The sequence below is a fragment of the Clostridium sp. genome (assembly GCF_036781005.1).
Classification (GTDB): domain Bacteria; phylum Bacillota; class Clostridia; order Clostridiales; family Clostridiaceae; genus Clostridium_B.
The window spans coordinates 1-46329 of sequence record NZ_DAIQBT010000024.1; the positions used below are offsets into that span (position 1 = coordinate 1).

General features: G+C 33.1%; 39 protein-coding genes, 1 pseudogene, 1 riboswitch and 2 other annotated features. Of the genes and pseudogenes, 36 read left to right on the plus strand and 4 right to left on the minus strand.

Going from position 1 to position 46329, the window contains the following annotated elements:
* Positions 1-154: 154 nt before the first annotated feature.
* The gene (locus tag V7Q02_RS10530) at positions 155-388 is read right to left on the minus strand and encodes a transposase family protein (RefSeq protein ID WP_333860972.1); all 234 of its coding nucleotides are present in this window, start codon (positions 386-388) and stop codon (positions 155-157) included.
* Positions 389-553: 165 nt separating this feature from the next.
* Here V7Q02_RS10530 and V7Q02_RS10535 point away from each other — a divergent pair.
* Positions 554-676, plus strand: a pseudogene (locus V7Q02_RS10535) (hypothetical protein); the annotation flags it as partial.
* A gap of 77 nt (positions 677-753) precedes the next feature.
* On the opposite strand, the gene V7Q02_RS10540 reads toward V7Q02_RS10535, so the two are convergent.
* Positions 754-1146, minus strand: coding sequence for a hypothetical protein (locus V7Q02_RS10540; protein WP_333860974.1), 393 nt, complete (start codon positions 1144-1146; stop codon positions 754-756).
* 323 nt (positions 1147-1469) lie between these two features.
* On the opposite strand from V7Q02_RS10540, the gene V7Q02_RS10545 reads away from it, so the two are divergent.
* The 14 genes from V7Q02_RS10545 to V7Q02_RS10610 all read left to right on the plus strand — a co-directional run bounded on the left by V7Q02_RS10545 (position 1470) and on the right by V7Q02_RS10610 (position 16566).
* The gene (locus tag V7Q02_RS10545; RefSeq protein WP_333860975.1) at positions 1470-2894 is read left to right on the plus strand and encodes a transglutaminase domain-containing protein; all 1425 of its coding nucleotides are present in this window, start codon (positions 1470-1472) and stop codon (positions 2892-2894) included.
* A 147-nt stretch (positions 2895-3041) separates the two neighbouring features.
* A riboswitch (FMN riboswitch) is annotated at positions 3042-3159 on the plus strand.
* Positions 3160-3328: 169 nt separating this feature from the next.
* The gene (gene ribD / locus V7Q02_RS10550; RefSeq protein WP_333860977.1) at positions 3329-4438 is read left to right on the plus strand and encodes a bifunctional diaminohydroxyphosphoribosylaminopyrimidine deaminase/5-amino-6-(5-phosphoribosylamino)uracil reductase RibD; all 1110 of its coding nucleotides are present in this window, start codon (positions 3329-3331) and stop codon (positions 4436-4438) included.
* 20 nt (positions 4439-4458) lie between these two features.
* Positions 4459-5112 (plus strand): riboflavin synthase, encoded by a 654-nt coding sequence (locus V7Q02_RS10555; protein ID WP_333860978.1) that lies wholly within the window; start codon positions 4459-4461, stop codon positions 5110-5112.
* A gap of 72 nt (positions 5113-5184) precedes the next feature.
* Positions 5185-6387 carry a bifunctional 3,4-dihydroxy-2-butanone-4-phosphate synthase/GTP cyclohydrolase II gene (locus V7Q02_RS10560; protein ID WP_333860979.1) on the plus strand — a complete coding sequence of 401 codons (1203 nt, stop codon included), beginning with the start codon at positions 5185-5187 and terminating at the stop codon, positions 6385-6387.
* 21 nt (positions 6388-6408) lie between these two features.
* Positions 6409-6873 (plus strand): 6,7-dimethyl-8-ribityllumazine synthase, encoded by a 465-nt coding sequence (gene ribH / locus V7Q02_RS10565; RefSeq protein WP_333860980.1) that lies wholly within the window; start codon positions 6409-6411, stop codon positions 6871-6873.
* A 172-nt stretch (positions 6874-7045) separates the two neighbouring features.
* A complete protein-coding gene (locus V7Q02_RS10570; RefSeq protein WP_333860981.1) occupies positions 7046-7441 on the plus strand; it encodes a flavodoxin in 396 nt (131 codons plus the stop codon).
* 175 nt (positions 7442-7616) lie between these two features.
* A complete protein-coding gene (locus tag V7Q02_RS10575) occupies positions 7617-8231 on the plus strand; it encodes a DUF3793 family protein (RefSeq protein WP_333860982.1) in 615 nt (204 codons plus the stop codon).
* Between the two features lie 90 nt (positions 8232-8321).
* Entirely contained in the window at positions 8322-9191 is an 870-nt protein-coding gene (locus V7Q02_RS10580; RefSeq protein ID WP_333860983.1) for a DUF1002 domain-containing protein, read from the plus strand.
* Between the two features lie 198 nt (positions 9192-9389).
* Complete coding sequence (locus V7Q02_RS10585; RefSeq protein ID WP_442882164.1) at positions 9390-11177, plus strand: methyl-accepting chemotaxis protein; 1788 nt, start codon at positions 9390-9392, stop codon at positions 11175-11177.
* Positions 11178-11241: 64 nt separating this feature from the next.
* Positions 11242-11438: a binding site (T-box leader), on the plus strand.
* A gap of 92 nt (positions 11439-11530) precedes the next feature.
* Positions 11531-11729, plus strand: a binding site (T-box leader).
* Positions 11730-11778: 49 nt separating this feature from the next.
* Positions 11779-13323, plus strand: coding sequence for a 2-isopropylmalate synthase (locus tag V7Q02_RS10590; RefSeq protein WP_333860986.1), 1545 nt, complete (start codon positions 11779-11781; stop codon positions 13321-13323).
* A gap of 44 nt (positions 13324-13367) precedes the next feature.
* The gene (gene leuC, locus V7Q02_RS10595) at positions 13368-14633 is read left to right on the plus strand and encodes a 3-isopropylmalate dehydratase large subunit (protein WP_333860987.1); all 1266 of its coding nucleotides are present in this window, start codon (positions 13368-13370) and stop codon (positions 14631-14633) included.
* Complete coding sequence (leuD, locus tag V7Q02_RS10600; RefSeq protein WP_333860988.1) at positions 14630-15124, plus strand: 3-isopropylmalate dehydratase small subunit; 495 nt, start codon at positions 14630-14632, stop codon at positions 15122-15124. The genes leuC and leuD overlap by 4 nt, the downstream gene beginning before the upstream one ends.
* A complete protein-coding gene (gene leuB, locus V7Q02_RS10605) occupies positions 15121-16194 on the plus strand; it encodes a 3-isopropylmalate dehydrogenase (protein WP_333860989.1) in 1074 nt (357 codons plus the stop codon). The genes leuD and leuB overlap by 4 nt, the downstream gene beginning before the upstream one ends.
* Before the next feature lie 132 nt (positions 16195-16326).
* Positions 16327-16566, plus strand: a complete 240-nt coding sequence (locus V7Q02_RS10610; protein WP_333860990.1) for a DeoR family transcriptional regulator — start codon at positions 16327-16329, stop codon at positions 16564-16566.
* A gap of 13 nt (positions 16567-16579) precedes the next feature.
* On the opposite strand, the gene cooS is transcribed toward V7Q02_RS10610, so the two are convergent.
* Positions 16580-18460, minus strand: a complete 1881-nt coding sequence (cooS, locus tag V7Q02_RS10615; protein ID WP_333860992.1) for an anaerobic carbon-monoxide dehydrogenase catalytic subunit — start codon at positions 18458-18460, stop codon at positions 16580-16582.
* Between the two features lie 322 nt (positions 18461-18782).
* On the opposite strand from cooS, the gene V7Q02_RS10620 reads away from it, so the two are divergent.
* From V7Q02_RS10620 to V7Q02_RS10670, 11 genes are all read left to right on the plus strand, one after another.
* Positions 18783-19244 (plus strand): DUF4342 domain-containing protein, encoded by a 462-nt coding sequence (locus V7Q02_RS10620; protein WP_333860993.1) that lies wholly within the window; start codon positions 18783-18785, stop codon positions 19242-19244.
* Between the two features lie 154 nt (positions 19245-19398).
* On the plus strand, positions 19399-20085 hold the full coding sequence (locus V7Q02_RS10625) for a response regulator transcription factor (RefSeq protein WP_333860995.1): 687 nt from the start codon (positions 19399-19401) through the stop codon (positions 20083-20085).
* A complete protein-coding gene (locus V7Q02_RS10630) occupies positions 20078-21256 on the plus strand; it encodes a sensor histidine kinase (RefSeq protein WP_333860996.1) in 1179 nt (392 codons plus the stop codon). The genes V7Q02_RS10625 and V7Q02_RS10630 overlap by 8 nt, the downstream gene beginning before the upstream one ends.
* Before the next feature lie 111 nt (positions 21257-21367).
* Positions 21368-23317 carry a DNA gyrase/topoisomerase IV subunit B gene (locus V7Q02_RS10635; RefSeq protein WP_333860997.1) on the plus strand — a complete coding sequence of 650 codons (1950 nt, stop codon included), beginning with the start codon at positions 21368-21370 and terminating at the stop codon, positions 23315-23317.
* A 178-nt stretch (positions 23318-23495) separates the two neighbouring features.
* Complete coding sequence (locus V7Q02_RS10640; protein ID WP_333860998.1) at positions 23496-26351, plus strand: DNA topoisomerase IV subunit A; 2856 nt, start codon at positions 23496-23498, stop codon at positions 26349-26351.
* 19 nt (positions 26352-26370) lie between these two features.
* Positions 26371-26925, plus strand: coding sequence for a DJ-1 family glyoxalase III (locus tag V7Q02_RS10645; protein WP_333860999.1), 555 nt, complete (start codon positions 26371-26373; stop codon positions 26923-26925).
* 22 nt (positions 26926-26947) lie between these two features.
* Positions 26948-28177: a M16 family metallopeptidase gene (locus V7Q02_RS10650; protein WP_333861000.1), complete on the plus strand. Its 1230-nt coding sequence runs from the start codon at positions 26948-26950 to the stop codon at positions 28175-28177.
* 57 nt (positions 28178-28234) lie between these two features.
* Positions 28235-30004, plus strand: a complete 1770-nt coding sequence (gene recJ / locus V7Q02_RS10655; RefSeq protein WP_333861001.1) for a single-stranded-DNA-specific exonuclease RecJ — start codon at positions 28235-28237, stop codon at positions 30002-30004.
* A gap of 446 nt (positions 30005-30450) precedes the next feature.
* Positions 30451-31512: an undecaprenyldiphospho-muramoylpentapeptide beta-N-acetylglucosaminyltransferase gene (locus tag V7Q02_RS10660; RefSeq protein ID WP_333861003.1), complete on the plus strand. Its 1062-nt coding sequence runs from the start codon at positions 30451-30453 to the stop codon at positions 31510-31512.
* A 253-nt stretch (positions 31513-31765) separates the two neighbouring features.
* Complete coding sequence (gene nifJ, locus V7Q02_RS10665) at positions 31766-35275, plus strand: pyruvate:ferredoxin (flavodoxin) oxidoreductase (RefSeq protein WP_333861004.1); 3510 nt, start codon at positions 31766-31768, stop codon at positions 35273-35275.
* A gap of 199 nt (positions 35276-35474) precedes the next feature.
* A complete protein-coding gene (locus tag V7Q02_RS10670; RefSeq protein WP_333861005.1) occupies positions 35475-35831 on the plus strand; it encodes a DUF1292 domain-containing protein in 357 nt (118 codons plus the stop codon).
* A 64-nt stretch (positions 35832-35895) separates the two neighbouring features.
* On the opposite strand, the gene V7Q02_RS10675 is transcribed toward V7Q02_RS10670, so the two are convergent.
* On the minus strand, positions 35896-36537 hold the full coding sequence (locus V7Q02_RS10675; RefSeq protein ID WP_333861006.1) for an HAD-IB family hydrolase: 642 nt from the start codon (positions 36535-36537) through the stop codon (positions 35896-35898).
* 208 nt (positions 36538-36745) lie between these two features.
* On the opposite strand from V7Q02_RS10675, the gene V7Q02_RS10680 reads away from it, so the two are divergent.
* From V7Q02_RS10680 to V7Q02_RS10725, 10 genes are all read left to right on the plus strand, one after another.
* Positions 36746-37573 (plus strand): aminotransferase class IV, encoded by an 828-nt coding sequence (locus V7Q02_RS10680; RefSeq protein ID WP_333861007.1) that lies wholly within the window; start codon positions 36746-36748, stop codon positions 37571-37573.
* A 16-nt stretch (positions 37574-37589) separates the two neighbouring features.
* Positions 37590-39539, plus strand: coding sequence for a flagellar assembly protein A (locus V7Q02_RS10685; RefSeq protein WP_333861008.1), 1950 nt, complete (start codon positions 37590-37592; stop codon positions 39537-39539).
* 92 nt (positions 39540-39631) lie between these two features.
* Entirely contained in the window at positions 39632-40078 is a 447-nt protein-coding gene (locus V7Q02_RS10690; protein ID WP_333861009.1) for a chemotaxis protein CheW, read from the plus strand.
* A gap of 27 nt (positions 40079-40105) precedes the next feature.
* Positions 40106-40594 carry a chemotaxis protein CheD gene (locus V7Q02_RS10695; protein WP_333861010.1) on the plus strand — a complete coding sequence of 163 codons (489 nt, stop codon included), beginning with the start codon at positions 40106-40108 and terminating at the stop codon, positions 40592-40594.
* Between the two features lie 22 nt (positions 40595-40616).
* Positions 40617-41747 (plus strand): protein-glutamate methylesterase/protein-glutamine glutaminase, encoded by a 1131-nt coding sequence (locus V7Q02_RS10700; RefSeq protein WP_333861011.1) that lies wholly within the window; start codon positions 40617-40619, stop codon positions 41745-41747.
* 5 nt (positions 41748-41752) lie between these two features.
* Positions 41753-42520 carry a CheR family methyltransferase gene (locus tag V7Q02_RS10705; RefSeq protein ID WP_333861012.1) on the plus strand — a complete coding sequence of 256 codons (768 nt, stop codon included), beginning with the start codon at positions 41753-41755 and terminating at the stop codon, positions 42518-42520.
* Positions 42521-42532: 12 nt separating this feature from the next.
* The gene (locus V7Q02_RS10710) at positions 42533-44611 is read left to right on the plus strand and encodes a chemotaxis protein CheA (RefSeq protein WP_333861013.1); all 2079 of its coding nucleotides are present in this window, start codon (positions 42533-42535) and stop codon (positions 44609-44611) included.
* Positions 44612-44622: 11 nt separating this feature from the next.
* Positions 44623-45219, plus strand: coding sequence for a chemotaxis protein CheC (locus V7Q02_RS10715; RefSeq protein WP_333861014.1), 597 nt, complete (start codon positions 44623-44625; stop codon positions 45217-45219).
* 34 nt (positions 45220-45253) lie between these two features.
* Complete coding sequence (locus tag V7Q02_RS10720; RefSeq protein ID WP_333861015.1) at positions 45254-45616, plus strand: response regulator; 363 nt, start codon at positions 45254-45256, stop codon at positions 45614-45616.
* Positions 45617-45834: 218 nt separating this feature from the next.
* Positions 45835-46236 carry a chemotaxis protein CheW gene (locus tag V7Q02_RS10725; RefSeq protein WP_333861016.1) on the plus strand — a complete coding sequence of 134 codons (402 nt, stop codon included), beginning with the start codon at positions 45835-45837 and terminating at the stop codon, positions 46234-46236.
* Positions 46237-46329 lie beyond the last annotated feature (93 nt).

The window sequence follows — 46329 nt, forward strand, 5'->3', positions numbered from 1 at the left end:
ATGTTTTTTCGTAGCATAACTAATAACCATGAATTAGGATAATGGGAACATTTGTTTACACAGAGATAAGACAGTTTGGTAAAGGACACTTAATTGTTTTTATACTTACATGAAAAAATTTGAGGTGCTTGAACAGGTACCTCTTAATAAGCCTTTAAAAAACTTTGTGTAAAGTGAATATTACTTTATTCCAGATGGGTAAATGCTCATAGGATTGTTCTCTATGATCATGAACCTTATAGGTTGTTTTGTTACATTTAGGACAAATAGCTGAATGAGTTTTTGATTCTGCATATATTTCAACTACTCCATTATTTACATTTAGAGATCTTACTTTAATATCTTGCAATCCTATTAAATTTTCTATAAAATTAAAGTCTAAAGGCATTCGATAATCAGTCCTTATTTTGTTTTTTTTGCTATAAGATAATCATAAGGAGATATCGGATGCTTTTCAACCTTTTTGCCATCATATTGGTAATACAATTAATGGTATCCTTAATTATTCACAAAAGTCGTGGTTGAACCTTAATTTCTACAAACTAAAATACATATGTCTGTAACTATAATGTTTGGACTTTTAACAGCCACTTTTCTCACATTTATAGTTGTTCCAGTAGTGTATTCTTTGGTTACCGGTAAGTTGGAACAGAAATTAGTTACCAAGAATACTTAAAAGATATTTAATACTTAAATCAAAAATGCAAGGTGAACATTTTTTAGTAATAATGCACACCTTGTATTTTTGATTTGTTAGGATTTGCCCTTGAAAGAAGTTCCACACTTATTACAAGTTATAGTTATTTTACCTTTTTTTCTCGGAACCCTTAATTTCTGGGCACAATTTGGACATTTAAATATTTTATAAGGATTATGTGGATTTTGTGAATTTATAAAATTTTTAATTTTATAAATTAAAGGTGAAATAAAATTTTCATAAGCCTGTAATTCTCTGAACCTTTTATATTTGTTCTTTGAAATACATCTCCAGGTGCTGTATACTATAAATACAAAACTTAATGTGTAAACAGGTTTTATAAGAAGAATTACCAATCCTCCTATATAAAGATGCTTGGAGAGTTTATCCATACCATAGCTATCTCTGAAATAATAGGAAATTTTATTTAAAAATTTATTCAAAGCCATCACCTCTAGAAATAAAATTTTAGAATTAAATATAAGTTTACATAATAAAAAAATGCGTTTTTAGATAATTATACAATATAATCTTTATTTTTGCATTATATTAGATAATTATATTTGAATTGATATGTTGGAAATAGTATTATTAATGGATAAAATAAACTTTAGAATCATATTAATTTAACATTAACAGAATATGCCGAGATTTTAAAGTGCAAAATTTTGTTAATAAAAATATTGAAAAATGTTAATTGGTTTGTAATACAACTGTAATATAGTTATTTTAATTATATTTCAATGTTACATGATTACATGGAGGTGATAAAGTGTTAAAAAAAATATATAGGTTTATGATAATAGGCATATTATTTATTTTCATATTTTCAGGTGAAAGTTGTTATGCAGCAGGAGAGTATAAAATTTGGAATGATAATAATATTTCTACTGTAAATAACAAGAAGGCCTGGACTATTACTTTTAATAAAGATATTGATTCAGATTCTGCTAAAAATTTTATAAAAATATATGAACAGGGAAGTACCATACCTTTAAATGTTAATATTATAAATTCATCCACAGGTACCATACAGGTTTCTCCTGTGAGTTCATATGAGGCAGGAAGACAATATGTGCTGGTAGTGGATAGTGGATTAAAGTCTGTGGAAGGCAAGGAATTAAATAAAGGGGTAAAATATAATTTTACAGTGGAGAAAAACAATTTAAAGACTCCCATTGATGTAGAAAACTACTCACAGTACTATAATGCCTTAAAGGATGCATTATATAGTTATGCAGATACTCTAATTTTAAATGTGAGCAATTATGATAAAAATCAATACAATTTAGATGTTATAAACAAAATATTGGTTGATTTCCCCGATTTAAGGGCAAGATATTCAGGAGCAACAAGTAATGTTGAATATGTAAACCCTGTAAAAATTACCATAGGTTTTAAATATACAGATACAAAGGAAAATTTAATAGAAAAGGAAAATGATGTACAAAAAAAAGTTAGTGAAATTATAGGTGATTTAATTACTTCTGATATGGAAGATTATGAAAAAGAGCTAGTGCTTCATGACTATGTAGTCAACAATACAAAATATGATGAAAGGGCATATACGGGTAATATGCCTAAGGATTCATATACAGCCTATGGTGTTTTGATAAATGGAATTGGAGTGTGTCAGGGTTATGCAGATGCTATGGACAGGCTTCTTAGGGCAGCGGGAATAGAGTCCAGTATGGTAATAGGAGATGCAAATAATGGCACTGAATGGATTGGACATGCATGGAATATAGTAAAAATACAGGGACAGTATTATCAGTTGGATTCTACCTGGGATGATCCTGTTACAAATGATGGCTTAAATAGGCTTTCTCATTCTTATTTTAATATAACCGATGATGAGATTGCAAAGAATCATAGGTGGAATAAAGATGATTATCCAGAGTGTACCAGCACTGAATACAGTTTTGACAATCTCAATGTAGTAGAAAAAGATATTCATGGAAATGACATAAAAGTTGTTAATAACTATAATGATTTCTATAGTGTAGTAGAAGATGCATTGTCACAGGGAGGAAAGTCTGTAAGTTTGAAAATATTGGATTATGATTCTGGTAAGTATAATATAACCCAGACTTTAAATAGAATATGCAGAAAATATAATATTTGGGAAGGAGTTACTATAACTACTTATTCAGACGAGATTTCAGGAGCAAAATATGTTATCATAGTAAGGGATTGAGCTATTTTCAATTATGAAGTGATTTTCAGACTTAAACGGAATTTGTTTGTTTGGATAAAAATGTAGTATAAATTGTAATTTTTCAAAAATTTCTATTGACAAGTGAAAAAAAGAGGTATATATTAAAGTTGTAGTCAAAACTTAATAATATGCTTTCGGGGCAGGGTGAAATTCCCGATCGGCGGTATAGTCCGCGAGCTGATTATCAGCAGGAACTGGTTGAATTCCAGTACCGACAGTAAAGTCTGGATGTGAGAAAGTGGAGATTTTTTGTAGTATGTATTTTATTATATGCTAGGTTATGCTTAGTGTGTTTATTATCCCCCTGAAGGTGTTTTCAGGGGGTTTTTATATGGAAAAAATACTGGATAACAGCTGTATTTAAAGAGGAACGTTTTCTGTATTTAAGAACACAGGGGGAGGAATTCAATTTTATGAATTATCACAATAAAGAGGAACATTATATGAAAATTGCTTTAGAATTGGCTTTAAAGGGAGAAGGTTTTGTGAATCCAAACCCGCAGGTGGGAGCTCTGGTAGTAAAAGAAGGCAAGATAGTGGGAAAAGGCTATCACAAATTTTATGGAGGACCTCATGCAGAGGTATATGCATTAGAAGAAGCAGGTGATGAAGCTTCTGGGGGAGAGATATATGTAACTTTGGAACCTTGTTCTCATTATGGAAAAACTCCACCCTGTGTAGAAGCTATAGTAAAGGCAGGAATAAAAAGGGTAGTGATTGCATTGAAGGATCCTAATCCACTGGTTTCAGGTAGGGGCATAGAGTTTTTAAGAAATAAGGGAATAGAAGTGGTTACAGATGTTCTGGAAAAAGAAGCTTTAAGTGTAAATGAAATATTTATAAAGTATATTACTGAAAAACATCCTTTTGTCATATTGAAGTCTGCAGTGACATTGGATGGTAAAATAGCAACCTTTACAGGACAGTCAAAGTGGATAACCTGTGAAAAATCCAGAAATTTTGTCCATCACATAAGAAACAGGGTTATGGCAATTGCAGTGGGCATAGGTACTATACTTTCAGATAATCCACTTTTAACCACAAGGCTTGAAAAAAAATGCAAAAGTCCCATAGCTGTAATTTTAGATTCTAAATTAAGGATACCTATGGATTGTAACATTTTTGATACCATAAAACAGAGAAAAATCATAATAGCCTGTACAGAGGAGCACAATAAAGGTAAAAAGTATGAGATAGAGAAAATGGGAGCAGATGTAATTGTTTGTCCCAAGGATGAATCAGGTAAGGTAAATTTAAAGATTTTAATAGAAAAATTAGGGGAAATTGGCATAGACAGTTTGCTTATAGAGGGAGGAGGATCACTTAATTTTTCTGCTTTAAACTCGGGAATTGTAGATAAGGTTGTCTATTTTATAGCACCTAAAATAATAGGGGGATCAGAGGCAAAAACTTCTGTGGAAGGAAAAGGCATTGAGGATTTAAAAAAGGCTGTCAAATTAAAAAATATCAGCTGTTCAAGTTCGGGAGAAGATATAATGTTTCAAGGATATGTAGAAAAATAATTAAAAAGGGGAAGGGAATATTGTTTACAGGTTTAGTAGAGGAAATTGGACAAATATTAGAAATAAAAAATGGAGAAAATTCTTCTAAAATAACTATCTCTTCCAGGAAGGTTTTAGAAGAAGTCAAATTAGGAGACAGCATAGCTGTAAATGGAGCTTGTCTTACAGTAACAAGTTTTACAGGAAATTCTTTTACAGTAGATGTAATGGCTGAAACGCTTAGAAAAAGCAATTTGAAACTTTTAAAAAGAAACAGCAGTGTGAATTTAGAAAGGGCGGTGAAAGTAGGAGAAAGACTGGGAGGACATATAGTAACAGGACATATAGATGGAATTTCCAGGGTAAAGGAAGTAAAAAAAGAGGATATAGCCACCTGGCTTGTTATACAGCCTCCTTTAGAATTGCTAAAATACATGGTTTCAAAAGGTTCTGTAGCTTTAGATGGAGTGAGCCTTACCATAGCACAGGTGCATAAAGACTGTATTAGTGTATCGTTAATCCCCCATACTAAGGCGCAAACTATTTTGCAGTATAAAAATGTGGGGGATGAAATAAATACAGAATGTGATTTAATAGGAAAATACATTGAAAATCTTATTTTAAGAAGAGAAAAAGAACCAGTAAAAAGTTCCAGCATAACAGAACAACTGTTAAAGGAAAATGGGTTCTTGTAAACAAAAATTTAAATTTGTGTTGTAACTAAAATAGTATAATTAATAGTATTTTTAAAAGAGGAGTTGAAAATTATGAGTAATAAATTTAATAGTATTGAAGAAGCCTTAGAAGATCTTAAACAAGGCAAGATGATTCTTGTAACAGATGATGAAGATAGGGAAAATGAAGGGGATTTAATCTGTGCAGCAGAATTTGCCACCCAGGAAAATGTTAATTTTATGGCAACCCATGCAAAGGGACTTATTTGTATGCCTATGAGCAGCAAAATGATTTCTAAATTAAACCTTCCACAGATGGTTTCAAATAATACGGACAACCATGAAACAGCCTTTACGGTATCTATAGATCACGTAAGTACAACTACTGGAATTTCAGCTGCAGAGCGTTCTATAACTGCATTGAAATCTGTAGAAGAGGGTGCAAAACCGGAGGATTTTAGAAGGCCTGGACATATGTTTCCACTGCGTGCCAAAGAATATGGGGTTCTGGAGCGTAATGGTCATACGGAAGCTACTGTTGATCTTATGAAACTGGCAAATTTAAAAGAGTGTGGACTTTGCTGTGAAATAATGAGAGATGACGGTACTATGATGAGAACTTCTGAACTATTAAAATTTGCCCAAAAATACCAATTGAAGTTTATCACAATTAAAGCTCTGCAGGAATACAGAAAACAAAAAGAAAATTTCGTAGAGAGAGTAGTGCATACAAAACTGCCAACCAAGTATGGAGAATTTATAGCCTATGGGTATGTAAATAAAATAAATGGAGAACATCATATGGCTCTTGTAAAAGGAGATTTGTCAAAGGGAAATTCAGTTTTGTGTAGAGTGCATTCAGAATGTCTTACAGGAGATACTTTCGGTTCTGTAAGATGCGATTGTGGCCAGCAGTATGCAAGGGCCATGACCCAAATTGAAGAAGAGGGACAAGGTATTCTCCTATATATGAATCAAGAGGGAAGAGGAATAGGTATAATTAATAAGTTAAAGGCTTATGCATTGCAGGATAAGGGCATGGATACTGTTGAGGCAAATATTGCATTGGGTTTTGAGGAAGATTTAAGAGATTATTACGCTGCGGCACAGATCTTAAAAGATTTATCCGTTGAAAATATAAGGCTTATGACAAATAATCCAGATAAAATGGAGCAGCTAACTAGGTATGGCATAAATATTACAGAAAGAGTGCCAATCCAAATGAAGGCATCTGCTTATGATGTTTTTTATCTTAAAACAAAACAGGAAAAAATGGGACATATCTTAAATTATTAATATATAAAGGAGATTGAAAATATGAAAGTTTATGAAGGAAAGTTAAATGCAGAAGGGCTAAAGTTTGGAATAGTTGTAGGAAGATTTAATGAGTTTATAGTGTCTAAATTATTGTCTGGAGCTTTAGACTGCTTAAAAAGGCATGGAGCGGAAGAAGATAATATAGATATAACCTGGGTACCGGGAGCATTTGAGATACCTATGATTTCAAAGAAGATGGCTTTTTCCAGAAAATATGATGCAGTGATATGTTTAGGAGCCGTAATCAAGGGAGCCACTCCTCATTTTGATTATGTATCCAGTGAGGTTTCAAAGGGTATAGCAAATGTTTCATTGGAAAGTAATATTCCAGTAATATTCAGTGTACTTACCACAGACAATATAGAACAAGCTATAGAAAGAGCGGGAACTAAAAGTGGAAACAAAGGATATGATGGAGCCATGGCTGCCATAGAAATGGCTAATCTAATCAAGGAGTTAGAATAAGAGAATATATTTAAAACAGATGATTCAGGAGAAATCCTTTTAATCCTCTGTTTTTTATTTTTATATGAAATATGTTATGTAACTATTGACAATTATAATAAACAGATATATTATTATATATGATAATGATTTTCATTATCGATTATTTCAGGAACTTGAAGAGATGATAAAAATGAGTAAAGTAAATATTATTTATTGGACAGGAACAGGCAATACAGAAGCTATGGCTAAATTAATAGAGGAAGGTGCCAAAGAAAAAGGTGCTGAAGTTAAGCTTTTACATGTGTCAGAAGCCAGTGTGGATGATGTAAAAGGTGCAGATGTAGTGTTATTAGGTTCTCCAGCCATGGGTGCAGAGGTTATTATTGCTTCTTCTGTATCCGGCAAAAAATTAGGTCTATTTGGTTCTTATGGATGGGGCGATGGAGAATGGATGAGAAGCTGGTTTGAAAGAATGGAAGGCTATGGAGCCAATCTGTTAAATGAAGGATTAATTGTACAAGAAGCCCCAGAGGGAAGTTCAGAAGAAGAATGCAAAAATTTTGGAAGAGAAGTAGCTGTGTACTAATATTGTAGAATAATATATTTTTATATTAACATAGGAAAATAACGAAATTTTTATAGGATTAAATTTTAAAATTGGATACATGATAATACCTGTAGGATTCTAAGTTTAAATATATTTTTATGAAATATTTTTTGCCTTGGAATCCTAGTGTTATATTAAAGGGAGTTGGTAAAATGTGAAAAGTTTGAACCAGGAATTTATTAAATATATGTACAATACCGATGAAAAAGAATGTATGATGAGTCTTATAACCTATGCACTATCCCCTACTATTACAGGATATAAACCATCTTCTATAGTTACTATATCCAATAGAAATAAAAATATGTATGATCTGTGGTGCAAATATGGATGTGAATATTTGGATAATATAAATTTAAAAGTATTTGAAATCAATAGAAAGGAAAATTCCGTAGTACTTTTATTTTATAATGAAAAAATGCTCTCTGAAGTATTGTGTGATAAGGATAATGCTGAATTTTTAAGTAAATTTGGGTATTCAAACTCCATGTCTCTAATTGAGAAGTTGAATCTTCTTAAAAATAGATATGAATATAATTTTTGCCCTCACGAGATGGGAATCTTTTTGGGCATACCCCTTAGAGATGTGGAATATTTTATGAATTGTAATGAAAAAGAATGTGTATGCTGTGGTTACTGGAAAGTTTATAATGACAGAGAAGGAGCCCTTCAGGTATTTGAAAATTATAATAAATCAAAAAATAATTTTTTAAAATTCATTCAAAATGATATTGGAATTACAAAGGTAGTAAAGCTACTATCTTCTTAAAGTGCTATATGTTTTTACAATTTGGTACTTTTTATATTAATAAATGTAGTATATTATATTTATTAGTATATTAAAAAGGAGATTTTAAATATGAAGTGGAGAGTATTTACAAGTAAATTGTTAACAGTATTTATGGTTTTATCTGTAATATTAATGGGAGGGGTAAATAAAGTACAGGCAGATGCATATAAGGTAGTCACCTTGGGAGGAAATCTTACAGAACAGCAAAAAAATGATATGCTGGAATATTTCAAGGTTAATAAACAGGAAGTCAATGTAATAGAAGTAAATATAGACGAAGAGAAAAAGTATTTGGGAGATGTGGCAAGCAGTGAACAAATAGGGACTAAATCCATATCCTGTGCTTACGTAGAGCCAACATCCAGTGGAGGACTTCAGGTATCCACCAATAATATATATTGGGTAAGCAGCAGCATGATAAAAAATGCCCTTATAACTGCAGGGGTAAAAAATGCCAATGTTAAAGCGGCTGCTCCTTTTAATGTATCTGGAACTGCGGCTCTTACAGGCATTTTAAAAGGGTTTGAAAATAGTACTGCAGGAAATAAAATTGACGAAGAAACCAAAAAAGTTGCCAATGATGAACTGGTAACCACAGGAAACTTGGGAGATAAAATAGGAAAAGATGAAGCAGCAGGTTTAATAAATGAAATAAAGACAGATGTAGTTAAAGAAAAACCTAAGACAGAAGGGGAAATAAAAAACATAGTGCAAAATGTGGTTAACAATTATAACTTTAATTTATCCTCTGAAGACGTAGATAAAATAGTATCTTTAATGAGTAAAATAAATGGTTTAAACTTGAACTTTTCTGAATTGAAAGACCAACTAAATAATGTGACAGATCAATTAAAAGGAAGCATATCTTCCGAGGAAGCTAAAGGATTTTTTTCTAAAATTATAGAAGCTATTAAAAATTTTTTTAGCAGTTTATTCTAAAGATGGTGTGGTATTTTATACACTTTAAAATACTGTGAAAGAAATTTATCCTTATAAAGAACCTGTATAAATTTTGACATAAACCCCTTATATAAGCATATGTGGAGGGGTTTATAATATTATATTTGATTATATGTAAGTATAGGTTATAATAAAGTAGTATGGTAAATCAATATGTATTTATGGTGGAAGGGGTAAATGTTTATGAAAGAAAAAAAATCTGAAGAATATAGACTAAAAAATGACAGACTAAGCTGGAGTTTTCTTAGTTCTTATTTAAAATTCTTTGTTTTAATCGTGGTCTCTATAATTGTAATAGGAGCGGTATGTTTTTATAATACAAAAAAGGAACTTACAAATTTAGGAGAGACTGCTATAAAAAATAGAATACAGATGGGTATTGTAATGATGGAATCACTTGAGGAACAGGTTCAAAAAGGAAAGCTTACTAGGACTGAAGCTCAAGAGATATTTAAAAATAAAATGTTAAATTCAAAACAGTCTGATGGAAAAACTAGGGGACTTAATTCAGATTTAGAATTAGGTATACAGGCATATATGTATGCTGTTAATAGTAAGGGAGTTGAAATGATGCACCCTTATAAAGAAGGAGAGGATATATCAAGTATTAAGGACTCAGATGGAAACAGTTTGGTACAGCTTATAATGGATGAAGCCAAGAATCCCAAAGATGGAGGGATAGTACATTTTAACTGGAAAAACCCGGGGGAAATTCGTGAAAGGCCTAAAATAAATGCTGTGGCTTATTTTGAGCCCTGGGACTGGTACATAAATGTAGGGTGTTACGATGAAGATTTTTATAAACCCTTATACAAAATTTTAATACTCATAGTTATAATATCTGCAGTTATAATACTAATTTCTATGTTATTTATAGGCATTCTTATGAAGAATAAAGTAAAACCTTTAAGTGAAATAATAAATTCCATGAAGAGGGCATCTAAAGGCAATATGTCTGTAAAGGTGAATATAAAGAATGAAGATGAAATAGGAATTATAGCACAAATATTTAATGAGATGATAGGTGAAATAAGAAATGTTCTTGTGAAAATAAAAAATACATCCATTGTAATAGATGAAAAAATAGTCAACATAGGTTCTTTTACCCAGGTTACTACTGAAAATTCCACGGGAATAAAGGATGCCATGGAACAGGTATCATCTGCCATAAGTGATTCTGCTAAAGATATGCAGCAAAGCCTTGAAAGTATGAATATGCTGTCTAAAAATATAGATATGGTAAAAGAAAACAGCATTACTATGAGAGAAGATGTATTAAAGGCTAGTGAGTTAAATTCAAATATTATAAACATACTTGGTGAACTTGAAAACAAAAATAAGGAAAACATAGAAGCATCCAGGGAAACAAACAGCAATATAAAAAAATTATTGGATAAATCCAATGATATAGTGAGTATAGTAGAGACCATAGAGGGAATTTCAAATGAAATAAATTTGCTCTCTTTAAATGCATCTATAGAATCTGCAAGAGCTGGTGAAGCAGGAAGAGGTTTTGCCGTGGTGGCAGAACAAATTAAAGAACTGTCAGATGAAACTTTTGAATCTGTAAAACAAATTAATATACTTATAAAAGAACTTATAGATACAGTTAATATTTCTGCAGATAGTGTGGAGACTTCAAGTAAAGTAATAGAATCCCAGGTGGATACCATAGATGAAACAAAACAAACACTGGGAAAAGTAATTGATTTTATGGAAAACATGCCAAAGGTAATTGGGAAAAATGTATCCAAGATAGAAGAAGTTTATGAAAATAAGGATATAGTTAGTTCTTCCATGGACTCCATACTTTCAGTTACACAGGAGATAGCAGCATCTTCGGAGGAAATAACAGCTTCCACCTTGGAAGTAAGAGAAAAAATGGAAGATGTAAAAAAGCTTACAGTAGATTTAGAACAGGTTTCAGGTGAGTTAAAAGAAAAAGTAAATAAATTTTTATTATAGAAAAGCTATATATCTATTGACATAAAATTTAATTTATAATATACTGACAGATATATAGATGATTGTAAAAACGGAGATAGAGGCTAGTAGGTGTGTTTTTATTTTGAAGAGAGTGGGGTCAGGTGGAAACCCATAGATAGTACACATTGAACTCACTCTTGAGTTGCAGACTGAAATTTTAGTAGGTTGTGCCGGCAGTATTGTCGTTATTAAATTAAGAAAAAATTTGGGTGGTACCGCGACAGACTCCTCGCCCCATGAGAAGTCTGTTTTTTATATTTAAAAAATAAAAAATCTATAAACTATGTATTGTAAACTATAAATTGTGAACTGTGCATTGTAAATTGTGAATTGTAAAAACCATGATAGGGAATAGTAGACCTGTGAATTGATTTAAAAGAGAGTGGGAATAGGTGAAAACCCATAAATTATACAAGTTGAACTCACCCTGGAGTTGTAGGCTGAAATTTTTAGTAGGTTCTACCGGTTTATGCCGTTATTTGATTGAGAAAAAAATTTGGGTGGCACCGCGACAGACTTCTCGCCCCATGGAGAAGTCTGTTTTTTATATTTTTATTTAATTTAAAAGGGAGGAATTTTTATGACAAAGAAAATATATATATTTGACACTACATTAAGGGATGGAGAGCAGACACCTAAGGTGAGCCTTAATATAAATGATAAAATTACCATTGCAAAACAGCTTCAGAAGTTATCTGTAGATATCATAGAAGCTGGATTTCCCAAGGCTTCTCATGGAGATTTTGAGGCAGTCAAAGCTATTGCAGATAGTATACAAGGTCCCGTCATAGTGGGACTTGCAAGGGCTTCAAAGGAAGATATAGACTGTGCCTGGGAAGCGCTTAAAGGTTCCTTAAAACCAAGAATTCATATTTTCCTTGCTACATCGGATATTCACATGGAGCATAAGTTAAATATGAAACCTGAAGAAGTTTTAAAAAGGGCATCAGATATGGTAAGATATGCTAAGGGATTATGTCCAAGTATAGAATTTTCACCAGAAGATGCCACAAGAACAAGGCCTGAGTTTTTGTATAAAGTTTTAGAGGCGGTTATAGAAGCTGGTGCAGATGTAGTAAATATACCAGATACAGTGGGTTATACTACTCCTTTAGAATATGGCGCATTTATCAAAGGAATTAAAGAAAATGTAAAAAATATTGATAAGGCAATTATAAGTGTGCATTGTCATAATGACTTGGGGCTGGCTGTGGCAAATTCTCTGTCGGCTATTAAAAATGGAGCAGAACAGGTTGAATGTGCCATAAATGGACTTGGAGAAAGGGCAGGGAATGCAGCCCTTGAAGAAATTGTAATGGCTATTAGCACCAGGGCTGATAGTTTTAATTGTCACACAGATATTGCTACAGAAGAGATAACTAAAACCAGTAGTATAGTAAGTCATGTAACAGGCATGCAGGTTCAAGGAAACAAGGCAATAGTGGGAGCCAATGCTTTTGCACATGAATCCGGCATACACCAACATGGTGTATTAAACTGCAGAGAAACCTATGAAATTATGACACCGGAATCTGTAGGACTTAAGAAAAATTTTATAGTTTTAGGAAAACATTCTGGAAGACATGCTTTTGTAGAGCATTTGCATGAAATGGGATATAAGGATTTAAGCAAAGAAAAGACAGATGAAATTTTCAAGAAGTTCAAAGAGCTAGCAGATAAGAAAAAACATATATCCGATGAGGATATAGAAAGTCTTGTTAAAAATGAGATATTTCATGTTCCAGAAGTATTTAAATTAAAGTATTATCAAGTTTTTACGGGGAACACCGTTGTATCTACTTCTACTGTAGAGATTGAATGTAATGGGAAAAAATTGAGTGAAGCCTCTTGCGGAGATGGACCTGTAGATGCTACATTTAAAGCTATTGAAAAAGCCACGGGCATAGACGTTACTTTAAGTGATTATTTTATAAAGGCTGTAGGAAGCGGAAAAGATGCAATGGGAGAAGTAACTGTAAGAATTGAAAAGGAAGGAAAGATATTTTCTGCAAAAGGTATAAGTACAGATATTGTAGAGGCCAGCGGTATAGCTTTTATAAATGCTGTAAATAAACTATATTATGAAACCCATTCAAAGGATTTAAAAAAAATCTCGTCCAATTAAGAAATATGTATAATTAATATAAAATTTTGATAGGAGTGATTTATGTGGCAATGACTATGACACAAAAAATACTAGCTTTCCATGCAGGGCTGGACAGTGTAAAAGCGGGAGAATTAATAAAAGTAAAATTGGATTTAGTACTTGGAAATGATATAACTACTCCGGTAGCTATAAATGAATTTAATAAAATTGGAAGCCAGGAGGTTTTTAACAGGGAGAAGGTTGCAATTGTTCCAGATCATTTTACTCCTAATAAGGATATAAAATCAGCTGAGCAGTGCAAATGTGTAAGAGAATTTGCGAAGGACAAAGGTATTAAAAATTATTTTGAAATAGGTCAGATGGGAATTGAGCATGCCCTTATCCCTGAAAAAGGATTAGCAGTATGTGGAGATGTAATAATAGGTGCAGATTCTCATACTTGTACCTATGGTGCCCTAGGAGCATTCTCCACAGGGGTTGGAAGTACGGATATGGCAGCAGGAATGGCCACAGGAGAAGCCTGGTTTAAGGTTCCAGAAGCTATAAAATTTGTACTAAAGGGTAAATTAAAGCCCTGGGTAAGTGGAAAAGACATTATTCTCCATATTATTGGAATGATAGGAGTAGACGGAGCTCTTTATAATTCAATGGAATTTGCAGGAGAGGGTGTAGGGGAATTATCCATGGATGACAGGTTCACCATAGCTAATATGGCTATTGAAGCAGGGGCTAAAAATGGAATTTTCCCAGTAGATGAAAAAACCATAGAATATGTAAAAGAACATTCAAATAGAAATTATACTGTGTATGAAGCAGATGAAAATGCAGACTATATTAAAACCATAGAAATAGATTTGTCAGAAATTCGCCCTACAGTAGCATTTCCTCATATACCTGAAAATACTAGAACTATTGATGATGTGGGAGAGGTGAAAATAGATCAGGTAGTTATAGGTTCCTGTACCAATGGAAGAATAGGGGATTTAAGGGAGGCAGCCAAAGTATTAAAGGGAAGAAAAGTGAACTCAAATGTAAGAACAATTATATTTCCTGCTACTCAAAGTATATATCTTCAAGCCTTAAAGGAAGGACTTCTTGAGATATTCATAGAGGCAGGAGCAGTAGTGAGTACTCCTACCTGTGGACCATGCCTTGGAGGACATATGGGTATACTTGCAAAAGGAGAAAGGGCGGTAGCTACTACAAACAGGAATTTTACAGGCAGAATGGGTCATGTAGAAAGTGAAGTCTATTTGGCAAGTCCCGCAGTAGCAGCGGCTTCTGCTGTAACAGGAAAAATTTCATCACCAGAGGAGGTTGTAAAATGATAAAGGGGAAAACTATTAAATATGGAGACAATATTGATACAGATGTTATAATTCCGGCAAGATACTTAAATACCAGTGATGAAAAGGAACTTGCTTCTCACTGTATGGAAGATTTGGATAAGGATTTTTCAAAAAAAATAAATAAGGGGGATATAATTATAGCAGGTAAAAATTTTGGATGCGGTTCCTCCAGAGAGCATGCTCCTATAGCTATTAAGGCATCGGGGATAAGCTGCGTGATAGCAGAAACTTTTGCCAGAATATTTTTTAGAAATTCTATAAATATAGGACTTCCAATAATGGAATGTGAGGAAGCTGCAAAGGATATAGAAGAAAATGATGAAATATCCATTGATGTAAATTCAGGAGTAATCACCAATATAACTAAAAATAAAACTTATAAGGCGGCACCTTTTCCAGAATTTATGCAGAAGATAATAGAGTCTCAAGGACTTATAAACTATATAAAAAAAGAGGTGGAAAGCAAGTGAAAATAGCTATTATACCAGGAGATGGAGTAGGGAAGGAAATAATAACCCAGGGAGAAAAAGTTTTAAAGGTAGCAGCAGATAAATATAAGTTTGATCTTCAATGTGAAAAGGTACTTTTAGGAGGGAGTGCCATAGATGAAAAAGGCACACCTCTTCCAGAGGAGACTATAGAAGTTTGTAAAAGAAGTGATTCGGTACTTTTAGGGGCAGTAGGAGGACCTAAATGGGATAAATTACCGGGCAATTTAAGGCCTGAAGCAGGACTTCTGGGTATAAGAAAAGCCCTTGGTGTATTTGCAAATTTAAGACCTGCCATATTGTTTCCAGAACTTAAATCCGCTTCAAATTTAAAACCTGAAGTGCTTGGAGAAGGACTTGATATAATGATAGTGAGGGAGTTAACTGGAGGGGCATATTTTGGGGAAAAAGGAAGGATGGAGGTAGAAGAGGGACAGAAAGCTTGGGATACCATAAGTTATTCCACCTTTGAAATAGATAGAATTGCCAGGCGGTCTTTTGAAATTGCAAGAAAGAGAAATAAAAAACTTACTTTGATAGATAAGGCCAATGTACTTGAAAGTTCTAAATTGTGGAGGGAAGTTGTAGGAGAAATTTCCAAGGAATATGGTGATGTAGAACTTAACTATATGTATGTGGATAATGCTGCTATGCAGCTTATTAAAGATCCTAGGCAATTTGATGTGATTTTAACAGAAAATATGTTTGGAGATATTTTAAGTGATGAAGCTTCAATGCTTACAGGTTCCCTTGGAATGTTGCCTTCTGCCAGTGTACGTCAGGATTCTTTTGGATTATACGAACCTATACATGGTTCTGCACCGGATATTGCAGGGCAGAATAAAGCTAATCCTATTGGCACCCTTATGAGTATATCCATGATGTTTAAATATAGTTTCAATATGGATGAGGTTTCTAGAAATATAGAAAATTCAATATCTAAAGTTTTAAAAGAAGGGTATAGAACTTTAGATATTGCTACAGAAAGCTCGAAAATTGTAGGCACAGAGGAAATGGCAGAGCTTATAATTAAAAATATGCAGTCTGTATAAGTTTTTCCACTTTAAAAGAAATGAGAGGAGATATGTTCATAAATACGCTGGAAAATCAGGTTTGTTATTCCAGCTTTCCTCTGGAATATAGAAAAAAATAATTGGCTTTTTGGAGTGGAAAATATATTTTTTATGTTGATTAAATTATTGAATATATTTAATCAGGGAGAAACTTATTCCCTAGAAGATATTGCAAATATGTTAAAGGTAGAAGTAAACACCGTAAAAGCACAACTGGAATATCTTGAAAATAATGGGTATATTAGAAAGGTAATTGGGGGTACAAACTGTAATACAGATTGTACCCGTTGTAGAAACAAGAATGGAAATAGAGGGGGACTTGTTATGTTGGAAATCAATAGATTACTCTAAACGCTATTTAAATCTAATGAAGGCCCAGGCTTTTTCTTCTTTCAACTATGGTTTCCTCCAGTATGTCCGCAGCCTTTACTATGTCATCCTCAATTATAAGTTTTCCGCCTGTAAGATTTACCATGTCCTCACAGAGAACTTTTGTAACAACTTTACTTCCTCCTATGAATGGGGATATGGCAAGGTGGAGAGGAAGTCCAAGGGCAAGTCCGAAGCTTCCATCTGCCAGGGCTTGTTCTTCAAGCCATTGGGGTGCTGAAAGAACAAGGGGCAGTTTCGGAATATCAATGTTTAAGTATTCTGCCAGTTCCTTTGCTACAATTTCAAGTCTTCCAATAGCAAGACAAGGACCAAAATTAAGTACAGGTGGTATACCAAGGCTCTTGCATACTTCTTTTAAACTGTCTCCTGCAAGTTGGGCAGCACCAGGTGACATAAGTCCTACATTTTCAAGGCCACCACTGGAACATCCCGCAGAGAGTATGATTATGTTTCTCTTTATAAGTTCTTTTGCAAGTTCTACTGTAAATATATCATGTCCTTTGGCAGTTAGGTTTGAACATCCTACTATGGCTGCCACACCTTTTATTTTACCGGAGGCTATGAGATCCACAAAGGGTTTCCAACTCCCCCCTAAAAATTTTTTAAGAGAAGTTTCACTTACACCAGTTATTACGTCATCAAAACCATGATCTTTAGGAATATTGATTTTAACATTGGCTCTTCTTTCAGTATAGCTTTCAAGAGCCTTATCTATAATATAATCACTTATTTTTTCTCTGTCTTTATAGGAATACTCTATATAATCTGCATTGGATTTTTTACTTACCTCATCAATACATATCATTTTAACCATAAATTTATCTGTTATTGGTTCAATACCAGGAAGTGTACAGTTGAATTCTGATACTATGGCATCTATTCCACCTGTAGCTATGAGAGCTTCACTGGTAAAGTTATTTCCTGCATGACCTGAAAAGACTTCAGTATAGTGTTTACCTCTCAGCTGGAGATCCTGTCCTACACAGGTGCATCCTACCAGTCTAAATCCCTTTGCACCTACTTTATTGGCCTTTTGGATAATTTCAGGTTCTATAAGTTTGTCCTGAAGGTGGGCAATCATGGAATGCTGATGACCTGTTATCATTAAATTTATATAATCAGGATCCACTACCTTGAAACCAACCTTTGCAGCCCTTATTTCGGGTTCACCTAAGATAATATCATTTAATAAATTGGTAAGGGTAAGTCCATAGATACCGGTGGATATTCCAAGTCTTAAACAGGTTAACAGCATATTTACAGGATCACTATTTAAATTTGTGGAAGTTTCTACTATACCGTCAAATACCTCTGATTTTGCGCCGCCTGGCATTATATTTAATTCTTTCCAGTTTTTAAGTCTAGGTTCATAGGCTATTTTATTTATAACCTCCATTTTTTCAAACTTTGGTTTATACAAATCCTTTAGTATTGCGTCGGCCACTAACACAGCTTTTTTGTGGGGGTCAGTTTCTGTTATGCCTAGTTTTTCTGCTAAATTATTTAAAACATTCATTCCTTTTATTTCCCCGCCACTTTCTCCCAGGGATTTTACATTTCTAGCTGTGTTTTCTACTATATGAATATAACAACCGCTTCCTGCAGCTACAGCACGCAGAAAATTTCTGGCAACTATGGTGTCTGCATTAGCTCCACATATTCCTTTTGGGGAAGCAGGGGTTATCCTACAGGGACCATTTGCACATAATTTACAGCATACTCCCATTTGGCCAAAGTTACATTTAATTTTTTGACTATCTACTCTATGATGTGAAGTTTGTACATCTTCTAGGGAACTTATAAAATTTTCAAGAATTTTATCAGCAGATTCACAGATTTTGTTATTTGACATAATAAATCCTCCTAATTACAATTTGATAATATTTTTTATTATAAAATATATATAGTCTACAAATATTATTTATTAATAGTTATAATATAAACTTTTGTAAAAACTTTGTCAATATGATATTGCAAAATATTCATAACTGTTTTTTTATACGTGCAGCCAATTTTGTAGGTTTGATCCTCTTCATTTACATAAATTATTTATATATTCACTTTGTATTTTCTAATTAAATTTTAATGTTCTACTAATTTTACTCTAATGAAATGTTTTTATTATATAAGTATAGAAGCTTATATCAAATAAAAATAAATAGGAGGAAGTTTATATGTCAATTAGTATTGAACAGATTGACCTTTTAAGGAAAAGAGCAAATGTAGGTTACAAGGAAGCAAAGGAAGCACTGGAAAAGTGCAATGGAGATATAGTTGAAGCACTTTCTTACCTTGAGGAACAAAATAAGATTAAACCTGAAAAAGAACCTTTGGGAAGTTCAAATTTTATGGGAAAAATAAAAAGGTTGATTATAAAGGCCAATAAAATAAGACTTGTAATATCAAAAGATAAAAAAACACTGCTTAACATACCTTCCACTTTAGCTGCAATATTTGTTATATTTGCAATGCCAGCTGCAGTGGTATCTATTATAATTGCCCTGGTTACAGGCTGTAAGATAAGGTTTCGCAAGGAAGATGGGGAAGATTTAAATATCAACAGCAAAATAGACAAGGTTTCAAATGTGGTGACAGATGTTAAAGATAAAATAACAAAAGAATTTAATAATGCCTAAAGGTCTGCCTGCTTATGATTTATCATATGGCAGGCTTTAAATTTTTTACAAAATAAAATATAATAACTGTAAACTGCAAATCGAGAACTGTGAACCATAAATTGTAAATTATGAACTGTAAATCGTAAATCGTGAACTGAAAAGGGGCGATATAATGACTGGCAAGAGAATTCTTATTGTGGAAGATGAAGTAAAAATAGCCAGATTTGTTCAGCTTGAACTGGAACATGAAGGATATATAGCAGAGCAGGTGGGAGACGGAAGGGCGGCACTTGAAAAAGCTTTAAATGGGGGATATGACCTTGTTATACTTGATGTTATGCTTCCTTCTATGAATGGAATGGAAGTACTAAGAAGACTTAGACAGACCTCTAATGTTCCCGTTATAATGCTTACTGCAAAGGATGAAATTATGGATAAGGTTATGGGACTTGATATAGGTGCTGAAGATTACATGACAAAACCCTTTGCCATAGAGGAACTTCTTGCAAGAATCAGGGTAGTATTTAAGCATAAAAGCAATAATGATGTAAAAACTAATGATATTGTAAGTGCAGGTAATCTTCAAATGGATATTGACAGGCATGTTGTTACCTATGAAAATACATCCATAGATTTAACAAAGAAAGAATTTGATCTTTTAAAATATTTAATGATAAATAAAGATATTGCACTTTCAAGGGAAAATATACTGGATAAGGTCTGGGGATATGATTACCTGGGAGACACGAATATAGTGGATGTGTACATTCGCTATTTAAGAAGTAAAATTGATGACAAATTTAATATAAAGTATATATATACCATTCGTGGAGTGGGGTATCAATTTAGGAATGAGTGATAAAAAACCTCTCTATAAGATAATATTTAAAATTGTAAAAATACTGTTTTCATTTTCAAAAGTAATTTTTAAGTTTTTGTATGATATTACAGAAGACATTGCCTGGAGAATCTTGGAGAAATTTAGATTTTCTTTGACTTTCAAAATTACAGTAACTTATGTATTTACATTTATCCTGGTTTTTTCACTGATAGGAGTGTGTATAATTGCGGCCTTTAAATACTATATGGGCAGAGGAATAAATAATGATTATATTTCAGTTTTGACAGGAATTATGTTTATAGCCTATAGTGTAGCATTGGCCATTACTACAATTGTAGTCTCAAAGGCCAGCAAAAAATTTTTATCTCCGGTGGAAAAAATGACAAATACTGTACGGGAAATATCTATAAATGATCTAAATAAACGTCTTAATATAAAGGGTTCAAAAAATGAATTAAAGGATCTTGCAAAGACGTTTAATGAAATGTTAGATAGAATTGAAAGTTCTGTAAAGCAGCAGAATCAATTTGTGTCTGATGCCTCCCATGAGCTGAGAACTCCTATTTCCGTAATTCAGGGATACGCAAATCTTCTGCATAGATGGGGAAAGGATGATAGAGAAATTCTGGAAGAGTCTATTTGTGCAATTAAAAGTGAATCCGAAAATATGAAAGACTTGATAGAAAAGCTATTATTTCTTGCAAGAGGAGATAAAAAGGCTCAAAAAGTTGAAAAAGAAGAGTTTATACTGGGTGAACTTATTGAGGAACTGATAAAAGAGACAAAATTAGTGCATAAAGATCATCATATAGAAAGTGAGCATAATGAAAAATTCAGTGTATATGCAGATAGGAAACTTATTAAAGAGGCATTGAGGGTATTTATGGATAACAGTATCAAATATACAAAGGAAGGGGGAATTATTAAACTGGACTGCTATTTTGCAGAGGATATAAATGCTGCTGTCATAACTGTGGCGGATACAGGCATAGGCATTTCCAAAGAGCATATTCCACATATATTTGAAAGGTTTTACAGGGCAGATGAGTCAAGAACAAAATCCAGCGGAGGCACGGGACTTGGACTTTCCATTGCAAAATGGATACTTGACATACATAAGGGCAAAATAGACGTGTGGAGTGAACTTGATATAGGGACAGTTATGAAAATTACCTTTCCTGTAAAATAAATTTGCATGTTCTAAATATTATTTATATAATAATTTTAAAGTTGTAAGCCTTCTTTAGCGATTAGAGGGTATTTTTCTTAGAGCAGCGCAGGTATTTGAAGGAGGAATTTTGTGGGAGATAAAATAAGCAACAGTTATGATGTTAACTCATTAACTTCATTGGAAAAACTTGAACCAGTACGTGTAAGACCGGGTATGTATATAGGCTCCACCGGTACCAAAGGTCTTCATCATTGTATATGGGAAATATTAGATAATTCTATAGATGAAATTTCCAATGGATTTGGAGATAAGGTATGTGTCATATTAAATCAGGATGGAAGTGTATCTGTTATAGATAATGGCAGGGGAATACCTACAGGAACCCATTCTGTAACTAAAAAAAATGGAGTTGAAATGGTATTTACTTCCCTTCACACAGGAGGTAAATTTAATAATGATATATATAAGACTTCCGGAGGACTTCATGGGGTTGGAGGGGCAGTGGTAAATGCCCTTTCCAGCTGGATGGAGGTGGAAGTGAGACAAAATGGACATATATATAGGCAAAGGTTCCAGCATGCCTATGATAAATCACTTAAAAAAATCATGCCGGGAACTCCCGTAACAGGACTTGATATAATAGGAAATACCGGGGATACTGGAACTAAAGTAACCTTTATGCCGGATAAAGAGGTGTTTTCTACAGTAGATTTTAAACTTGATATAATAGAGGAAAGACTTAAAGAACTGGCTTTTCAGAATAAGGGAATAACTTTAAAATTTATATACTGGGAAGAAAAAAATAAAGTTGAAAAAGAATATCATTCAGATAGAGGGCTCCTGGATTTTATAGAATATTTAAATGAAAGTAAAACACCTCTTCACAAAGAACCTATACTGTTTCAAGGGGAGAGAAGTGTCGAAGGTATAAAGATGAAAGGGGAGGTGTGTATACAGTTTACGGATTCTACTACATATCATATAGCAAGTTATGTAAATAATATTCCAACTACAGAGTCTGGAACTCATGAAAGCGGTTTTAAAACAGGTATGACCAGAGCGTTTAAAGAGTGGGCTAAAAAATTAAATCTCATAAAGGAAAAAGACAGGGAATTTGAAGGAGAGGACTTGAGAGAGGGAATGACAGCTATAGTAAAGGTGAGCATAAACAATCCTGTGTTTGAAGGTCAGACTAAAACAAAGCTTGGAAATAGTGAAGCCTATACCATAATGAATGATCTTTCCTACACCAAATTATCAGAATGGATAGAGGATAATAAGAGTACTGCCTCTATCATAATAAATAATGCTCTCTATGCTGCTGCCAGAAGGGAAAAAATAAAAAAAATAAATGATGCGGAAAAGAAAAAGATAGGTAAGGGAACGGCACCTCTTGCGGGAAAAATTGCAGTATGCACCTTAAAAGATCCTTCAAAATGTGAGTTTATAGTGGTGGAAGGGGATTCTGCAGGAGGCTCTGCAAAACAGGCAAGAGATAGAAGGTTTCAGACCATAATGCCCTCAAAGGGCAAAATAATGAATACAGAAAAACAAAAACTTGAAAATGTCTTAGGCAGTGAGGAGTTAAAGATATTTAATACTGCCATAGGCACTGGAATATTGAAAAATTATAATGAAAAAGATCTTAAATATAATAAAATCATAATATTAAGTGATGCAGATGTGGATGGATACCATATAAGGGCCCTTTGGATGACTTATATGTATAGATATATGAGAGAGCTTATTTTAAATGGACATCTTTATATAGCACTTCCACCTCTTTACAAGGTCTACAAACAAGTAAAGGGCAAAGAAGTAGTGAAGTATGCCTACAGTGACAATCAACTTTTGCAGACAAAAAGAGAAGTAGGCTCTAAAGCTTTGATACAGAGATATAAAGGTCTTGGAGAGATGAATTCAGATCAGCTTTGGGATACTACTTTAAATCCTGAAAGTAGAACATTGCAGCAAATAACCATAGAAGATGTGGTGAAGGCAGAAAAAATGGTGTCTTTACTTATGGGAGACGTAGTGGCACCTAGGAAAAAATATATGTACAAACACGCAGAATTTTAGACAATTCACAATGCACAATGCAGAATTCACGATTTACAATGCACAAGTACAGTTCACAATTCACAATTGGTGAAATTTTGCCTTCAGGTAAAATCAATTTAATTAGTTTTTCAGCTTAAGTTGAAAAACTAATTAAATTGTGAACTGTAAATTGTGAACTGAAAAGAGGAGGATTTTCTTGGCGAAAAATACATTAATTCCAAAAGATAATAATATAATAAGAATTCCCATAGAAGAAGCTATGCCGGATAACTATATGCCCTATGCTGTGGAAGTGGCAAAGGACAGAGCCCTTCCAGATGTGAGGGACGGATTAAAACCTGTACACAGAAGAATAATATATGGGGCCTATATGTTAAAGGCATTTCCAGATAAACCCTATTATAAATCTGCAAGGATAGTGGGAGACATACTTGGAAAATATCATCCCCATGGAGATACTTCTGTTTATGATGCCATGGTAATATTGGCCCAGGATTTTACAACCCAAATGCCCATTATAGACGGCCACGGTAATTGGGGAAGTCAGGACGGAGACAGTGCTGCTGCCATGCGTTATACAGAAGCAAGACTCACACCTATTGCTATGGAAATGGTAAGGGACATAGAAAAAGGTGTAGTAAATATGGTAGACAATTATTCAGGTTCTGAAAAGGAACCGGAGGTGCTTCCTTCAAGATATCCAAATTTGCTTGTAAATGGAGCTTTTGGAATAGCTGTTGGACTTGCAACCAATATTCCACCCCATAATTTAAGAGAAGTGATACAGGCTGTCTGTGCCTATATTGACTGTGAAGATATAAGCACAGAAAAACTTATGGAGTATATTAAAGGACCTGATTTGCCTACAGGGGGAATAATTATAGGAAGAGAATCACTGGCTTCCGCCTATGCCACAGGAGAAGGAAAAGTTACTCTAAGAGCTAAAACCTCCATAGAAAAGCTTGATAATGGAAGACTTGGAATAGTTATAACAGAGTTTCCCTACAGAAGAAGCAAGGCAAAATTACTTCAGACCATCTCTGAGATGACGGCAGATAAGAGGCATGCAAAGGCATTAGAACCCATATCTGATATAAGAGATGAATCTGATAGAAAAGGTATAAGGGCGGTAATAGAATTTAAAAAATCAACAGATAGAAACTTAGCTGAAAAAGTTTTGAAATATTTATTTAAAAAGACTGAACTTCAATGCAATATATTTTTCAACATGGTAGTTCTGGCAGAGGGGAAACCTGTAACACTGGGGCTAAAGGGTATATTAAAGCACTATATTAAATATCAAAAGGAAATTATAAAAAGGAGAACTGAAAAGGAATTACAGGCAGCAAAAAGCAGATTTCACATTGTGGAAGGGTTTATAAAGGCTATTGGACTTATGGACCAGATTATAAATACCATAAGAAGTTCCAAATCAAAAAAAGATGCAGCTTTGAATCTCATGGAAAAATTCAAATTTACAGGGGAGCAGTCAGAAGCTATTTTGGAACTTATGCTCTATAGACTTACAGGACTTGAAGTAATATCCTTTGAAAAGGAACATAGAGAACTTTTAAAAACCATAAAAAAACTCACAAAAATATTAGATAGTGAAAAGGAAATTTTAAAGGTTATAAAAAAGGAACTCACAGAAATTTTAGAAAAATATGGCAAGGACAGAAAGACTATCATAATTGAAGAGGAAGAAAAGGCAAAAATAGATGTGGAAGAAATTTTAGTAGATGAGGACATAGTAATTACCATGTCCAAGGATGCATTTATAAAGAGAATTTCCCTTAAAAGTTATAATCGATCCAGCAGGGATGTTAAGGATATAGAATATAGAGAGGGAGATTTCAATATATATGTGATAAACTCCAGTACAAAAAATACAATTATGTTTTTTACAAACAGGGGAAATGTATATAAAATAAAGGGAATAGATATTCCAGAGTTTAAATGGAGAGAAAAAGGAGAAAAACTGGAAAGTATAATAAAAGGAATTGATCTTTCAGAGGAAAGAGTTGTAGCAGTTTACAGTATAGAAAGTTTTGATTTCCCTGCAGAGTTTATATTTTTTACAAACATGGCAGGTATAAAAAGGACTGGTATTAATGCCTTTGTTACAAAATACACCAAACTTATGGCATTGAGATTAAAAAAAGAGGAAGAACTTATAGGTGTAAAACTTGTAAATAGCAACAAATCTCTAGATTTTATCAGAGTAGAAACAGAAATTGGACTCCAATTTGTTGCAAAGGTACAAGAAATAGCAAGAGAGGACAGAAACATAGTTACCACTGAGATTTTTCCGCTGGTTGAAGGGGATAAGGTAATAAAAGCAGATTTTTCAGAAGAAGCTGATTATAGGGATTTTTATATAAATATAAATAAGTCAGGTATAATTAAAACTTCCAACAGCGGCAGAACCTTTAAAAAGATATTTACGAACTCTTCAAGTACCATATTGGTATTTACAGCTTGGGGAAATGTTTTTTCCATGCCCTCTTTTATGCTTCAGGAAATTGAAAACAGTGGTATAGATATTGAAAAACTGATGGGAATAGATGCTGAAGATATATTAAAAATGATTTCTGTAGAAAATTTTGATTGTGGACACATTTATTTTTTTACTAAATATGGTATGATAAAGAAGACGAAACTAAATGAGTTTCAAGATATAAATGGATGGAATAGGGTACACAAATTTAAAATCAACGGGGATTTTCTTGTGAATGTGGAGTGTGGCAGAGAAGAAGATGAAATACTTATAGTAACTGAAAAAGGCATGGCTATAAAATTTCAGGGGGATTCCATAAATTCCATGGGAAGGTCGGCCTGCGGGGTAACGGCTATAAATTTAAATGAAGAAGATAGTGTAATGTACTCTATGGTTATGGAAGAAAAAATAAATTACAAGTTGAATTTGACTTCTGTAAAGGGAAATAAAAAAAGTATAAAAATAAAGGATATTGCCCTCCAAAACAGGGGAGGAAAAGGAGCAAATATTATGCTTGTAGTTATGGAAGACAAAATTGCAGAAGTTAATATGTAAAAAAGGAGTGTTCTTAATAATGAAAAAAGTTGTTGTTTTACTTGCACAAGGTTTTGAAGAAATAGAAGCGTTAACTTGTGTAGATGTTTTAAGAAGAGGAGAGGTAGACTGTATACTTTGTTCTATAAATGGCAAAGAGGATGTAAAAGGGGCACATGGGGTAGTGGTTAAAGCGGAAACTTTACTTGAAAATATAAATGGAGATGAATATGAGGCTGTTATACTTCCAGGAGGTATGCCGGGAGCCACGAATTTGAGAGATAACGAGAAAGTTACAGAAATGGTAAAAAAATTTGACAAAGCAAATAAAATAGTAGCGGCAATATGTGCAGCCCCTATAGTTTTAAAGAAGGCAGGAATAATTTATAACAGAAAAGTAACTTCTTATCCTGGTTTTGAGGAGGAACTTCAAGCTTATAATTACAGTGAAGAAATAGTAGTTCAGGAAGGAAATTTAATAACAAGCAGAGGACCTGCTACGGCAATTTATTTTGCCCTTAAAATTTTAGAAAACCTCAAGGGTGGGGAAGTTGTAGAAAATTTAAAGAAAGATATACTTTTGAATTTGGTTTAAAATATAAAATACAGGTGAAAAAATGGAGAAATACATATTTGAAAATGGACTTGAATTACTATATGAATACAGACCTGGAAAATTATCTTCTATCTGTATAGGATTTAATGTGGGAGCCTTGGAAGAAGGAGAGTATTTTTCAAAAGGCACTGCCCATGCATTGGAGCATGTTATATCCAAAGGAACTGAAAATAGAGATGAAAATGATATAAATATGCAGCTTGACAGCATATTTGGATTTGAAAATGCTATGACAAACTACCCCTATACAATTTACTATGGAACCTGCTTTTCAGAGGATTTGTATAGGGGAATTGAACTGTACAGTGATATTATTTTAAATTCCTCTTTTAAAGAGAGGGGTTTTAAAGAAGAAATGAATATAATATTTCAGGAACTGAAAGAATGGAAGGATGATTCTTACCAACACTGTGAAGATCTGCTCTTTAAAAATTCCTTTAAACTCAGGCGCATAAGAGAGACCATAATAGGAAATGACCAAAGTATTAAAAATATTACTTTAGATGAAATAAAAATATTTTACCATAAATTCTATGTACCTGAAAATTGTGTCATATGTGTTTGTTCTTCTCTGGAATTTAATTATGTCTGTGATCTTGTAGGGAGGTATTTTGGACATTGGAAAAGGAGCTATAAAAAAACCCTCAAGGAAACGGGAGGAGACTTAAAGGTATTGTACGAAAAAAACAAAGAAGGTATATTTGTAGAAAATGTGAAAGGTATAAAAGGAGTAAAAATACAATATATATTTGACATTCATAACTTGAATTTTGAAGAAAACAGGGTTCTTCCCCTGCTTAATACTGTTTTTGGCCAGGGAGGGGGAAGCCTGCTTTTTAATGAAATAAGGACTCATAAGGGCCTTGCCTATGAGGTGGGAAGTAGTATAAAAAATGAAAGGGGAATAAAGCTTTTTTCTATAAAAATAGGAACTTGCATAGAAAATATAGATAAAGTAATATCCACAGTAGATAGTGTTATAGAGAAGTTTAAACATTCTCCCCTGGATTTTAAAAATGAGGAGATAAAATTCAAAATTAAAAATATGAAATTAAAATATGAAATTAAAAGAGAAAAATCTATTGAGTTTTGCAAGGAAAGTGTTATAAGAGAACTTATGAATGATAACTATTTTCTCCAAGAAGACACATATAAAATTGAAGCCTGGCACATAAATCAGGTTGCCGGTAAGTTTATGAAGCAGCCTTCCATACAGATTTTAAGAGGGTGAGTTTTAAAGAATATTTTTAAGATCAGGGAGGGATGTAATATTTTAAAGAAAAAATGGATGATTAGAAGGTGTAATAAAGATATAAAATATATTTCAAAAAAAGCAGGAATAAGTGAAATTATGGCAACTATTCTTGCAAATAGAGGTATTTCAGAAGAGAAAAAAATAAAAGAATTTTTAAATCCCTCTATAGATAATCTACAAGATCCTCTGTCTATGAAGGACATGGAGAAAGGCACGGATATAATATATGAGGCCATAATGGATAATAAAAATATAGCCATATATGGGGATTATGATGTAGATGGAGTAATGAGTACCTATATATTATACTCTGGACTTTTAAAGTGTGGTGCAAAAGTTACATATCACATACCAGATAGAATAGAAGAGGGTTATGGCATAAATGTAAAAAGTATAGAAAAGTTAAAAGAGGCAGGCTGTGAAGTTATAATAACCTGTGATAATGGTATTTCAGCACTTAATCAGGTTAAGAGAGCCAAAGAACTTGGCATTACTGTGGTGATTACAGATCACCATCATATATTTTTTGAGGAAAAAGAAAATGGCAAAAAGGTATATTTATTACCTGAGGCAGATGCAGTTATAGATCCCAAGCGAGAGGACTGTACATATCCTTTTAAACACCTCTGTGGTGCAGGGGTAGCTTTTAAATTTATTCAGGTACTTTATAAAAAATTTCATTTAAAAGAAGAACAATGCCACAAATTCATTCAATATGCTGCTATAGGAACTATATGTGACGTGGTGGATCTAGTGGATGAAAACAGAATTATAGTTAAAAAGGGTCTTAATATGATAAACTATACTGAGAATATAGGACTAAAGGCACTTATAGAAGAAAATTCCCTAAAGGGGAAAAACATCACTGCCTATCATATAGGATTTATTATAGGACCCTGCATAAATGCTACAGGAAGACTTAAAAGTGCAGTTTTGGCCCTGGAACTTTTGATGTGTAAAGATTCAGAAGAGGCCTCAAAACTTGCAAAAAAACTTCATGAGTTAAATATAGAAAGACAAAATATGACGGTTAAAAGTTTAAATAACATAATAGATAAAGTTGAAAATTCAAATTTAAAGAAGGATAAAGTACTTGTGGTATATGAAAAAGAAACTCATGAAAGTATAGCCGGCATAGTTGCAGGAAGACTAAAGGACAGATATAATGTACCATCCATAGTCATAACTTCAGGGAGAAGTATGTCAAAAGGTTCAGGAAGATCCATAGAGGGATACAATATGTTTGAAGAACTTGTAAAATGCAAAGAATTAATGGAAAAGTTCGGTGGACATCCTTTGGCGGCAGGATTATCCATAGCAGAAGAAAATGTAGATAAATTAAGGAAAAACTTGAATAAAAACTGTAATCTTACAGATGAAGACCTAATACCTAAAATAAGGATAGACGGCAAATTACCTCTTGAAAACCTGTCTTTTCATATACTGGAGGATATAAAAAAACTGGAACCTTTTGGGAAAGGTAATTCTACTCCTTTGTTTGGAGAAAAAAATGTAGATATATTCAAAATTTATTTTATGGGAAAAGATAAAAATGTGTTAAAGCTATTTTGCAGATTGAAAAATAACTTGAAAAAAATTGATGCAATAGCCTTTGATGGGGGAGAAAAATTTAAAAAATTAATACTGGACACTTATGGAAGTAGTGGTGCAAATAAAATTTTCAGCAATAATTTTACCAGTTTAAAAATGGATTTTATATTTTTACCCTGTATTAATGAATTTAACGGTATCAAAAATCTTCAACTTGTGATAAAGGATTTTAGACTCACGTCAAAAAAATAAATAAAAAAAGGTAGACTTAAATAAATTTTTAATTTAACATATAATTACCTGGTATGCAGTTGACATGAGACAATTTAAAGTGTACAGTAACACTTGACACCTTAAAATAATAATTTTAAAATTCTTTATAATGGAATTCCATTAATATTATCATACATTAAAAAAATCACAGAATTTTCTGTATGTACAAGAATTATAAAATTAAACTTGCAAGTTGTAAGATTTCCCTTAAATCTCAGAAATACAATCTAAAAGGCCACGGCATATACTAACTGTTTAAGAATATAATTAAGTACAAAAAAATGGCCAACAATAAACTATGCATTGTGCACTGTAAACCGTGAATCGTGCATTGTGAACTGAAAACTGTGCACTGTGAATTGAAAACTTGTGCATCGTGAACTGTGAATTGTGAACTGTGAATTGTACTAAGGGGGAATCACATTTTGAAAAAAATAATATTAACTGGAGGAGGTTCTGCAGGGCATGTTACACCAAATCTGGCGCTGCTTCCAAAGTTAAGAGAACTAGGTTATGAAATACAATATATAGGCACAGAAAGCGGCATTGAGAGAGAAATAATAGAAAATCAGAAAATAAAATATCATGTAATCTCCAGCGGAAAATTCAGAAGGTATTTCGATTTGAAAAATTTTACAGATCCTTTTAAAGTCATTAAAGGTGTGTTTCAAGCTATATTCATAATGAGAAAGGAAAAACCAAACATTGTATTCTCAAAGGGAGGATTTGTGTCGGTACCGGTAGTTTTGGCTTCATACATAAATGGTATTCCTGTTATTGCACATGAATCGGATATAACTCCAGGACTTGCAAATAGACTTTCCTCCCCTTATTGCACCAAGGTTTGTGTTACCTTTCCAGAATCTTTAAAGGCCATAAAAGGTGACAATGCTGTACTTACGGGAACTCCCATAAGACAGGAACTTTTAGATGGAAGCAGAATAATAGGAAGAAGAATGTGCGGTTTTGAAAATGATAAACCGGTGCTGCTCATAATAGGAGGAAGTTTAGGATCAAAATTTATAAACAATACAGTGAGAAACTGTTTAAATGAACTTTTAAGGAATTATAATATAATTCATATATGTGGAAAAGGAAATTTAGAAGAAAAACTTACAGAGAGGAATGGCTATGTACAGTTTGAATATGTAAGTGAAGAGATGCCCCACATAATGAATGCAGCAGATATAGTAATATCAAGAGCCGGGGCAAATGTGATATTTGAACTTCTGGCTCTTAAAAAACCTAATTTGCTTATTCCACTGTCTAGAAAATCCAGTAGGGGAGATCAGATTTTAAATGCTGCATCCTTTGAAAAAAGTGGGTATAGTATGGTGCTTCAGGAAGAGGAGCTTACCCCAAAGGAACTTTTGGATAAATTAAAAAAATTGGAGATGTCAAAGAATACCTATATAAATGAAATGAAGGCAAGTAATGCGCAAGATGCAACAAATAAAATTATAAATTTAATAGAAAAATACAAATAATTTTAAATATTTAGCATAAATAAAATAAATAGTATGTACATATGGCTATAAATGTTATATTATAGATTAATATAACTCACATATGATACTTTGTGCTATATTATTTTTAAATAAACAGAGCTAGTGTTTATACACATATTTATTATCTTATAGTAAGTTATCTGGTTTATAAAAATGCAGTTATTTTATACTGCAATCTTAATTTATAAAAAGTTCAATTGTATATCAAATATCAAAAAGGAGAGGAATTTTTATGAGTAAAATGAAAACTATGGATGGAAATACCGCAGCAGCTTATATATCTTATGCTTTTACTGATGTAGCGGCTATTTATCCGATAACTCCATCATCCCCTATGGCAGAACATGTTGATGAATGGGTTGCCCAGGGCAAAAAGAATGTTTTTGGACAGCAGGTAAAAGTTATGGAAATGCAATCAGAAGCAGGAGCTGCTGGAGCTGTACACGGATCTCTGCAGGGAGGTGCACTTACTACTACTTACACTGCTTCTCAGGGATTATTGCTTATGGTACCTAATATGTATAAAATTGCAGGAGAACTTTTGCCAGGCGTATTTCAAGTAACTGCTAGGGCTATAGCTGCAAATTCTCTTAGCATATTTGGAGATCATCAGGACGTTATGGCCACAAGACAGACAGGATTTGCACTACTTGCTGAAAGTTCAGTACAGCAGGTTATGGATATTGCTGCAGTGGCACATCTATCTGCTATAAAGGGAAGAGTCCCATTTTTAAATTTTTTTGATGGATTTAGAACCTCCCATGAAATTCAAAAGATTGAAGTGCTTGAATATGAAGATCTTGCAAAATTAGTTGATTATAAAGCGGTTAATGACTTCAGGAGAAGAGCTTTGAATCCTGATCATCCAGTAACTCGTGGTACAGCTCAAAATCCTGATATATACTTCCAGGAAAGAGAAGTTTCAAATAAATACTATGAAGCGTTACCTGAAATAGTTGAAAATTATATGAGTGAAATAACTAAACTTACAGGAAGAGAATACCATATATTCAACTATTATGGAGCAAAGGATGCAGAGAGAGTTATAGTAGCTATGGGTTCTGTTTGTGAAACTGTAGAAGAAGTAATAGACTATTTGATGGCCAAGGGAGAAAAGGTTGGACTTATTACTGTTCACCTATATAGGCCATTTTCAATAGAACATTTTCTAAATCAAATGCCAGACACTGTTAAAAAGATTGCAGTTTTGGATAGAACAAAGGAACCAGGTTCCACAGGAGAACCTTTATACTTAGATGTTAAAAATGCATTCTATGGAAAACAAGGACAACCAGTAGTAGTTGGAGGAAGATATGGTCTTGGCTCAAAAGATACACTTCCATCACACATTCTTTCAGTATTTGAAAACCTAAAGGCAGATACTCCAAAAGACAGATTTACAATAGGCATAGTTGATGACGTTACTAATACATCCTTACCTGCAGCAGAAGATATAAATACAACACCAGAGGGAACTACAGCTTGTAAGTTCTGGGGACTTGGTTCTGACGGTACTGTAGGAGCAAACAAAAGTGCTATAAAGATCATAGGAGACCATACAAATATGTATGCTCAAGGGTATTTTGCCTATGATTCCAAAAAATCCGGTGGTATAACAGTTTCTCATTTAAGATTTGGTAAGTCTCAGATAAAGTCACCTTATCTTATAGACAAGGCTGATTTTATTGCAGTGCATAATAAGTCCTATGTCCATAAATATAACGTACTTGAAGGACTGAAAAAAGGTGGAAAATTCCTGCTTAATACTACCTGGACAGAAAAAGAACTGGAAAGTGAATTACCAGCTTTTATGAAAAAATATATAGCAGAAAACAATATAGAATTTTATATACTAGATGCAATTAAAATAGCTAAGGAAATTGGACTTGGCGGAAGAATAAACATGATATGCCAGGCAGCCTTCTTTAAACTTGCAAATATAATACCTGTAGAGGATGCTGTGAAATATTTAAAAGATGCTGTTGAAAGTTCTTACAGCAAAAAAGGACAGAAAGTTGTAGATATGAACAATGCAGCTATAGACAAGGGAGTTAATGCCCTGGTTAAAGTTAATATTCCAGCTTCATGGAAAGATGCAAAAGAAGGGGAAGCAGCAGCTGCACTTGAAGTGCCGGAATTCATATCAAAGATAGTTTATCCAATGAATAGACAAGATGGAGACAAACTTCCTGTAAGTACTTTTGTAGGCATGGAAGATGGTACATTTCCGCAGGGTACAGCAGCTTATGAAAAAAGAGGAATAGCTATAAATGTTCCAGAATGGCAGGCAGATAAATGTATACAATGTAATCAGTGTTCCTTTGTGTGTCCACATGCCGCTATAAGACCTGTTCTTACAGATGCACAGGAGTTAACCAAGGCACCAGCAGGTTTTCAGGCAAAAGCTGCTTCAGGAGCAAAGGAATTAAATTTCACCATAGCTGTTTCACCTCTTGATTGTACAGGATGTGGAAACTGTGCAGATGTATGTCCTGCAAAGGAAAAGGCACTTATTATGAAGCCTATAGATACACAGTTAAATAAAGCAGATGCTTGGGATTATGCAATGGCTGTATCCTACAAGGAAAATCCTCTTAACAAGTTCAGTGTAAAGGGAAGTCAATTTGAAAAACCTCTTCTTGAGTTCTCAGGAGCTTGTGCAGGATGTGGAGAAACTCCATATATTAAACTTGTAACTCAATTGTTTGGAGATACAATGATGATAGCAAATGCTACAGGATGTTCTTCCATTTGGGGTGCATCAGCTCCAGCTATTCCTTATACAACAAACCACAGAGGTCATGGACCATCCTGGGCTAATTCCCTGTTTGAAGACAATGCTGAATATGGACTTGGAATGTTCCTTGCAGTTAAACAGATAAGAGATAAGGTTGCATTAAAAATAAAAGAGGCATTAAAAAGCAATATAACTGCAGAACTTAAAGCTGCCTTTGAAGACTGGCTGGAAAATGTAGATAATGGAAAAGACACTAGAAAAAGAGCAGATAAAATAGTGGAATTATTGGAGAAGGAAAAGAAAGAAGATGCCCTGTTAAATGAAATATATGAAAACAAGGATTTTCTAGTTAAGAGATCCCATTGGATGTTCGGCGGAGATGGATGGGCTTATGATATAGGCTATGGCGGACTGGATCATGTTCTGGCATCTGGAGAAGATGTAAATATACTTGTACTTGATACAGAAGTTTATTCAAATACAGGTGGACAATCTTCAAAAGCAACTCCTACAGCTGCAGTGGCTAAATTTGCTGCCAGTGGTAAGAAAACTAAAAAGAAAGACCTTGGAATGATGGCTGTAACTTATGGTTATGTTTATGTAGCACAAATTGCTATGGGAGCAGATAAGAATCAGACATTAAAAGCTATTCAGGAAGCAGAAGCTTACAAGGGACCATCACTTATAATAGCATATGCTCCATGTATAAACCATGGATTAAAAGATGGAATGGGCAAGAGTCAAAATGAAGCAAAGAAAGCTGTGGAGTCTGGATACTGGGCATTATACAGATACAATCCAGAATTAAAAGAACAGGGTAAAAAATCCTTTAGTCTGGATTCTAAAAAACCAACTGCAGACTTTAAGGAATTCCTAATGGGCGAAGTGAGATATTCTTCCCTGGCTAAACAATTCCCTGAAACTGCGGAACAATTATTTGAAAAGACTAAAAAGGATGCTTTTGATAGAATTGCAGGTTATGAGAAATTGTCAAAGGAAGTTTAATATATAAAAAATACCGGACTATAAGTTCGGTATTTTTTAAATTTGAAAATATTTTTTAAAAATACTTTTATTATAGTGCAATTAAGGTTAAAATTAGAACATAATAGTAAAAGGAGGTGAAGATTCCTGATAGACTGTGCGGCAAAAAATATTCTAGTTTTTAACATAATTGTGCCGAAAAGTAAATCGGGTAGACTTTATGGATAATAATGAAAATTTAAATAGCTGCGGCTGTGGTTCCAAAGAAGAGAGTTGTGGTTGTGAAGAACATGGACACGAACATGATTGTGACTGCGGCTGTGATTGTGGAGAACATGAAAATCTCGTAGTGGATTTAGAAGATGAAAATGGAAATTTAGTTTCTTGTGAAATAATTGATGACTTTGAATATAAAGATAACCAGTATGTTTTAGTTCAAAATCCTCAGAATAATTCTGTATATTTATTTAAGGTGGATGTATCAGACAATGGGGAAGAACTTATTATACCAGAGGATAAGGAATTTGAAGAAGTATCTGCTTACTATGCAGAACTCATAGAAAAATCCGAAGAATAAAGAGCATGAAATAGCTAATCTGGAATCAAAGACTGCAGACAATTTTATTGTTTGCAGTCTTTTACTATTTCCATTTTAGTGTTTTTATGTAGGGGTGTTTTTTTCTGTAATTTATAAGATAGGGATTTCCTACCATATTAAAGAGAGGCAGATCAGATAGTGAATCTGAAAACATATAGGAATTTTTAAAATCCACTTCTATATTGTCCTCTTTCAAAGATTTCATAAGTCTTTTTACTTTTTCTTCCCCTTTACAGTTTTCTCCTGAAATTTTTTTGCAGTGAATGCCATTTGACAGGGTGAATTTGGTGCCTATTACTTTATCTACCTCTTTTATTCTATATAATTCATTCAGGTAGAACTCTGCAGAAGCAGATATAAGGTATATTTTATAACCTTTATTTTTAAATTTTTTTAAGGTATTTAGTGCATCTTTATAAATTATTTTACTCAGCCTTTTTTCATAGAATTCTTTTACTAAAAGTTTCATGTCATTTTCACTTATTCCGTTTATAAATGCTATGAAATTTTCCTTGGCCTTTGAGGCAGGAAATAGTTTTATAAGATATAATATAGAAGAAAAAATGCTAAAAGGTGCATATATTATAAGTTTAGGATGTTTTTTTACCATGAATATGTAAAACTCCATTAAGGTTTCCCTCTTGGTCAAAGTAAAATCCACATCGAATATGGCCAGTTTTTCCAAGTAAATCACTCCTTCATAATACAATATGATATCATAAATTTAAGAATATATAAAAATATAATTTATATTTTTATATGAAGTGTATTTTAAATAAATAATATCGATAAAATAAATAGAAAAGTGTAAGGAAAATTTTTTCAGATAATGATAAAATAAATTATAGACAATGTTAATATTTAATTAAATTTAATTAAAAGAAGGGATTAAAATGGAAGAATATTTAAATAATTTTTTTTTGTATAATGACGAAATAAAAGCTAGGGAAGAATCTCTGCAGTATGTACCCTATAAAGGAAAATCCATCTATGAGGTTATAAGGATGATAGATGGCAAGCCTCTTTTTTTGGAACCTCATCTAAACCGCATGGAAAACTCCTGTAAAATAACCGGCTTGAAAATTTGGCTTACAGGGGAGGAGATTAAAAACAGGATAAAAAAGTTAGTGGAAGTAAACAAGGTTTATAGGGGAAATATAAAAATTATTTTTAATTTTTCTTCTGAAAATGTATTTTTGACATATTTTTCGAAGTATTATTATCCCCCTGTGGAATATTATAAAGTAGGGGTGGATACCATTTTTTTTCATGGAGAAAGAGAAGAGCCAAATGCCAAAGTGATAAATACTGCATTCAGGGAAAAGGTTAATAAAAAAATTAAAGAAAAGGGTGTGTTTGAATCAATACTTGTAGATAACCAGGGAAATATTACAGAAGGAAGTAAGTCTAATATATTTATGATAAAAGGAGAAAAGGTAATAACTGCCCCTGTAGGAGATGTACTTCCGGGAGTTACGAGAAATATTATAATGAGAATCTGTAGGAATATGGGATTTGAAGTTATGGAGGAAAAAGTAAATTACAAGAAAATAGAAAAGTTTGATGCCCTTTTTATATCGGGAACTTCTCCTAAGGTATTGCCCATAAAAAGTGTAGAGGATATAGGATTTTGTTCTTCTGAAAACAAGGTGCTTGTTAGTATAATGAAAGCCTATGATGATGAAATGGAAAAAGACATAAAAAGCTTTACATATTCTTAATTTAAGGAGGGAAAATATGAAAAAAGTGTTTCAAGACACCTCACTGGAAAATTGTCTGCAGCTTGCAAGATATGAATTAAATATACCGGAGGATAAACTGGATTATAAAGTGCTTGAAAATAAGAGAGGCTTTTTTAGAAAAAAGGTAGTGATAGAAGTTACCTATGGGGGGGAAAAGGAAGAAGAAGTCTCTAAAGAAGAAGGGGATAAATTAAACAAAAACCAAGGTACTGTTAAGGTTATAGAAGGAAGGATAATTGTAAAAGACCCTATAGAGGGGGAAAAGCCTGCTGTAATAGTAAAGGGAAATCATATGTCTATTTTTGTGGATGGAGTTGAAGTAAAAAGGGAATGTCAGGTTTTAAAAAAGAACAAAATAGAAGTGGTTTTAGAAGAAAATGTTCCAAAAAGAGAACTTCAAATAGATATTTCACAGGATAGCATGGAGGCTTATGCGAAAATCGTCTACACGCCTAAAAATGTTTATGTCCTTAAAGATACCACAGAAAGTAATAAATTAAATCTGGAGGTTTATGCAGTTGAAACCGTAGAACCTCCTAAATACAATGAAAATGATATAAAAAATGAACTTGTAAATAATAAAATTGTCTATGGCATATTAGAAGACAATCTCAAGGATGTGCTGCAAAGCGGAGAAAGGGTGCTGATAGCAAAAGGGAAAGAAGCCGTAGATGGTAAGGACGATATTATAAGCATCAATTTTGAAGATTCTGTAGATCTAAAAGAAGATTTGGTAGGAAATGTTGATTTTAAAAGCATAGGAATTGTGAGTACTGTAAAAAAAGGAGATATAATCGCAGAGAGACATAGAGGATTTGAGGGGGAAAATGGATTTGATGTAAGAGGAAAAACTTTAAAATTTAAAAAGGGACAACATAAGAAACTTACTGCAGGGCAAGGAACTGTTATTAAAGAGGAAGATAAAGTTGAAGCAGTTATAGAGGGGAAACCTTTTGTGAAAAATGGCACTTTTTATGTACACAAGGTTCATGAAATCAGCAAAGATGTGGATTTAAGTACGGGAAATGTAAAGTTTACAGGAGATATAATAGTTCAGGGAAATGTAAGAGAGGGAATGGAAATTGAGTGTGGAGGTAACCTTACCATATACAAGGAAGTGGAAAGGGCCAAAATAAAAGCACTGGGAGATATTTTGATAAATGGCAGTATTGTAGGCTCGCACATATATGGAGGAGGAGATTGTGTAAATAAAATCAAGGCAATAGATCATCTTGAAGAATTTAATGTAAACCTAAAAGAGATGAATGAGGCTATAAGGGAAATAAAGACCTATGATCTCCTTGGCAAAAATAAAAAAGATGGAGAGATAATAAAGATATTATTGGAAAATAAATTCAAGGGACTTTTAAAGCTTGGCATAAATATAATTGCGGACTTGAATATGGATCCTGAAGAGTGTAATGAGAATCTAGGCAGGGAAATAGTAAAAATTATAAGAGAAAAATTCATGGGCATAGGTCCTATAAACATAAAAAGCTATTTGGAATTAAGCTACTTAGAGGAAAAAATTGAGACTGAAATTGAACATTTGAATGAATGTCTTGCCCTTCCTGTGAATTTAACTATAACCTATTGTCAGGATTCACATATAGAAAGCTCTGGCAGTGTAGTGATTACTGGAAAAGGGGAGTATATATCCGATATTACCGCAAATGAATCTATTGAATTTTTACAGGACAGAAGTGTGGCAAGAGGGGGAACATTAAAGGCGAAAAAAGAGATTAAATGTAAAATTGTAGGCAGCATGGCAGGAGTGTCTACGGTTCTTCATGTGGAAGATGAAGGACATATATGGGCGGATATTGCATATCACAATACTGTAATCAAAGTAGGAAAGAAAAAGCTTATGTTGGATTCTCCAAGTAAAAATTTGCACGCTTATCTCAATGAAGGTAATATTATAGTGGACAAATTTCTTCTCTAAAAACCTATTATAAATACATCAAATTATGCTATAATTGTGTAATAAATTGAATTAAATGCTAGTTTTAAATATTATTTAAGGAGGATATTTAAATGAGCCAGGAAGAAATAAAAGTATTAGTATTTAGCATAAATGAAGAATATTATGCTACAGATATTATGGAAATAGAGAGAATTCTAGGATATGAAGAAACTACAAAATTACCGGATTCTCCTGATTTTGTAGATGGAGTTATAAATTATGAAGGAAACATACTTCCTGTAATAAGTCTTACCAAAAAATTTGGATTTGGTGAAGTGGAGAAAAAGGACGAGTCCAAGATCATAGTTACAAAACAGGATGGAAATAAAATAGGTATAATAGTGGATGTGGTATCTGAGGTAAGAGATGTAAATATGGATAGCATTGAAACCCCGCCAGATATAGTAGCTGGAATATCCAAAAGATATATTAAAGGACTTATTAAAATAAATGATAAAATAATAATATTTTTAAATCTTTCTAAAATATTAACAGAGGAAGAGAAGGAACTTATATAATTTAAAATTGAAAGGTGCAAAATATTTATGGAGATAAAAGAGATAAAGGTAGGAATAGCAGATATGAATACTGCCGGCTCCCCTCATAGACTTATAACTATAGGCCTGGGTTCCTGTGTTGGCATAGCTTTGTATGATAAGATGAAAAGTATAGGTGGACTAGCACACATAATGCTGCCGGACAGCACACAATTCACTAATATAAAAAATCCTATAAAATTTGCGGATTTGGCTGTCCCTCTTTTAATAAAAGATTTAGAAAAATTAGGAGTAAATAGGAGAAATTTAAAAGCCAAGATAGCAGGGGGAGCATCTATGTTTAACTTTTCGGATAAGAGCATGATTATGGATATAGGTAATAGAAATAGTGCTGCAGTGAAAAAAATATTAGAAAAATGCTCTATTCCTATATTATCTGAAGACTTGGGAGGCAATAAAGGGAGAACTATGATATTTGATACCTTCCAGGGCGGGGTAAAAATACGTACGGTAGGTATGGGAATAAAAGAAATTTAAAATTTAATGGAGTGATAATACTTTGAAAAAGATTAAAGTTTTAGTAGTGGATGATTCAGCACTTATGAGAAAAATTATTTCAGACATGATAAAAGAGGACAGTTCTATAGAAGTAATAGGCACCGCCAGAAATGGACAGGATCTTATGGATAAATTATCCTCTGATTTTTATAAAACTATGCCGGATGTAATAACCATGGATGTAGAAATGCCAAAAATGGACGGTATAACTGCCCTTGGGGAACTCAAAAAGAAAAATATAAACATACCTGTGATAATTTTAAGCAGCATTTCGAAAGAGGGCACAAAACTTACCATGGAATGCCTGGCAGCAGGAGCTTTTGATTTTTTACCCAAACCCTCTGGAACCATATCCCTTGATATAGACAAAGTAAAAGTTGAATTAATACAAAAGATTAAAGTAGCTTACTATAGTATATCCAATCAGAACAGTCCTATTAACATAGGGGGATTGGAAAATAAAAGTTATAAAGAAATTGCTACAGTACGCATTTTAGATGAAAATACCAAAAAAACAGAAGACACCAGAAAAACAATAGAGAGAAAATTTCAAGCAGGGAGAATAGATGCCGTGGTAATGGGAGCATCTACAGGAGGTCCCAAAGCTCTTACTTCAGTTATAACAGAACTGCCAAAAGATATAGGAGTACCTGTATTTGTGGTACAGCATATGCCTGTGGGCTTTACCAGGGCTTTTGCAGAGAGATTGAATTCAAGTTCTCATGTAGAAGTAGTAGAAGCACAGGAGGGAATGAAAGCACAGTCAAATGTTGTATACATAGCTCCAGGCGGGTATCATATGGAAGTATGGAATGATAAAAAAATACATTTAAATAAAGAACCTGCAATTTGGGGAGTGAGACCTGCAGTAGATAAGCTATTTATATCTGCTTCCAGGGTTTATAAAGGAAATATAGTCAGTGTGGTTTTAACGGGAATGGGAAAAGATGGTGCAGAAGGAACTGTAGAAATTAAGAAAAATGGAGGTATTACTATATCACAAGATAAAGATACCTGTACAATTTATGGTATGCCTAAAGTTGCATATGAAACAGGAAAAGTGGATCTGGTGTTACCGCTAAATGACATATCAAAAGAAGTATTGAAAATAATAACATCTGGTAGGAGGTAGACTTTATGGATATGGCTTATTTTGAGCAGTGGGTTTTAAAAGAGTTTAATATAAACCTGTCAGCCTATAAATCCAATCAATTGCATAGAAGGATAAATAGCTTAATGTCTAGAGTAGGAGTAAGCAGTATAGATGAATATATAAGGCTCCTTCAAAAGGATAGCACTCAAAGACAAAAATTTTTGGACTTTATTACAATAAATGTATCTGAATTTTTTAGAAATCCAGATATATTTGAAGAACTTAAAAGTATAATAAAAGAAGAACTGCTTCCTAGAAACAATTCTTTAAAAATATGGAGTGCAGCTTGTTCAATTGGGGCAGAACCTTATTCTATAGCCATATATCTAAATGAATTATCTAGAGGGGGAAGGCATAAAATACTGGCTACGGATATAGATAATACTATAATTGAAAGAGCTAAGAAAGGAGAATATACAGCATCTGAAGTAAAAAATGTAAAGAAGGAATATTTAAGCAAATACTTTACTTTAAAAGATGATAAATATATTATAAATTCTGACATAAAGAGTTTAGTTAATTTCAAAAAGCACGACTTAATATTAGAGAGCTATGAAAGTAATTTTGATTTAATAGTATGCAGGAATGTGGTAATATATTTTAATCAGGATATAAAAAACAACATATATAAAAAGTTTAGCCAATCCTTGAAAAAAGGCGGGTTATTGTTTGTTGGAGCTACTGAAAGTATATATAATTTTAAGGATTATGGCTTTGAGAAAGCTTCTACCTTTATATATAGAAAGCTATAGGGAGGGAAAGAAATGGATACATCACAGTATATGTCTATGTTCTTGGAAGAAGCAATGGACAATCTACAGATTTTAAATGAGTCACTGCTTCAGCTTGAACAAGAGCCTCACAACATAGACAAGGTAAATGAAATTTTTAGAGTTGCACATACATTAAAGGGAATGGCCGCTACCATGGGATTTAATGAAGTGGGAGAGTTAACCCATAAAATGGAGGATGTATTGTCCAAATTTAGAGATGGCAAACTAAAGGTTACTCAGGATGTGGTGACAATTTTATTTAAATGTCTGGATACCCTTGAGCAGATGATAAAAAATATAGAAGATGGTGTGGAAGAAGAAGTTCCCATAAAGGGTATTATAGAAGAGTTGGAAAATATAGCTAATTCAGAAAATAATGATAAAGAGAAAGAACAAAAAGAAGATATACAGGAAGAAAAACAAAGTGACAGTACAGAGAGTGCTAAAAACATACAGGTGGAATTAAATGAGTATGATATAAATGTGGTTAAACAGGCTCGAGATAAAGGATTTAATTCTTATCAGATAAGGGTAACTATCAGTGAAAATACTCTGTTAAAATCTGCCAGAGTATTTCTTATATTCAAAAGTCTTGAGGAAATGGGGGAGATAATTAAATCCGTTCCAAATACGGAAGACTTAGAAAATGAAAACTTTGATTTTGAAGTAGACCTTACTTTTGTTACCACCAGTGATGAAAATAAAGTATATGAAAATTTGATGAATATATCTGAAGTGGAAGAGGTGTCCATAGAAAGAATAGATATAGAATCAGAAAAATTAAAGAAGATGCAGGTTAAAGATGAACAAAGTGAGCAAATAAAGTCTATAATTCAAAAAGAAGATTCATCTAAATCAGAAGATATAAAACCAAAGCCTGCTTTTGTACCTGACAAAGACAAGGAAAATAAAAAGACGGCAAAAAAAGAACCGCATAAAAAGATACACCAGTCTGTAAGAGTGGATTTAGAAAGACTGGACAAATTTATGAATATGGTATCAGAGCTTGTTATAAATAGAACAAGATTGGAGCAGATAAGCAGCAATTATAAATTGACTGAATTAAATGAGACACTGGAGCAGGTAGCAAGAACCACTTCAGATCTTCAGGATCTGGTAATGAAAATAAGGATGCTTCCTCTTGATACAGTATTTAACAGGTTTCCAAGGATGATAAGGGATTTATCTGTAGAGTTAGACAAGGAAATGGAACTTGTAATTGAAGGGGCAGACACAGAACTTGACAGGACTGTAATAGATGAGATAGGAGAGCCTTTGATTCATCTAATCAGAAATGCAGCGGATCATGGTATAGAATCAAAAGAGGAGAGAGTATCAAAAGGTAAAAATCCTGTAGGAAAGATAAGTCTTATTGCCTATCAGGAGGGCACCAAAGCAGTAATAAAAGTTGTAGATGATGGAAGCGGAATACCTGTGGATAAAGTAAGGGAAAAGGCAGAAAATATGGGTATAAATACAGAAGGTATGTCAGATAATGATGTAAAGAACCTTATATTTTTGCAAGGATTCAGTACCAATACCGAAGTAACAGATATTTCAGGCAGAGGAGTAGGTATGGATGTAGTGAAGACAAAGATATCTGCCCTTGGGGGGACAGTGGATGTTACAAGTGAAAAAGATGAAGGCTCTGCCTTTGTAATAAGACTTCCTCTCACACTTCAGATAATACAGGTATTGCTTGTAGGAGTGGGAGATGAGACTATGGCAATATCCTTAAGTTATGTGGATAGGGTTATAGACTATAAAGAAGAATTGGTAAAAATGACTAACAATAAAGAGGTCATAATATACAATGGCAATGTAATATCTCTTGTAAGACTATATGATAAACTAGGAGTTAAAAAGTCTAAAAACAATAAAAATTATATAGTAATAGTGAAAGTAGGAGAAAAAACCGTAGGACTTATGGTAGATTCACTGCTTGGACAAAGAGAAATTGTTATAAAACCTCTTGGAAAGACGTTACAAAACTTAAAGGAATACATGGGAGCAACAATACTTGGAGATGGCCTTGTAACATTGATATTGGATGTTGCTGCTCTGGTATAAGGAGGATATATATGGACTACAAAAGCCTTACATCCATGCAGCTTGATGCACTAAGGGAAGTTGTAAATATAGGCACGGGAAATGCGGCTACAGCCTTATCCCAACTTATAAATAAAAAAGTTGATATTACAGTACCTGATGTAAATATAGTGCCTTTTGATGATATTTTTACCAGTATTGAAGGAGATGAAATAGTTGTAGGAGTAATTGTAAGAACTTTAGGAGATGCACCTGGAAATATACTATTCATATTTGAAAAGGAAACTGCCCTTGAGCTTATATCCATGCTGATGGGACATAAAGAAGAATACTTAAATGATATGGGAAACTCAGTGCTCTGTGAGGTGGGCAACATAACATCCAGTTCTTACATGAATGCCATATCAAAACTTACAGGGCTTTATCTTATACCTTCAGTACCTGCAGTTACCTGTGATATGCTGGGAGCAATACTTTCCACTACATTTATAGAATCTGGACAGTTTGATGAATATGTACTGGATATAGAAACATTATTTATGCAAAATAATTCTAAGATAAGCGGACATTTTTACTATGTACCTATGCCTGGTTCGCTGGAGAAAATTTTTAATGCTTTAGGAATATGATAATATTAGTAGTAAATAGTTTGGAGGGAAAAAAATGGCTAAAATATTAATTGTGGATGATGCTGCATTTATGAGAATGATGATAAAAGATATATTAGAAAAAAATGGTTTTGAGGTAGTAGGAGAGGCCAATAATGGTATAAAGGCTGTGGAGTTATATAAAAAAGAAACTCCAGATGTAGTTACCATGGATATAACAATGCCTGATATGGATGGTATTGAAGCGGTAAAGCAAATAAGGGCTATTGATGCCAATGCAAAGATAATAATGTGTTCTGCTATGGGACAACAGACTATGGTTATGGATGCTATAAAAGCAGGGGCTAGAGATTTTATAGTAAAACCATTCCAGCCAGATAGGGTACTGGAAGCCATAAATAAAGTTGTGTCTTCTTAAAAATAAAGTAGAATTTTAAGATTTAAATTTTTGAATTTATATAAAGATAGCATGGTTTATAACGAAAACATTAAATGTGGATAAAATTTTTATTAAACTTTAATGCAGTGCAGATAAATATTCGCAGAATTGGATGAAAAAATTTAAACCTGCTATTTTGTGTATAAATCTTATTTATATACATAGTCTTGTATATCTCTATAAAGGGAGGGGTAAATATGCAGGTTGTTATATTTGGATTGAACAATGAGCAATTTGCTGTAGAAACAGCCAAAGTTCAAAGTATAAATGATGCCATGGAAATAACTAAGGTTCCAAAGGCACCAACTTATATAAAGGGCCTTATAAATTTAAGGGGAAATGTAATATCTCTTTTAGATATAAATTTTTTAATGGATATTCCTAAAAGTGAAGAAAGTGAAGGAAATGTAATAATACTTGAAATGGAAGATGAACTGGTAGGAATAAGTGTAGATCAAGTAGATGAAGTTTTAGATTTAGAAGATAGTGCTGTAGAAAAGGAAAATGATGAAAAAAAGCAGGCCTATATAAAGGGAATAATAAATTTAAAAGACAGAATAATTACTTTAGTTGATATAGATAAGCTTCTTTCAGATTAAATTGACCTTTGCATTTATTAGTTTCATATACTTGAAATTTTCTCGAGAAATGGGGGAAGAAAATGGCAGATGTATTATCGCAGAATGAGATAG

Excerpts from the sequence above, each read along its gene's own strand:
- V7Q02_RS10695 (WP_333861010.1), top strand. The coding sequence starts at position 40,106 with ATGGAGATAAAAGAGATAAAGGTAGGAATAGCAGATATGAATACTGCC.
- V7Q02_RS10715 (WP_333861014.1), top strand. The coding sequence starts at position 44,623 with ATGGACTACAAAAGCCTTACATCCATGCAGCTTGATGCACTAAGGGAA.
- recJ (WP_333861001.1), top strand. The coding sequence starts at position 28,235 with ATGATTAGAAGGTGTAATAAAGATATAAAATATATTTCAAAAAAAGCA.
- V7Q02_RS10625 (WP_333860995.1), top strand. The coding sequence starts at position 19,399 with ATGACTGGCAAGAGAATTCTTATTGTGGAAGATGAAGTAAAAATAGCC.
- V7Q02_RS10710 (WP_333861013.1), top strand. The coding sequence starts at position 42,533 with ATGGATACATCACAGTATATGTCTATGTTCTTGGAAGAAGCAATGGAC.
- ribD (WP_333860977.1), top strand. The coding sequence starts at position 3,329 with ATGAATTATCACAATAAAGAGGAACATTATATGAAAATTGCTTTAGAA.
- V7Q02_RS10705 (WP_333861012.1), top strand. The coding sequence starts at position 41,753 with ATGGATATGGCTTATTTTGAGCAGTGGGTTTTAAAAGAGTTTAATATA.
- V7Q02_RS10570 (WP_333860981.1), top strand. The coding sequence starts at position 7,046 with ATGAGTAAAGTAAATATTATTTATTGGACAGGAACAGGCAATACAGAA.
- leuD (WP_333860988.1), top strand. The coding sequence starts at position 14,630 with ATGATAAAGGGGAAAACTATTAAATATGGAGACAATATTGATACAGAT.
- V7Q02_RS10585 (WP_442882164.1), top strand. The coding sequence starts at position 9,390 with ATGTTTATGAAAGAAAAAAAATCTGAAGAATATAGACTAAAAAATGAC.
- V7Q02_RS10685 (WP_333861008.1), top strand. The coding sequence starts at position 37,590 with ATGAAAAAAGTGTTTCAAGACACCTCACTGGAAAATTGTCTGCAGCTT.
- V7Q02_RS10670 (WP_333861005.1), top strand. The coding sequence starts at position 35,475 with ATGGATAATAATGAAAATTTAAATAGCTGCGGCTGTGGTTCCAAAGAA.
- ribH (WP_333860980.1), top strand. The coding sequence starts at position 6,409 with ATGAAAGTTTATGAAGGAAAGTTAAATGCAGAAGGGCTAAAGTTTGGA.
- V7Q02_RS10580 (WP_333860983.1), top strand. The coding sequence starts at position 8,322 with ATGAAGTGGAGAGTATTTACAAGTAAATTGTTAACAGTATTTATGGTT.
- V7Q02_RS10680 (WP_333861007.1), top strand. The coding sequence starts at position 36,746 with ATGGAAGAATATTTAAATAATTTTTTTTTGTATAATGACGAAATAAAA.
- V7Q02_RS10540 (WP_333860974.1), bottom strand. The coding sequence starts at position 1,146 with ATGGCTTTGAATAAATTTTTAAATAAAATTTCCTATTATTTCAGAGAT.
- V7Q02_RS10645 (WP_333860999.1), top strand. The coding sequence starts at position 26,371 with ATGAAAAAAGTTGTTGTTTTACTTGCACAAGGTTTTGAAGAAATAGAA.
- V7Q02_RS10560 (WP_333860979.1), top strand. The coding sequence starts at position 5,185 with ATGAGTAATAAATTTAATAGTATTGAAGAAGCCTTAGAAGATCTTAAA.
- V7Q02_RS10610 (WP_333860990.1), top strand. The coding sequence starts at position 16,327 with ATGTTGATTAAATTATTGAATATATTTAATCAGGGAGAAACTTATTCC.
- V7Q02_RS10590 (WP_333860986.1), top strand. The coding sequence starts at position 11,779 with ATGACAAAGAAAATATATATATTTGACACTACATTAAGGGATGGAGAG.
- cooS (WP_333860992.1), bottom strand. The coding sequence starts at position 18,460 with ATGTCAAATAACAAAATCTGTGAATCTGCTGATAAAATTCTTGAAAAT.
- V7Q02_RS10650 (WP_333861000.1), top strand. The coding sequence starts at position 26,948 with ATGGAGAAATACATATTTGAAAATGGACTTGAATTACTATATGAATAC.
- V7Q02_RS10530 (WP_333860972.1), bottom strand. The coding sequence starts at position 388 with ATGCCTTTAGACTTTAATTTTATAGAAAATTTAATAGGATTGCAAGAT.
- V7Q02_RS10690 (WP_333861009.1), top strand. The coding sequence starts at position 39,632 with ATGAGCCAGGAAGAAATAAAAGTATTAGTATTTAGCATAAATGAAGAA.
- V7Q02_RS10720 (WP_333861015.1), top strand. The coding sequence starts at position 45,254 with ATGGCTAAAATATTAATTGTGGATGATGCTGCATTTATGAGAATGATG.
- V7Q02_RS10725 (WP_333861016.1), top strand. The coding sequence starts at position 45,835 with ATGCAGGTTGTTATATTTGGATTGAACAATGAGCAATTTGCTGTAGAA.
- V7Q02_RS10620 (WP_333860993.1), top strand. The coding sequence starts at position 18,783 with ATGTCAATTAGTATTGAACAGATTGACCTTTTAAGGAAAAGAGCAAAT.
- nifJ (WP_333861004.1), top strand. The coding sequence starts at position 31,766 with ATGAGTAAAATGAAAACTATGGATGGAAATACCGCAGCAGCTTATATA.
- V7Q02_RS10630 (WP_333860996.1), top strand. The coding sequence starts at position 20,078 with ATGAGTGATAAAAAACCTCTCTATAAGATAATATTTAAAATTGTAAAA.